Source organism: Ornithinimicrobium jinqii, assembly GCF_045032595.1.
GTDB lineage: Bacteria > Actinomycetota > Actinomycetes > Actinomycetales > Dermatophilaceae > Ornithinicoccus.
The window spans coordinates 55,491-101,131 of the sequence record NZ_JBJFZS010000003.1; the positions used below are offsets into that span (position 1 = coordinate 55,491).

Genomic DNA, 45,641 nt, shown 5'->3' on the forward strand with positions numbered 1-45,641 from the left:
GTTCGCCTGTGCCTCCGCGGACGCCGTCGGCGTCGCCATGCCCGTCGCGACAGGCTGACCCCGCTCCGCAGCCGGAGCGGCCTCCCGGTCGAACGGCTGGAGCCCGGGCCACACCAGCACGGCGACCAGGACCGCGACGACCACCGCCGACACCACGAGGGCCGTGGACAGCACCGAGTCGAGACCGCCCTCGCCCTGGGAGGCTGCGCGCACACGCGCCACCCGACCCGGCCGATGGGATCCCGGGGTCGACAGACGTCTCGTCGACCCGCGGCCGCCGCCGCCGCCGTCGCCGCCGTCGCCACCGCCGGCGGCGGGGGCGGCGGCGGTGGCCTCGACGTCCCGACCTGCCCTCCAGCGGGCACGTCCTCGCAGCCTCTCGGTGAGCCCGTCCACCGGGTCCGCGTCGGGGGCGACCTCGACCGGCTCGGGCGCGGCGGAGGCCATGAGACCCAGCGCCAGCTCCTCGGCGTCCGGACGATCCTCGGGCTCGGGCGCCAGCGCACGGCGCACCAGGTCCGTGAGTCCGTCCGGCAGGCCGGGAGCGAGCGCGTCCAGGTCACCGCGAGCGTAGGCCGGGCCGGGCGGCTCCCCCGCCAGGCACCACCACGCGATCGCTCCCACCTGGTAGACGTCCGACTCGCGGGTGGGCGAGAACCCCTCCACCACCTCCGGGGCCACCAGCCCCGACGACGCCCCGGTCCCCTGCGGGTCGCCCCCGGGCACCCCCGTGACCAGGCTGGCGCCAAGGTCGGCGAGCACCGGCATACCGTCGTGCCGGAAGAGGATGTTGCCGGCCGAGAGGTCACCGTGGACCAGTCCCCCGGCGTGCAGGGTCGTCAGCGCGTCAGCGACCGGCTGCAGCACCGTGACCACCTCGCCGGCCGACAGGATGCGGCGTCGACCCAGCACCTGCGCCAGCGAGCCGCCCAGCGCGAGCTGCACGGCGAGCGCCACCGTCGCGGGGCGACCCGTGAGCGGGTCGGGCAGGGCGAGCACGTCGTAGAGGTGCAGCACGTGCGGGTGCCGCACCTGCGCCAGCCTTCCTGCCTCGCGCAGTCCTGCGGAGACGTCCCCACCCGCAGGGTCGAGCACCTTGAGGGCGACCACGAGTCCGTCGGCCCGCCTCCGCGCCTGCCAGACCGTCGAGCTCGCGCCGACCCCGAGCGGCCCGAGCACCTCATACCCGGGCACCGCCGGCGCCGGCGCCTCCCGCCTCGCTCCCGACCCCACCGTGCGCTCCTCCCGTCGAGACTGCCGCAGCGATCGGCGGCAGCTCCACCGTGCCACCGGCCACGCGCCCCTCGCAGAAGTTGTCCACAGGCCGGTGCTGGTGGGGCCGGCCGTGGCCGTCGATGCACGGCCGAGCCACCACGTGGATCGGTCTGACGTCCGGCCCGGGGACGGGGCGGCGTTACAGTGGCGAGATGCGCTTCGAGCACCTCGGGCTGGCACCCGACTACGTGGACTACCAGCAGGCGTGGGAGCACCAGCGGGCCGTGCACGCACGGGTCGTGGCGCGCGAGCTGCCGGACACCGTGCTGCTGCTCGAGCACGCCGAGGTCTACACCGCAGGCAAGCGCACCGAGGCGCACGAACGCCCTCTCGACGGCACTCCGGTCATCGACGTCGACCGCGGCGGCAAGATCACCTGGCACGGGCCGGGACAGCTGGTGGGCTACCCGATCGTGCGGCTGTCCAACCCTGTGGACGTCGTCGCCCACGTGCGCCGGCTGGAGGACATGATGATCGGGGTGTGCGCCGACCTGGGGGTGGAGACCGGCCGCGTCGAGGGCCGTTCGGGCGTCTGGCTGCGCGCAGACGGCTCCCGCCCGGAGCGCAAGATCGGCCAGATCGGCATCCGCGTGAGCCAGGACGTCACCATGCACGGCTTCGCCCTCAACTGCGACTGCGACCTGCGCTGGGCCGACACCATCGTCCCGTGCGGCATCGCCGACGCCGGCGTCACCTCCCTCTCCCTGGAGCTGGGGCGCGACGTGACGGTCGCCGAGGTCCTGCCCCTCGCGACGAAGCACCTCGAGCGCGTGCTCGACCCCGTCGCCGTCACCGTCTGACCCGCCACCGCCCGACCCGCGACACGCTGCAACACCTGTCGCCTCGGCGACACCTACGCAGTGTTGACTGACCCCAGGGGATCGACCATGCCGGTCGGCGGATGAGGAGCACGATGAGCGCTGTCGCCGACGACGGGCTGGCCATCGCCACCCGTGGGCTGCGCAAGACCTTCCGCACGGTCCGGGGTCGGCGGGTGGCCGTGCAGAACCTCGACCTCGAGGTGCCGGCGGGAGGGGTGCACGGCTTCCTGGGACCCAACGGCTCGGGCAAGACCACGACCATCCGGATGCTGCTCGGTCTGACGCGCGCCGACGGCGGCACCATGCGCATCTTCGGCACCGAGGTACCCGAGAAGCTGCCGGCGGTCGTCGGACGCGTCGGAGCGATCGTGGAGGCGCCCAAGTTCTTCCCCACCTTCAGCGGCGAGCGCAACCTCGCCCTCCTCGCCGAGGGCATCGGGACGCCCCGCCGCCGCGTGGACGAGGTGCTCGACGAGGTCGGCCTCGGATCCCGCGGACGCGACCACTTCGGCGCCTACAGCCTGGGCATGAAGCAGCGCCTGGCGATCGCCGCGACCCTGCTCAAGTCTCCCGACCTGCTCATCTTCGACGAGCCCACCAACGGCCTGGACCCGGCCGGCATCTCCGACATCCGCCAGACCATGCGCCGCCTCGCCGACGAGGGCCGCACGGTCCTGGTGAGCAGCCACATCCTCTCCGAGGTCGAGCAAATCGCGGACACCGTGACGATCATCGGCCGCGGCCAGATGCTGGCCCAGGGCTCGGTCGCCGGGTTGATCGGCGGCGGAGGGGAGACGGTCGAGGTCGGCGTCCGCTACCCCGGCGTTGCCGTGCGCATCCTGCGCGACGCCGGGTTCGTCGCCCAGTGGCAGGCCAGGCCGCACGGGCACGACGCGGCCGAGGGGCTCGGGTATGACGCGTCCGAGGAGAGCGGTCTGCTCATCGTCACCGGGGCCGAGCCCGCGGAGATCTCGCGGCTGCTCGGCGAGCAGGGCCTCTGGGTGAACCGGCTCGTGCCCAGCCGTCGCGGGCTGGAGCAGATCTTCCTCGAGCTCACCCGCGACGAGGGGCTGCCCGTACCGGCGCAACCGCCCTCACCGACCGAGGAGCAGGCGCGATGAGGCTCCTGGTGGTCGAGCTGCGGCGGCTGGTCGCGCGCAAGGTGGTCTGGTTGACGCTGCTCGGCGCCGTCGCGGTGTCCCTCGTCAGCGTCGCGGGGATCTTCTCCCAGGCGCGTCAGATCGACGCCGCCCGCGCCGGGGGGGACAGCGACTACCAGCGCATGGTCGAGGAGAGCGAGTTCCAGCAGGAGGAGTGCCTGCGCATGCAGGACCAGGACCGGCGCCAGAGCGGCGACGCGTCCATCGACTACGGCTGCGCGGACTGGCAGGTCCCGACCATCGAGGAGTTCTACGGCCAGCTGCCCTCCCTGGCCGAGCAGCTGGGCTACGCGCTGCAGGGGATGGCCTACCCGGTGATGTTCCTCGCCCTGGCGATGGGCTCGACCGCCGTCGCCGCCGAGTTCGCGCACCGGACGATGGGCACCTGGCTGACCTTCGTGCCCCGTCGCACGCCCGTCTTCGTCAGCAAGCTGCTCGCCCCGGCGCTCGCGGCACTCCCGATGACCCTGGTCGGGCTGGCCGTCGTCTGGCTGGGGGTGACGCTGGTCTACCGCATCTTCGAGCTGGACACCGCCCTCGGCGCCGACGGTTGGTCCTCGACGCTGTGGATGGCGGTGCGGATCGCCGTCCTGGCCATGGTCGCCGGCGCGTTCGGGGCCGCGGCCGCCTTCCTCGTGCGCCACACGGGGGTCGTGCTCGGGCTGATGATCGGCTACCTCGTGCTCGTCGAGGGCATGATCGGCTCGATGTTCGGCTGGGTCCCGCGCTACGGCCTGGCCCGCAACATCGGGGCCTGGGTCCAGGACGGCACGAGCTGGTCCACCTACACCGACTGCCAGCGGATGGAGGGCTGCCGCGAGGTCACCCAGACGCTGAGCCTGACGCACGGCGCCGTCGTCATCGGCGTCGTCCTGGTGGTCGTCACGGTCGCTGCCTGGTTCCGCTTCCGCACCGCCGACGTCGACTGACCCGAGCCCAGACCCCGACCCCGCCCGCCTGGCCCGACCCGCGCGACGGGCGTTTCGGCATACCCGCAGGGCAGGCTTAGGCTGGTGCGGTGCGCGTGGACGCGCCCACACCCCCGACGAAGGAGCAACCCTGTGACCGTCGCACCGGAGGGACGCCGCCTGCTGCGGGTGGAGGCCCGCAACGCGGAGACGCCCATCGAGCGCAAGCCGTCGTGGATCCGGACCACCGCGAAGATGGGGCCGGAGTACCGCGAGCTGCAGTCGATGGTCAAGGGCGGCGGCCTGCACACGGTGTGCCAGGAGGCGGGGTGCCCCAACATCTTCGAGTGCTGGGAGGACCGCGAGGCGACCTTCCTCATCGGTGGCGACATCTGCACCCGGCGCTGCGACTTCTGCGACATCGCCACCGGCAGGCCGCGCGCCCTGGACATGGAGGAGCCCCGCAAGGTCGCGGAGTCGATCCGGCAGATGGAGCTGCGCTACGCGACCATCACCGGGGTCGCGCGCGACGACCAGCCCGACGGGGCCGCCTGGCTGTACGCCGAGGTCATCCGCAAGGTCCACGAGCTCAACCCCACGACCGGCGTGGAGATCCTGCCGCCGGACTTCGGTGCCGTCCCCGAGCTCGTCCAGCAGGTCTTCGACGCGCGCCCGGAGGTCTTCGCCCACAACCTCGAGACCGTCCCTCGCATCTTCAAGCAGATCCGTCCGGCGTTCACCTACGACAAGTCGCTGCGCGTGCTGTCGATGGCGCGCGAGGCCGAGCTGGTCACCAAGTCCAACCTCATCCTGGGGCTGGGCGAGGAGGAGCACGAGATCGAGCAGGCGCTGCACGACCTCCACGGCGCGGGCTGCGACATCCTGACGATCACGCAGTACCTCCGGCCCTCGCCGCTGCACCACCCGATCGACCGGTGGGTCAAGCCGCAGGAGTTCGTGCACTGGTCCGACCTGGCCGAGGAGATCGGGTTCAAGGGCGTCATGGCCGGTCCGCTCGTGCGCAGCTCCTACCGCGCCGGCAAGCTCTACGCCCAGGCGATGAAGCGCTGGGGCCGCCCGGTGCCGGAGCACCTCAGCCACCTCGCCGAGCAGGCCGAGGCCGCCGTCCCCGCGCGCCAGGAGGCCAGCTCGCTGCTCGCCGCCGGCCTGGGGGCCGACGAGCGCCTGGGCACGCCTGTCGCCCACGTATCCTGATCCTCATGTCGAGCAGCACGAGCGCGTCCCCGGAGCCGAAGAAGGGCCTCTTCGGCCGCCGCAAGAAGGTCAAGGACCGCAGCAAGCCGGGCTGGTTCGCCCAGATCCGGCAGGTCTTCGCGATGACACGCAAGGCCGACCCCGCCGCGGTCTGGTGGATGCTCCTCGCCGCCCTGGCGGTGCTCGTCGTGGCCGTGGTCGTCGGTGTCCTCGTCGACCAGCTGGTCTACGTCATGGTGCTCGGCATCCCGCTGGCGGTGCTGGTGGCGGTGCTCATCCTCGGCCGCCGTGCCGAACGGGCGGCGTTCGCCCAGATCGAGGGACAGCCCGGCGCCACCTCGGCCGTGCTCGGCCAGCTCCGTCGCGGCTGGTTCTACGACCAGGAGCCGGTGGCCGCCGAGGCCGGAGGCACCATGCGCGGCATGCGCGACCTGCACAACGCGGCCATGGTCTTCCGCGCCGTCGGCCGCCCCGGCGTCGTGCTGCTCGCCGAGGGCCCCAAGGGTCCGGCCCAGCGCCTCCTCACCGCCGAGCGCAAGCGCGTCGCGCGGGTGGTCGGCGAGGAGGTGCCGGTGCACACCATCACGGTCGGGAGCGGCGAGGGCCAGGTGCCGCTGCGCGGGGTCGTCAAGAAGATCAAGGGCCTGCCCAAGAAGCTGTCGAACGACGAGGCCATGGTCGTGCAGCAGCGGATGAAGGCGCTCGGCAAGAACCGCGCCCCGGTCCCCGCCGGTATGGACCCCAGCCGCGCACCCCGGATGAGCCGCCGCGCGCTGCGCGGTCGCTGACCCGCGACACCCGCGTCACTCGTCGCCGACCTGCACCAGCCCGCTCTGGAACGCCAGCACGGCGATCTGGACGCGGTCGCGCAGGTGCAGCTTGGTCAGCAGCCGTGAGACGTACGTCTTCACGGTCGCCTCGCTGAGGAACAGCCGACCGCCGATCTCGGCGTTGGACAGGCCCTGGGCCACCAGGCGCGCCACCTCGAGCTCGCGCTCGGTCAGGTCGGCCATCTGCTCGGGCGGGCCGCCGGCCGGCGGGCGCGCGGTGAACTGCGCGAGCAGCCGGGCGATGAGCGCCGGCGCCAGCATCGACTCGCCGCGTGCGACCACCCGCACGGCGTGCACGAGGTCCTCCGGCGTCACGTCCTTGAGCACGAAGCCGGAGGCACCGGCCCGGACGGCCTCGTAGACGTACTCGTCGAGGTCGAAGGTCGTCAGGACGAGGACACGAGGCACCGGGGGGATCAGCCGGGTGATCCGCCGGGTGGCCTCCACGCCGTCGAGCCGGGGCATCCGGATGTCCATCAGGACGACGTCCGGCCGCAGCGTGCCCACGACCTCCACCGCCTCGAGGCCGTCGCCCGCCTCCCCCAGCACGTCGAAGCCGGCGCGCTCGAGGATGAGCCGGAAGCCCATCCGCACCAGCTCCTGGTCGTCGACGACGACGACCGAGGTCGGCGCCGGGGGCGACGCGACGGTCCCGGTGCGCTGCGTCATACCCGCTCCAGCGGCAGCACCGCACGCACGGTGAACCCGCGCTCCCCCGCGTCGGTCTCGACCTGACCGCCGAACAGCGCCGCCCGCTCCCGCATCCCCAGCAGACCGTGCCCGGGCTCGCCGCCCCGCATCCGCGAGGGCCCCCCGTCGGTCACGCGGATCTCCAGCTCGCCCGGACCGAAGTCCATCGCGACCTGCGCGCGCGTCGCCGTGGAGTGACGGCGCACGTTGGTCAGGGCCTCCTGCACGATGCGGTATGCCGTGAGGTCCAGGCCGGCGGGCAGGCTCGGAGGCTCGCCGGTCACCTCGAGGTCGACCTCCAGCCCAGCCCCGCGGGCTGCCTCGACGAGGTCCGGGAGCGCGGCGATCCCCGGCTGCGGCGAGAGGTCGTGCGCGACCTCGGTGTCGCGGAGCATCGCCACGAGACGCCGCATCTCGGCCAGCGCCCCGGACCCGGTCGAGCGGATGGTCCCCAGCGCCCGACGCGCGAACTCGGGGTCCTCCTCCACGACCTGCTGGGCGGCCCCGGCCTGCACGACCATCACCCCGACCGAGTGGGCGACGATGTCGTGCAGCTCGCGCGCGATCCGCGCGCGCTCCTCCGAGATCGCCGCCTGAGCGCGCTCGCGCGAGCGGCTCTCCGCCTCGTGCGCACGCACCGCCTCGGCCGCCACCCGGTCGTTGGACACGCGCAGGGCGTGGCCCAGCAGGTAGGACAGGGTGATCGCGCCCCAGTGGAAGATGAGCTCGTTGGGGGTCTGCAGAAGGGGGATGAACAGGTCGGCGACGGTGACGAAGACCACCCCGCACACGCCGGAGACCCAGCGCAGCCGGCCCGGCCCGTGGCGTGCGAGCGAGAAGACGAGCACCATCACCGGCACCAGCTGGCCGAAGAAGAGCACCTGCATGTCGCCCCGTTGCGTCGTGCCCAGCAGCGGCCAGACGGCGAACGCGGCCAGCGCCACCCACGGCCGCGCGCGCCGCTGGGTCAGCAGCGCGGCGAACGTGAGCACGCCGATCGTGCTGACGACCGGCGACCCCTCGCCCATGACGGACTCCATCGGCAGCCAGATCTCCAGCAGCCCGACGGCCGCCACCACCAGCGCCAGGACGACGTCGACCGCCCACCTGGCCCTGGTCATGGTCGTCACGAGAGCCAATCTAGGGGCGCGCACCGACACATGTCGTCATCCTGCGGTCGACAGGGCACCCACCCCAGAGAGGTATGCCGTGCGCCGACGGCCCGTCCGGGGAGGGCTCGGTCCAGGCCGGGCGGACGATCCCCCGCGACCTCCGCCCTCCCTAGCGTCGGAGCAGGTCGACCGACGTGGTCGACCACCCACCGCAAGGAGACGCACCATGGCTGCACCGCCCCTCACCCCAGCCCGGCTCACGCGGCTCGGCGTCGCGACCGCCCTGGCTGCCGGCGCCGTCACGACCGTCGTCAGCATCGCCACGATGCCGGACCTCGCCGGCGACCACGCCGAGCGGCTGCGGGCGATCGGCGCAGCTCCGGCGACGGCGACGCTGTCGGCCCTGACCTGGGTCGCCGCCCAGCTCTTCGTCGGCGTCGGTGCGGTGGGTGTGGCCCACCTGCTGCGCAACCGCGTGCCCGTACTCGCCCTGGTCGCCGGTGCGCTCGTCGGGCTGCAGGCGTTCGGCCACGCCGTCTACGGCGGCGTCAACCTCGTCATGCTCTCGATGGCCCGGGACCTCGGCTCCGTCGACACCCACGCCGCCGTGCTCACCGACGTGGAGAGCGGCACGGCGCTGCCGTTCATGGCCCTCGGGCTCATCGGCACCGTCCTCGGCATGCTCGTCCTTGCCGCTGCCCTGTGGCGTGGCCGCCTCGGCCCGCGCTGGGTCGGACCGGCCATCGTCGCCTGGATCGTCGTGGAGTTCGCCGGCAGTGCCGTGTCGGAGTGGTCCACCTACCTCTCCGGGCTGCTCTACCTGGTCATCTTCGGCACCCTCGCCGTCGTCGTGCACCGATCGTCGGTCGGTCACTGGGAGACCGCGGTCGAGGCCACCGCGCCGAGCCCGGAGCGGGTCGTGGTCTGACGTGCGCGGTCAGCGTGCCGTCGGGTCCGGTCCCGGTCAGCGCGCGCGGACGACGACCGTGCGTGCTGCCCTGTCGTGCAGGCCGCGGCCGTCGGCGTCCATGATCAGCGCCGGCACGGCCAGGCAGAGCAGGGCGGCGCGGGCCGTGGAGCGCAGCAGCGGCGGGGGCGTCGGGACGTCGCCCCGGTCGAGCGAGTCCACCCGGATGCCGAGCAGCCGGTGCCCGACGGTCGCGCCGATGGTGGCCACGAGCACGGCGTGCTCGACGAAGAGGACGGCGAGCGGCACCATCGAGTCGGTCCCGCTCACCTCGCCCCACTCCATACCGAAGACGCCCACCGCGATCAGGAGGCAGAGCACCCAGTCCACGAGGAGTGCCAGGAGCCGGCGGCCGAGCGGGGCGACGGCTCCGCTCCCCTCGGGGGGCAGCCCGAGCCGTTGGCCCTGGTAGGGAGTCGACGTCACGCCGATCAGACTAACGTTGCGTAACACCGTCGAAACAACCAGGTGACGGAGCGGAAACCGCCGGCGCGTAATGTCGGCGACGACCAGTGACGGGTCCCACTAGGAGGCAGCATGTTCAGCAGTTCGGAGGAGGTCTTCGCCTTCATCAAGGCCGAGGACATCAAGTTCATCGACATCAGGTTCTGCGATCTCCCCGGGGTGATGCAGCACTTCAACGTCCCTGCAGCATCGTTCGACCAGGACGCGTTCGACACCGGGCAGATGTTCGACGGGTCCTCGATCCGCGGCTTCAAGTCGATCCACGAGTCCGACATGAAGCTCATCCCCGACCCGCAGACGGCCTACGTGGACCCGTACCGCGTGGAGAAGACGCTCATCATGAACTTCTCCATCGTCGACCCCTTCACCGACGAGCCGTACGAGCGCGACCCACGACAGATCGCCCGCAAGGCCGAGGAGTACCTGCGCTCCACCGGCATCGCCGACACCGCGTACTTCGGAGCGGAGGCCGAGTTCTACGTCTTCGACGACGTGCGCTTCTCCACCGGCCCCTCCGGCGGCTACTACCACATCGACTCCGTGGAGGCGGCCTGGAACACCGGCCGCGCGGAGGAGGGCGGCAACCGCGGCTACAAGACCCGGTACAAGGGCGGCTACTTCCCGGTGCCCCCGGTCGACCACTTCGCCGACATCCGCGACCGCATGTGCCTCGAGCTCGACTCCGTCGGCCTCGACGTCGAGCGCTCGCACCACGAGGTGGGCACCGCCGGCCAGCAGGAGATCAACTACCGCTTCAACACGCTGCTGCACTCCGGCGACGACCTGATGAAGTTCAAGTACGTCATCAAGAACAGCGCCTGGGCCGCCGGGAAGACGGCGACCTTCATGCCCAAGCCGCTCTTCGGCGACAACGGCTCCGGCATGCACACCCACCAGAGCCTGTGGAAGGACGGCGAGCCGCTCTTCTACGACGAGAACGGCTACGGCGGTCTGTCCGACATCGCGCGCTGGTACATCGGTGGCCTGCTCTCCCACGGCCCCTCGCTGCTGGCGTTCACGAACCCTTCGATGAACTCCTACCACCGTCTGGTGCCGGGATTCGAGGCGCCGATCAACCTGGTCTACTCGGCCCGCAACCGCTCGGCCTGCGTCCGCATCCCGATCACCGGCAGCAGCCCCAAGGCCAAGCGCATCGAGTACCGCGTGCCGGACCCCTCGGCCAACCCCTACCTGGCGTTCGCCGCGCAGCTGATGGCCGGCCTGGACGGCATCCGCAACCGCATCGAGCCGCCGGAGCCGGTGGACAAGGACCTCTACGAGCTGCCCCCCGAGGAGCTCGAGGGCATCGCCCAGCTGCCGACCTCGCTGCCCGAGGTGCTGGACGCGCTCGAGGACGACCACGCCTACCTCACCGAGGGCGACGTCTTCACCGAGGACCTGCTCGAGGCGTGGGTCGACTACAAGCGCACCCACGAGATCGACCCGATCCGGCTGCGCCCGCACCCCCACGAGTTCGAGATGTACTTCGACATCTGACCGACCTCGCAGGTCAGCGACCTGTCAGGACCCAGTGGTCCGCAACGAGTCCGCACGGGACGCCAGAACAGCAGCGATGGCCGACCGTGCGGACTCGTCCGCGTCCGGGAACATGTGCCCGTAGACGTTGAGCGTCGTCGTCGCGTTCTTGTGCCGCAGCCGGTGCTGGACGACCTTGACGTCCAGGCCTGCGTTGATGAGCAGGCTCGCCAAGTAGTGCCGGAGGTCGTGAAAGCGGAACTCCGGCGGCAAGCCGTCGACCTGGGACCTGGCCACCCGCATTGCCCGCTCGATCGCCCACGGGGTGCCGGGGTGACCGATCTCGTTGGTCACGATGGTCGACCCCTGGAACCGTTCGACGTTGGCGGTGAGGAGGAGGGCGAGGTCGTTGGGGATCGGGACCGGCGTGCGAGAGGTCTCGGTCTTCAGCGGCTCCCGGGGGTACTGGATTGCCGGGGACACGATCCCCCGCAAGAAGTCGACGTCACCGACCCGCAGCGCAGCAGCCTCCGCGACACGTAGACCGACGAACGCGCCAAGCAGAACCGCAGGGCGCAAGTGCTCGGGGAAGGCCTCGTAGAGGCCCCAAACCTGAACCGTCGTGGCGACGTAGGGACGTTGGCCGCCCTGCTGTGGCGCGGTCCTCCGCGAGCACGGCGACTTCCGGATGAGGTCGTCGTGCACGGCGTCCCCCATGATCTGCGCGAACCGGCGGTAGACCGCGTAGACGTACGAGGGTGCTCGGCCGTCCGCCTGGAGCTTCGACGTCCACCTCTTGACGTGCGACGGCTTGACGCTGTGCAGACGCATCCCGCCGAACTCCAGATTGATGAGCGCGATGTGAGTCCGGGCCGAGCGCACGGTAGACGACCTGTGGCCCGCATACCCCTGTAGCCAGCGGTCGCACCACTCCCTCACCGTCACGTTGGAGACGGCCGGGTCGACGTAGGAGCCCGTCTGAATGCTGGCGGTCATCTGTGCGAGGTGCCGCTGCGCTTTGACCTTCTGTTCGAACGCCTCGGACTTCTCGTCCCCATCCGGGTCGACCCAGCGGGCACGCCAGCGCCTGCCCTGGCCGTAGCGACTGGACCTGACCCGCTCACCGTCCTTGGTGACGTGCCAGCGGTCCTCGACGTAGTTCGAACCCGGTGTTCTTCTAGACTTAAGCCTTCCCTCCCGCCGCGCCGCAGGAGGGGGCCCTCCATGGGCCTCCGCCGCGCTCTGGATGCTGTCCACTCAACTGCGCTCCGCCGAACTCCGGCCGAGTGCGATCAGGTACTGCCGGGCCTGCTCGTCTCTCGCGGCCTCCGCAGCTCGGAGCTCGAGCACGGCGTGGGCGAGTGCTTGTCCCGCCGCGGAGTACTCCTGGTCCAGGTCATCGACCCTCGCCTGCGCCAACTCCACGGCCTCCTTCGCCGCAGCCAGGGCACCGTCTTCACCGGGGCCCAGGGGGGCGGGCAGGAGGCGGGTGTACTCACACCCCAGGACGCTGGCCAGGGCCCAGACCTCGTGCACCGTCGTCGGTCGTCCTCCGCTCTCTAGCTTCGCCAAGGTGGTGGAGTGCATCTCCACGTCATAGGGCCGCAGGCGCTCGACGAGCTCAGCCTGCGTGTACCCCCTGGACTTGCGCAGCTGCTTGACACGATCGCCCAGCTGCTTCTGCCTCGCCAGCGCACGATCCGACGCCTCGTCAGGGCTGTCACCCAGGTTCTCCGGGAGTCTCTCCATGCGAACACTGTACTTGCTTCGGGAGTGCGGTTTGCCATACGTTAGTGCTTCTCGCGCAAGGTATACCATCGCCGGAAGCAAGGATAGAGATGAACCACCGCACGATCCTCACACTGCAGGAGGTGAGCGAGCGCACCCGCGTCCCGCTGAACACACTCCGGTGGATGCGCCACAAGGGCACCGGTCCGCCCACCTGGAAGCTTGGCAGGCGCGTGGTCGCCTACGAGGACGACGTCGAGGGCTGGCTGGATCAGCAGCACGAGCAGACGTGCCGCGATGGCCCCCTCCCCACCCGCGAAGGTGCCTGACCCCGCGCCGAGCCTCATCACGGGCGGGTCCAGCATTCCCGTCCGGCTATGTGTCTCGGGTCTTCCCGGCCCTCGGGCCACCGCCCCACTGCAACCAGCACAACGAAGTGCCCCCGCCGGTGTTGGCTCACCGGCGAGGGCTGGCAACCCCACACCATCAGGAGCAGAAGTAACCGTGAACAGCATCGCATCCGTCGACGGCCCTGACGAGGGCGCTGACCAGTTCGAGATCTCGCAGGTCGAGGCCGCCGAGCCCGTCCCCTCGGAGGACGCCGAGGACCCCGACCAAGACCGCAGCACGGCCGAGGAGACCGTTCCTCTGACCGAGGTCGGGATCGGGGACCCGTCCGCTCACGCCGACCCCCATGACGACGACGCCGCGGACGAGAGCACGGCGCAGCCGCCCTCCCTCGGTCGGACCCTCAGGATCCCCCGGCCCCCCAGGCCCTCCACGTTGGAGCCCGACCACGAGGAGGACGAGGAGGAGTACGAGGACGAGGACCCCAGCACGACCGGGCCCGTCTCCCCCGGGAAGAAGATCAGGATCCGTCGGGACCTCCACCCCCAGCCCTCGACCCCCGAGACCGAGGACGGCGAGGAGGGGTACGAGGACGACGGAGACGGGGGGAGCGGCCAGCAAGAGGAGGAGCAAGACCTCACGCCCGAGCAGCGACGGGGTCTGGAGGTCGCCCGGCACCTCATCAAGCACGGGGTCCCGGTGTTCATCGCCCGACCCGCCATGGAGGGCGGGGTCTGGAACCCGCAGGGTGGGCACGATGGCACCGGGTACACGTTCCCCTCGGGGTGGGAGCAGACCGTCCCGGACCAAGGGGTACTTGATCGCTGGTTGCCGGGTGATGCGCTCGGCGCGGTCATGGGCCACACGGTCGACGGCGTGGACGTCGACCCCTACAACGGCGGGAGCACGTCCGCCGCTGAGCTGAAGGCCGCGGGGGGCTGGCCGCGGTCCTACGGTCAGCAGAGCACGCCCAGCGGCGGGTGGCACGACCTCATCAGGCCCCTGGGGGTGGGCTCCCCCAGGGCCGTGCTCAGCGGCGTGGACCTCAGAGGGGGACGCGCCGACGGCTCCGGTCGCGGTTTCCTGTTCATCGCACCCACGGTGAAGATCTCGAAGGTGACCGGCGAGCTCGGGAGCTACACGTGGGTGGACCTGCCGCACCTGGACGACGTCGACCCCCTGGACGTGACCGGTCGCCAGCTCGTCGCACTGACCAGGGACCGCGGTCAGACGTCGGCAGACACCAACACATCGCCCCAGGCGAGCATCAACTACGCCGAGATGTCGAGGACCGAGCAGTCCAAGGTCGCCCGCTACCTGGCCGGTGCACTGGGCGGCATTCGGGAGGAGCTGGGCCAGGCGGAGACGTGGCCCGAGGGGCACACCCAGTCCCACATCGAGCTCGCGGACGGCACCAGGGTCCAGAAGTCCCCCCGCGGATGGCAGAAGTACGTTGCTGACGTGTGCCAGCGGCTCGGCCAGCTCGCACGCGCCGAGTGGACCCCATGGACCACCTCGCAGGCCTACCGGGCCCTCACCGGGATCGTGCCGGACGTGATGGCCGACGCGGTGCCGTTGGAGGAGACCTGGACGAAGCAGCACACCCGGGGAGCCCCCGCGCCCTTCCCGGCAACCCTGCAGGTGTCTCCCACGACCCCATCGCCGAGCGGTACCAACGTCGTTCGGCTGGACGTGGTGACCGCATCGGACGTCGTCCGACGCAGGGTGAGGTACGCGTGGGATCGGTTCATCCCCGTCGGGGCGATGACCCTCATGCCCGGCGAGGAGGGCGTCGGCAAGACGACGGTCGGGATGCGGATCATCGCTGACCTCACCCGGGGCCTGCTGCCCGGCGAGTACTTCGGTACGGCCCGCGACGCCCTCATTCTCGCGCCCGAGGACGGCATCGCCGAGGTGCTGCGGCCCAGACTGGAGGAGGCCGGAGCCGACCTGTCCCGCGTCCACTTCGTCACGGTCCGGATCGGCACCACCGGAGACCCGGTACCGGTCCAGATCCCCCGCGACCTGCCCCTCGTGGCCGAACTCGTCCGCGAGCACGACGTGGGCATGGTCTGGATCGACTCGCTGATCACGACGTTGCCCGATGACATGAAGAGCATCGCCTACAAGGATGTTGCCAAGGTGCTCCGGGCTATCAACATGTGGGCCGAGGAGGAGCGGGTTGCCGTCGTCGCCCCGTGGCACCTGAACAAGGCTAGTGGCACCGACACCGCGGTGCGCATCATGGACTCGCGGGCGTTCCGCACCGGCGTCCGCGCCATGGTGCTTGTGGTGCGGGACCCGGACGCGCCGGAGGGGGGCAACCAGGGCATCGTCGTGCTCGACAAGGCGAACGCCGGGAGGCTGGACGTGCCGGGCCTGCGGTACCGCATCAGGTCCGCGCAGTACGTGGTCGACGAGCTTGACCCCTCCACCGGGGAGGTGCTCCGGGTGACCGGTGACTGCGGGGTGGTCGACTGGATCGGAGAGGTCGAGGGTGACGCCCTGCTGCTGGCACGGCAGGCGCTCTCGCCGAGGATGGGGCGGGACGACGGCGCACGTGGCTGGCTGCGGGATTTCCTGGAGCAGGAGGGTGAGACGTCCCGCAAGGACGTCATGGCCTCGGGGCGGGAGGAGGGATTCAGTGACTCGTCCGTGAAGCGTGCCGCCCGAACCCTGGGCGTGAACAGCAGGGAAGTTGCAGGTCAGACCGACGGCCTCCCCTACCGTAAGGCGATGTGGAGCCTGCCCAGTCCGGCCAGCGGCGACGAGCAGGCTCACCACACCAACAGCACTGACCCGAGTGGCCCTACTGGGGAGAACTAGGAAGACCCTTCTGATCTATCTCCTTTCCCACCTTCAGTCGGGTCAGTGAGACCAGCCCGGTCACCACCGTGACGGGTGCACCCACTGGGTCTTCCTGAGCAGAACGACATGCAACGCCCGACGAGGGGTTCTCCCGACGTCGGTCGCGGTGTGAGCTGTCCTACCGGGCCCTCCGTGCGACCTGGGGACGGGAAACCGGCCCAGACAGGCAACGTGCAGGCCTGGGGTGCCGACGCCGGTCAGCACTCCTGCTGAGCTCGGTCTGCTTCCCTCTCCCGGGCCCACTCGGCAGGACCCCCCTGGTAGCCGGAGTCCCTGGCGCGGCCCCACTGAACGAGGTCGGCCGGGTCGATGACCGGCCACGGGGGCGCGTTCTTCTCCCCCTCCGGTCCGGGCGGGAAGAACTGCAGCAGCTTGGTCGTCTCGCGAAGCACCTGCAGGGCCATGCGCGTCGCCGTGCTGTCCCCGGCCAGGGCGCGGGCGTAGTGCGGCTGGAACAGACTCTCCAGGCGCTCGTAGTGGAGCTGGAACGCCTCGTCGAACCCGGTCGGTCGGATCTGGGCCAGCACCGGCTGCACGAGCCGGTGCACGGTGCCCCTGTTCTGGTAGCCCAGGCGGTCGGCGACCTCCTGGTACGTGCACCCGGAGACCACCATCCGAGCTGCGGTCATCCGCCGCGCCACCGCGAGGGCGTGGTTGCGGTGCCGCCCCTGGACGGGGGGCAGCGGTCCCTCGTACGCCCGCTGTCCGCCCATGGATTCAGGCTAGCGACGTCGGCAACAACGGCCCTGGCGGCGAGCCTCCGACCCACAGGGGGAGACCTGCCGGGCCCCCCCGATCCCGGGACGTGGTGGTGGCGTCCTCGGTCACGGCCGGGGCTCAACACCAGAAGTGCACTCCGTGATGAAACCCGCTGCTGTGGTTGGCGACCGCGACGCTCACCGAGGATGACCCCTACTATCCAATGACCTGCCGGGCGGAAGGAGAGGGCATGCACAAGCGTCTTCGAAGGTGCACCCAGGGTGCGCTCCTGATGGGTCTGAGCGTCGCGACCACCGGGTGCGGCGGCGAGGAGCCAACGACGGCGACTGCGCCTTCCACCCCGACGGTGATGGCCACGGTGACCGCGACGGCCACGGCGACACAGACCGTGACAGCCACCCAGACCGTCACGGCGTCTGCGGTCAGCACGGCGACGGGGACAAGAGCCCCAGCGGACAGCTCACCCACGCCAACCAAGGACCCCGCCCCGACGCCTCCGTCTGTCCCGGTGGCGCAGGGGAGCTACTCGGGCACCTTCACGGTGCTCGAGGACAGTTCCCGTCACCCGGAAGCCGACGAAGCCGCCAGCATGGTCGGGGAGGTCTTCGACCGGGAGCTGGTCCTGCGCGAGAACTGCGACGACTCCGCGAAAGACTGCACGGTCTCCCACGAGTCCCTCGCCCTCTACTACCCGCAGGACGTGGAGTCCACCTGGACGCTGGAGCGGGAGCCGGACCGGTGGACCGCCACCTTCGAGGAGGCCGTGGAGGACGACTGCGTCGACGAGGACGAGAACGTCGTCGGCACCTTCGACACCGACGTCAGCTACGAGATGACGCTGACCGAGCCCGAAACGGTAGACGGCACGCTCAGCTGGACAAGGATCACCGTGAGGTACGTCGAAGATGCCGTCAGCGCCGACACCGACGAGGGCTGCTACACCTCCCGCTACGTCGCCGAGGGGGCGCTGGAGCGCACGGACCCCTGATCCGCGGACTGCCCCGGACCGAGGACCGGGCTGTGGTTCCGGGGCAAGCGCCGCTGGCACGCGATGGGCAACTAGGGCGGGAGCGGTGCCCCGAGCATCGGATGTGCGCTCCGATCGCCGGACCGCCGACCTGGCCCGGGGCCACCCGCTCTCACACCGCTCTCACGCCCGTCCCGGCAACCCGGCCCCCGACCGTCCCCGGCTCCTCGGCGAGGATCCTGCACCGCCCAGGCGTCGAGGGCGGGGAGGATCGTCGTCCCAGCCGGAAGGGTGATGACGCCGCCTGGGCGCGTGGTTACGGTGATGGAGCTGTGCCCGCGAGGAACGGTCGGGATACCGTGACCCCCCGCATCGCAGGGCCGCTGTCCGGCCCCCGGACGAGGGCCCTTCCCCGGGAGGGCCCTCGTTCATGCACACCTGAGTGGATCGTTGGCAGCATCCGCAGGTTCGTCGTGGCGCACCGACGGGTCCGAAGCGTCTCCACCCAGCCTTGAGCGTCAATCGGGACGCCCGCTCACAACCATGGAAGGGACCAACGTCCACCTCAGGACATGTGTGCGTCGCGGCGACGATCTACCCCCGGCGCGGGCCTGGACCCGCTCGTCCCGGTGGGCGCGGGACGCGGGTGACGCCTCAGGCCCGAGGAGCGGTGACCAGCGTGTAGCAGTCAGCGTGGCAGGAGCACGACGGGTGGCAGAGGTAACCCCTGGCGTCCCAGGCAAGGCCGCGCAGGAGCAATGAACACCTGCCGCAGGTCTTTCCATCACCGAGGAGCAGGTCGTCGGCGTGGAGGCGGGCGATCAGCGTCTTGTCGTCGTGCACGTCACGTCTCCAGGCTCGGTTGGGGTTCGCTTACGGTGTAGTCCCTAGTCTGCCCGTCTCGAGAGCGACCGGCGAGTCGACAAGCATCACCACAGGGCCGTGAACGCCACCTCGACTCGTCCACCCCGCGCCAGCCCCAGGTCCCCTTGCCGGTCGGGGGGTCGCACTCGCGGCGGGCAGCAACAGTGCGACCGCCCGATGAACCGCTCGGCCGCCGCCGCTGCGCCACCCGTCCTGGACGCCCACCGGCAGACGCAACCCTGCGGTGCTCGGACAAGCGGCGGCACGGTGGGACAAGTAGACCTCCGGCGTGAGGAGCGGTCCCTGCACAGCACCCGTTCGGCACACCCCGGGCAAGGTTCCGATGCGTACGGCTGGCGCTCGTCCGCCCCCTCGCCCCTCGCAGTGGGCGGTCGTTTCCCGCCGGGACGGCTGCGACAGCTTTGGCAACAGCCACCCTCACCGAGGTCGTGAACACCCGCGAAGGCGTCGTGGAGGGAGACCGGCCCTCACATGAAGGCCCTCCGCGCTGAGCTCGGTCAGGACGGACGACGACGCCGACGGACGGAGGGCAGGACAGCGAGCGCGAGCCCACCCAAGATCATCGACCAGCCGACGACGCCGACGAGCAGGGGGTCGACACCGTCCATCGTCATGCCGAACACGAGGGCAAAGCCTGTGAAGGCGATCATGAAGCCGACAACCACACCCAGCACGCGCAGTGCCAGGCCCTCACCGGGCGTCATGGATCTCGATGCAGACGTCGAACCACGAGCCCGGACCCAGGGCAGGACCGCGAGCGCGATCCCACCCAGGAACATCCCCCAGCCGACGACCCCGACGAGCAGGGGGACGGCGTCGATGGTCATGCCGAACACGACCGACAGGCCCATGAAGGCGATCAGGACGCCGACAACCACGGCGAGCACGCGCATCAGCCACACCCCCGCCGGAAGCAGACGCTGCACTGATGGATCTGGACTTCGACGTCCAACCACGGGGCGTGCGTGCGTGCACGCTCCCTGCCCTCGCTCGGCGGGTTCGTGCCCGGCTCTGCTCCTGCCATCGGACAACCCCTTCCACAGCTCGTGTGCCGGAGTTGACACGGCATCAGGTTGGCACACACCGAGGCGCGAAGCGCTGAGGGGACGCACCCAGCAACACGTCGCAGAACCTCCGAACCCCGTCGTCGCTGCGTTCCCCGGGGGTCCGGCCCGGACGTGGGGTTGCCGGGTGCGGAACCAGGACCTCCGCCGGACGAGGGCCCCAGAGGAACCCGGAGCCCAAGCCTCAGGATGCTTCAGCGTCCGACCCCCTGCCGTCCTCGGGCCCCCAGCTCTGCGGGCAGGCTTGTGGCCCGGGGCGGCATCGGATAGGTCATCCGATCGACGACCCGCTGACCAGCGGCGGAGCGCACCCGTCTCACGACACTCTCACCCCTAAGCCCGCAGGCACCAGCCGCCGCACAGGTGTTGTCGCCCGGCGTGCGACGATGCAGGCCACGCCGACGCGGGCACCAGGTCCCTCGGATCCTGCACGACGGGTGGTGAGCCTCGTCCGTCCTGATCGCAACCTTCTGCGTGTGCACGCTGAGCGCCGTCGTGCCGGTGGTCAGCACCGAGGCTTACCTCCTGGCCCAGCTCGCGCTCCTGCCCGCCCGGGCACGTGTGGGCCACCGCCTTCACCGCCGCCGCCGGGCAGACGACGGCAAGCTGCTCTGGTACGCGGCGGGGTGGGAGTCCTTGGACTCGGCGCGGGTGCAGCACAGGCTCGACGTGGGTCGCCGTCGGGAGCGGTGCGAGAGGTGACGGGCGGCGTTCACGTCGCGGCCGCTGCTGTCCCGGGTCCTCTTCCTCACCTCCGCGACCCTCGGGCTGCCCAGCTGCTCGTCCTTGCGCTGGTCGCTGGCGAGCTGCAGGTCCCGCTGCGCCGGGTCGTTCCGATGGTCCTGCTCGGGCGGACGCTGCGCTTGGTCCTCCTGCTCGGGCTGGGAGACTACGCCCATGCCCGGCTCTGAGGGCTGTCGGCCACCTGGACCCTGCCGCGCCGAGGGACCACACGGTCATGGCAGGCCCCCGGCAGCTCGGTCACCTACGTACCCGGTCAGACGGAGATCGACGTCTGATGACCATCGCGCCCCGCACACCATCACCGTCGGGGTCCCAGGTCGTCCCACATGAGCGAACCCGAGACCTCGGCCCGCCCCTTCCTGCGCAAGGTCCGGTGCAGCGTCTGCGGGAGGGTCTCCTCGACCGCCCAGCTGGTGGCCGACGAGAACCTCGAAGACCGGTGACACTTCCTCTTCACCGGCATCGAGCGGGGAACCGGCCCCTCAGGGACGACCCCGAGTGAAGAGGAGGCGGGCCCGCCTCACCAGGGCTTCCGAGCCGCTCAGTTACGCCCAAGGGCGCTCGGGTGAGTGTGCCAGTCTGAAGTGGCCCCACCTGGAGGCGTAGTGCTTCGAGCACGGGAGGGTGTCCCCCACCGGTGGCGGACGATGCCCTCAGGGCCATTTCAAGGCTCCCTGGACCCGCACTGGCACCCGGAAGACGACCAGAAGGGGCAGAGCTGCCTACCTTCTGCAGCCCGTGCACCTCCGGTCGCCAGGACGACGGGTTCAGCCACCCCCGCAGGCGGCGACACCGCGCGGGGATCGGCATCCACTTCGCCTACCCGGACGGGTCGGAGACCACCGTGCCGCCCGAGGGGGTGGTTGGAGCAGGAGTACAGGCTCGGACGGACGACGCGACGGGTCACGGACCAATGTCCGTGACCCGTCGCGCGAAACGTCGTCAGCTCACGGCTGGACGTGCGTGACCGAGACGACCTTGAACTCGCCAGAGGTTGCGGCCCCGATGGTGTCACCCTCGCCACCGGTGTAGGAATCCAGCAGCTCTCCATCTTGGTAGACGTTGAGGGTCCACGTCCCGAGGTTGTCGTCGTCACAGTCGTTGTAGTTGTCGATCTCGATCGTGTAGGTGCCCGTGGGCGCACCGCCGACGGGCCAGAAGACGTTCTCCACCCCGCCGGGCTCGGGGTCACTCAGACATGCGCCGACGTTGTCGTCCCGGTCGAGGACTCCGCCGCTCGCAGATTCGCGGTCCTGGTACCAGATGCGCTCGCCCGACGGGTCGATGACGTGGAGGTCGAGGTCGTCGCTGCTGTCCCAGATCAGCGTGAAGCGGAGCTCGCCGTCGCCGACGATGAGGTCCACACCGTCGCAGTTCTGGTCGATGTCGTCGTTGGGGATCTCCACCGCACCGGGGTTGATGGTGGGGTCGTTGTCGTTGCAGTCCTGCGACGCCGGGTAGCCGTCACCGTCCGCGTCCGGGTCGCACCCGGTGTCCCCAAGATCGAAGCGCTCGCCATAGCCAGGCCCGTCGCCGGACTTGTTGTTGCCAGCCTTCACCCAGATGGTGTCGAGCGTGGCGTCAGGGTCGGACACGATGTACGTGTAGAGCCTCATGTCGCTCAGCTCGGTCTTGGACTCCATCCCGTCGTCCCCCACGACGATGTTGGACAGATTCTTCTCCGACGTGATGACCCACGCCCCAGCGTCGCAGTCGTAGTCCACGGTGATGTCGCCCGTCGGCCCCGCCATGGCCGCTGAAGTGGCCAGCCCGCTGAGGGCAAGTCCCAATATCGGAACGAGAGCAAAGGTGGTTTTACGCATGTCGTTCTCCCCTATTCCAGCTGCGGCCGAGTCGGGCCGCTGTGTTCGACGACCAAATGATCGTCAGTTTCAGCCTAGGGATTCGGGTCGAGCCTGGGGATGGGTAAAAATACCCATAGCGGCCAGAAGACGCTTGCCTCGATGATTCACAGTCGTGGCGGTGGTCCTGATCTGAGCGTCGACCGCAACGAGGGGCGGCGGAGGCGCTGGTGGTCAGGGTGAGGGCCCGATCCGCTCGGGTGGGCACCGCGCCGCGCAGAGGCACCCTCGGGTGACACGCGGACGCTCGGCCGGGCACCTGCAGAGCACGGGTCCACGAGTCCGGTGCCCTGCCGCAGACCAGCGACTTCGCTCACCGCTGCGATTCCGCACCTTGGCAGCGTCCAAGGCCGACGTTGCCGCGCCGACCCTCGTCCACCAGCCATCACGACCCGATCAGCGAGGCGACGAAGTGGATTACCTCTATCCGCGTGGCAGACCGCGGCCTATATTGAGCCAACCCTCACTCTCGAAGGAGCGCAATGAAGCGACTTGCCCTGGCGGGCCTGACCGCCGCCGCACTGCTCACCTCCGCGACGGCGGCCCACGGGATCACCTGGGGCGAGCCCGACGGGGAGGACCACCCCCACGTCGTGACCCTGCTCTTCGTCCAGGAAGGCGTGGGCTACTACTCGTGCTCCGGCACCCTGCTGGACCCGGACACCGTCCTCACCGCCGGACACTGCACCGAGGGCGGTGGCGAGCCCAACGACGAGACATGGGTGAGCAACGACCCCGACCCGCTGAGCGACTACGACTCAGAGGAGTGGGAGAGCGCCGCCGAGTATCTGGAGAGCAGCGACCACTGGGTGGAGGGTGAGGCGATCCCGCACCCGGACTATGACGACTTCTCCGGCTTCCCCGACACCTACGACGTCGGCGTGGTGCAACTGGACGGGCCGATCGACACCCCAGGTGGGATCTACGGCACCCTCCCGGAGGAGGGGTTCCTGGACGCTCTGAAGACGGCGAAGGGCCGCCCCAGCCACCGGCAGGTGACGGTCGTCGGGTACGGGGCGCAGGGCACCATCCCCGCGTTCGAGCAGAACGACTACATCCGCTACCAGGGCACCTCGACGATCACCGGCGTGGGCCGGTCCGCGTACCAGGACGAGCAGAACGTGCAGCTGACCAACTCCCCGGGCAAGGGCAACGGTTCCGGCGGCACCTGCTTCGGCGACTCCGGCGGACCGGCGTTCTGGATCGACCCCGCCACGGGCGAGGAGACCACCATGGTCGTCGCCGTCACGTCGTTCGGCATCACAGGACAGTGCGCCGGGACTGACTTCTCGTTCCGCACCGACATCGACGCCACTCTCGACTTCGTCAACCCCTACCTCGAAGAGTGAGGAAGGCCTGGAGGGTGGCGAACCAGACCCAGTAGCCGTTGAGGTCAAGGACGTCCGTCTGACTCACCGCCCGGACTGACTCTCCGAACGACAGGACGGCCCTTGAGCCCCTCCCACACCGATGACGGCGTGGGAGGGGCGGGGATCTTCAGGCGGCTACTGACTGCAAGTGCTCCATGACGGTCCGGTCGAGGACGTCGAAGTCCCCCTTGACCGCCTTGAGCATGTTCCGCTCCGAGCGTGTCGCGTAACGGACGTTGCCATAGTGGTGTTCCCAAGTGTTCACGGCCTGCAGGACCCCCAGCGCCGTGCCCTGCCACGGTGAGGCCCGGTGGTCCACGCGGTATAGATGGTTCAGCTGGTACCGCTTCTCCTCCGCCGCTCGTCGCGACCGTGGGGTGAGCGGCTTCTCGCTGGGACCGGGGATGGGAACGAGCTGGGTGAGGAGGGTGTCCCACTGCCGGTCGGTGACGGGGGTGCGGCCCAGGGTGGCGATCTCGGTGAGGTAGTCCTCGGTCATCTGGTGCACGACCGACAGCGCCTGCCGCGCCTCGGCGAGCCGGGCCTGGGAGTACCGGCTGTGCTTGACCTTGTAGGTCTGTCCCCGTTCTCCCAGGGCCGCGGCCCGGGTGTTGTCGCAGACGACGGCGGTGACGGTCCGTTTGTAGGTGGTGGCGATGGACCCGTCGAAGCTGGTGGTGGCCAGCAGGTTGGGCCGGAAGTCCAGCCCCTCCGGTGAGCTGACGGTCTCCGGCATCGACACCTCCACCCACGCGATCGCCCCGCCCTTGAGCAGACCCGCCGACGAGATGGCCAGGTGGTCGTCGAGGATGTTGGCCACGGTGGTCAGCAACCACTCGTCGTAGGGGTGCATCACGTAGCCGCTCGTGAAGATCCCCATGACCTGCCCGGTGTCGGAGCGGACGATCGCCTGCCTGTCCGGAACCGGGGTCCACCGGGCGGGTGCCCCGTCCTGGTCGAGGTGGGTCGCGGTGGCCAGGTCGCTGGGCAGCGCCACCGCCAGGGGCCGGGAGTCCGCGGACCAGTGGAACAGGCGTCGCCGGACGTCCTCAACGGGGATGGGGCCGGGGTAGTGGTTGGGTTCCCCACCCTGCAGGTCTGCCCGGTAGTGCCAGGCGGTACCCCGCTGGTCCGTGCTGCCGATCAGGGTGCTCGTGTTCAGGTGCTGCAAGGTCTCTCTGGACATCGTTCTCTCCTTCGTGAAACGGAAAATGCCCCGCCCTGGTGGGCGAGGCTCGGTGGCGCCGACCTGGTGGTCGGCTCGGGTGGGTCAGGAGCGCAGGTCCTGCCCCGGCGGGGCGTTCAGTACGGCAGGTCCTCCTCAGGTGGGTCGAGGTCCCAACGCCCCGTCATGAGGTAGTGCCCCAGGACCTGGCAGCCGTGGCGGTACCAGGGCGAGTTGTGCAGCAGCAGGCCGTGCCAGGACGCTGCCACCCGCAGGCCGTGGACCAGGCGATGGCTCACGAGGTCCGGCTCACCAGGTCCCCGACGGGGGTGAACTTGCCGCCGGTGCCGACGATGAGGTCGGCGCGGCGCTCGGAGGACTCCCGGGCCACCTCGGGGTCGACGTGCGTGTACACGTCGGCGGTGATCCCGATGGTGGAGTGCCCCAGGCGGCGGGACACCTCCACGAGCGACTCCCCCGCGGCCAGCCCGAGGGAGGCCGAGGTGTGCCGCAGGTCGTGCAACCGGATCCGCGGGAGCCCGGCCGAGGCGACCAACCGGTCGAAGTGACGCGACACGAACCCAGGTGGCAGGGCCTGCCCGTCCCGGACGAAGACGTGGTCCTCCGGCCCCAGTGCGCTGCCCGCCCCCACCGTGAGGGCGTGGAGCCTGAGCTCGGTCAGGGTCCGGTCGTCCAGGACCAGCGTCCGTCGACCCGACTCCGACTTCGGCGGTCCTTCGACCAGGTCCGGCCCGACCGCGACCAGCTGGCGGCTGATCCTCAGCAGACCCTCCTCGAGGTCCACGTCGGACCACCGCAGCGCGACCGCCTCCCCCCGGCGCATCCCGGTGACCAGCATCACCCGGTACAGCAGGCCCCACCGGTCGGACCGGCTCACCTCGACGAACCTGGACGCCTCGCTGGACGTCCACGTCGTGAGGCTCGTCCGCCTCACTCTGGGCAGCTCGACGGTCGCCGCCGGGTTGCGCTCCAGCAGCCCACGCCGGACCGCGGTGTTGAGGGCGCTCATCAGGGTGGCGTGGACCCGGTGCAGGGTCGCGGCCGAGACCGGCCCCTGCCCGCTGGGATGGGACAGGACGGCGTAGGCCCTCTCCACGTCCTGCGCCCGAAGGTCCACGAGCCTCACCTCCCCGAGCCGCGGGATCAGGTAGCCGTGCAGGTGCCCGCGGTAGGACAGCCGGGTCGAGGGCCGAAGACCGTTCTTGCCCTCCAGCCACGACTCCAGGTACTCGCCCACCGTGAGGTCAGCACCTCCGGTGGGACGGGTGGACCGACCAGCCGTCTGGGCCAGCCACGCCTGCGCCTCCCCTCGGGTGCGGTGGCTGGTCGTGCTCTGCCTCCGTCCGCCGTCGGTGCCACGGGGCTGGTCGATGACGGCGTACCAGCTGGACCAGGTGCCGTCGGCACGACGACGCCGGTAGATGGAACCTTGCATGAGCTTCTCCTTCTGTGTTCTGGGCATGAAAAAGGCCCGCAACCGGAATGGCTGCGGGCCTGCCTCGCTCCCCCGTACATGGGGCTCTTGCGAGGAATGTCGGACATAGGTATTGCCGACATTCCTATTCTACCATAAATACGCGCATATATGAATGCATATACCTTCCCTGTGGATTCTTCCAGGTATTCTTCACGACATTCTCCTACCGGCCGGTGCGGACCGTCGGGAGTCGCATTCTCCGGACCATGAGGTCGGACCTGCCCGGCAGCCCCCTCGGTGCAGCACCGGGCAGGGGCATCTGGCCCTGGCGTGCCGGTCCGGGCCGCCACTAGCATCGGGGGAAGCACACCCGGCGCAGGGGCCGGGTGGCTTCTGGCCGTGACGGCCGTCTGGAGGGCGACCCCATGAGGATCGGTCCACCGTCCTTGGTGCTCGCCTCGGTCATGGCGCTCACCAGCTGCAGCGGCGCAGACCCGCAGGAGCGGTCCTCCACGGGGGCCGCCGAGGCGGCTACGCACACCGTGACCGTCACCGCGACCGAGACGGTCACCGCCACCGTGACGGCCACCAAGACGGCCACCCCGACCGAGACCGTCACGGCCACCGAGACGATCACCGCAACCACGACCGTGACCGCCACGGCCCAGGCCGATCCCGCAGTCGAGCAGGCGTCCCCGAGCCCGTCCCCGTCCGCACCACGCCCGACCTCGCCGCCACGGAGCACGAGCACGGTCGGCGACTTCGACGTGGACTGGGCCCACGTGTGCGCGGAAAGGATCTTGAGGGACATCGAGACTGTCGACGAACGGATCGTGGACGGAGGGGCCGTCGGAAGTGGCCTTGGGCTCCTTGCATCAAGCTACGGGTGCCTGGCCGACCGGGGCGCCCCTCCCGGGGTGGACGCCGGGGACTACCTGCCCCGTCTGGCGACGCTGCAGGACTTCGCCACCCGGGCCGCCAACACCTACCTCGACGACCCGATGGAGGCGTCGGCGACGTACTCCGTGGTGCGCCAGGAGACCGCACCCGTGCTCCAGATGCTCAACGAGGCCACCGGGTCCGCCTACGCGCTGCCCTGAGCCCTACCCCGACCTACCTTGACGCGGCCTGACGTGAGAGCGGTGTGAGACGCCGGTCCGTCGTCGCAGGTCAGCCGCCTGGCGATCGGAGAGCCGATCCGATGGGATCACCCAGCTGGTGTGCTGCTGACCGCCAGGCACCGGCTTCCACCACCAAGAGCGAGCTGGCGGAAGTTCCTTCTCTAGCCAGATGGATTGCTGCGGGTCTAGCCTTGGCGCACCTGGGGTCAGAGGGGGTGGATGCACGTGCCGCACTCGACATGCTCGCGCCGTGCCCGGGCCACCCTGACATTCACCGCCTTGGCGTCCGTGCTGATCCTGGCCGGGCCACCGACCAGCGCCACGACCGGGGCGACGGCTGAACCCGACGACGGCGTCTGCTCCCTTGCTGAGTCCTACAACCGCGACGCGCAACCGGACAAAGCCCTGGCAGTGATCGACCAGGCCCGTGACGACTCGGCAGAAGGCACTGTTCCGGCTGCGACCAGGACAGAGCGGTCTCTGTGCTCGGCAGAACGGTCCGAGGCGTTGCGACGCATCGCCCTGGGGCACGACCTCGCAGCGAGCATCGCGCACGTCGACGATGCGGAGAAGCTGAGGGCGGCTCTGCCCGGCATCGCGCTGACACCTACCTCCGTGACGCTGCCTGCTGACCGCACGTGCACGGGCTCAACCGAACCAGGGGTGCAGATCCTCTTCGATCCCGTACCGGCTCCTGGGGAGCCGTACACGGCCGCGGTCCAGGCAGCGTTGAAGGAGCAGGCCGCCATCTGCGATGCCACGTCAGCACCTGACCCAGGATCGACACCGAGCGAGGGTCTGGCCAAGAAGTGGGAGTCGTTCACCGACAAGCACCTCGCACCCCTGACGGATCCTCTGCTGGGTGCCCTCAGTTTCCTCACCACCGGAGTTGTCCTCGCCTTCCTTCTGGTAACCCCGGTGGGACGCCTGTCCACGTGGTTGTTTGTCACGCGGCACGGGCGGCGGGACGAGGGGAGAAGATTCCCCATCTCGCTGACCGGCGCCTGGCGGCTCTTCTGGATCTGGTTCGGCGCCATCCTGCTCGTCGCGACGTCGATCATCGTCCTGTTCCTCCCGGGTCAGCTGCACTTGCTGGTCTACCTCCTCCTGGTGCTGCTGGGGGCGGTGCCCGTCGCCTGGGGTCTCAGCCACTCCCCCAGGCTGCGCATCAAGGCGGCCAAAGCCGACGGTACGGAGGATCACGACGTCTCGGCGCACGTCGCCGCCCTGGTCCAGCAACTTGGCCAGCCCGACTTCCGTCGGCTGGACACGGCAGCCCCCGCCGACGCGACGGCGCTGCAGGACGCGGGCCTGACCACCACGCCCGAGGGGAAGGTGGCCGCCGCCGCCTACAAGCTCCTCGAGCGTCTCGTGCCTCGAACTCCCTGGTTGGTCCGGGTGCAGACGGAGAGCGCCGACCAGTGTCACGTGATGGTCCAGCACCACGGGGTGACCGTGACGAGCGCTGTCGTCGACCGAGACCGGCTGGGGCTGCGGGTGTTCCTGGAGGGCGAGGGCGAACAACCCGTCAAGGGGCCCGACGACAAGCCCGTGATGCCAGACCTGCACGGCCTGTGCGCCGCCGTCGCCGTGGAGGCGATGGCGACCATCTATGACATGCCAGGACTCGACGGGGCCAGCACATGGGAAGGCATCGGGCTGCACTTCCTGGCCCGCACCGATCTGCAGCACCACGACGAGCGAGTTCCGCTGCTGGCTCGCGCCCTGGACGCGGACCCGGACAACCGCCCAGTGCTGCTGGAGCTGTGGCACGCCCGATTCCGGAAGTCGCAGAAGCCGAGCGAGCTCGATCTGTACTCGACCTTCCTGGAGTCCTTCCAGAGGCTGCAGGTCCCCGGAACCACTCGCGACGACGAGCGGGACCTGAGCCCTGACCTGCGTGCCCGGGCCGCGTTCGCACGGTACGTCGCCCTGATCAACCGCCATTACGCGCAGACGGCGGCCTGGCGCGACACTTCCACCGTGCCAGCACCGGGGGCCGTGGACAGCTCCGTGCAACGAGTCGCGTCCGCCATCACGGCGCTGACGGAGATCCTCGAGACCCGGGTCGCGGACAAGGAGGTCAGCCACCGGATCTACACGGAGATGAACGCCCGCCTCGAGGCCGGGAGGCGATGGGTTCACATGATGTCCGACCCGTGGGATGCGGACCTCACCGCCGACATGAAACTCGCCCCGTCGTGGGTCGCGTACTCGTGGGCATGCTTCCACGCCTCATGGGCGGAGCGGCTCCAGGACCTGTCCGCCCAGGGACGCGATGCCACGGAACTTGTCGTGCGGCACCGCCGCAGGGCAGTGCAGCACCTGCACGCCGCTCATGCGGTCACGGAACTGCGCGACTGGACAACGAAGGACCCCCAGCTGGCCACTCTGGTGCGCAGCCGGGAGTACCTCGACGAGCTGGGCAGACGCCCCAGGAGCGGCTTCTTGGACGTCCAGATCCTCGCCGCCCACAAGGACCGGCTCGTCCGTATCGGAGGTTCAACCCCCGCCACCGTCCTCCAGCACACGGTGGAAGAACTGGCGGCGTTGCTCCTGACCTCTCCAGCTCAGGCCACCGTGGTGCGGAAGACGGCAGCTCTGGCGCAGGCGGTGCCGTCGGACCTGGCGGGCTGGCGCTTCGAGATCTGCGACCTCCTCACGGCCGCAGACGTGCTCGACATAGGGCCCGGACAGCATCCGGAACTCGTCGAGACCCTTTCCGGCGCGATGAACGCCACCCTCGCCAAGAGCCCGACAACTGAGATGCTCGCAGCCTGGCTCCGACCGTCGGTGGACCAGCCTGTGCCGGTAGGACCGGACCTGCCCGCCGTCTGAGCCCCTCCGGCTCCTGCGATGCGAGCCCACACAGGCGTAGTCGGCCCCGGGTGACCGCCGGGCCACTGCCCCCGCGCCTGCACGGCGCAAGGACACGCGCTCCGGCCCCCACCACGCCCTCTGCCCAGCGCAGGTCGTCGCCTCCAGAATCACACGCGGGCGCACAGGGCCGAGCACCGCGACGCCCCACCGTGCAGATCACGGTGGGGCGGCCGCGTGCTGCGGGGCGTGGTCAGGGCCTCAACGCGGGGACGTCGTTGGCGACCGGGATCTTCTTCGTGGGGCAGGAGCCGTTGACGATGGTGGTGATGGCGTCCTTCTCGGCCTGGGTGACCCACAGGTCGTACTTGGCCTTGACCGCGACCTGGTAGGCGACGTAGTCGCAGCGGATGGCCCGGTTCGGGGGCAGCCAGGTGGCGGCGTCACCGTCGCCCTTGGACGAGTTCAGGCCCCCGTCGACGGCCCACAGGTTCAGCGGGTCGTTGGCGAAGTTCTTGCGGTCGGTGAAGGTGATCTGCTGGGCACCCTTCTGCCACGCGTCGGACAACGGGACGAGGTGGTCGATGTGGATGCTCTGACTGGTCACGCCCCGCTCGAACCACAGGGTGTCGCCGCTGAAGGGCTCGTCCAGCCACCCGGTCTCGGCGACGCACCCGTTGGTCCCGGCCCGCACGACCAGGTTGTCCAGGTCGCGGCGCAGGACGTCGTTGCGGGTGTCGCACCCGTTCCGCCCACCCTGCACGTCGACGGCGTCGGTCCAGTCCGGGCCGAACTCGGCCCGGTCGTACCCCGTCAGAGGGGCACGGCCCTTGACCGGGATGTCCTCCAGCACGGCCAGAACCGTGTCCGTGACCGGCGGGTTGACCCCGCAGGAGGCGGTCGTGGCACCGTCGGCGACGGCCACGCTCCCACCCAGGACGTACTGGGTGATCACCCCCAGGTCGGCGGTGGCCCCCTGGGTGGTCGCGGGGGCGCAGCCCTGCTTCACGAGCAGCAGCGGTGCCCCGTGGGCGGCCGCCGCGGGCACCCCGGCCAGGGCGTCGGCGTAGTTGAGCCCGGTGGCGTAGAACGCCTCGGTCGACCCCTGGGGCCACACGTTGGCGGCCACGGTCGCGGCGGTCCCGTACCGGTCCGTGCCCGCGTACCGGGACAGGCTCGCCCCGGGGACGCTCTGGCGGATCTTGTCGACCACGCTCGCGGGGACGGCGAACTCGCCGCCGAGCACGACCACCCTGCTCGGGTTCAGGGTCCGCAACCGGTCCGCTGTCGCCGCGGACAGGCTGGTGCCGGTCGACAGGAGCACCGGGGCACCCTGGTGGGCCGCGGCGGCACCACCGGCGAGGGCGTCGGGGTAGGACCTGCCCGAGGCGACGTAGACCGTGCTGGCCGAGGTCCCCCACAGGGAGGCGACCGCGGCGGCGGTGGCGTACCGGTCGGTCCCGGCCAGCCTGGACACCGGGGCGTACTGTCCCAGGACGTCCGTCGCCGGGGTGCCCACCGCCTGGCCACCACCCAGGACGATGATCTCCCGCGGGGCCAGGCGTGCCAGCTCGGCACGGACGACGTTGGGCACGGTGGTCGCGCTGCTGATCAGCAGGACCGGCGCGTCCAGGTACGCCGCGGCGGGACCACCGGCCAGCGCGTCCGGGAAGTCGGTGCCCCGGGCCACGAACACCACGTCCGCACCCGCGGGGTAGAGGTGCTGGGAGACGGCCACGGCCGTCTCGTACCGGTTTGCCCCCGCCAACCGCTCGGTCCCCTCGACCGTCGCCTGGGACGTCACCGCCCCCGGGGCCAGCCCCCCGGACGCGACCCCCGGCACTGCCGGACCGACCACCAGACCCACCGCGGCCGCCCACACCGCGACCTTCCCCATCGTCTTCTGCACGCTCGACTCCCTCGTCACACCGACCCGGTACGTCCGGCGGTGGCACCACAGTCCCACGCCGCACCGACAGACCCGGGTGCCAGCACCGGTGGGCCAGGAGACGTGGGCAGAGTCTCGCCCGCAGACGTCGGCGACAGGCCCGGCGAAGGGGAACCGTAGATGCCGCTCGCTCATGAGAGTCGACGAGTGCAGCCGGAGCGTCCGGGTGGCCTCGCTTCAGGACGCCGAAAGCACGAGAGCTGGCAACAGAGGGCCGGGAAGGACAGCACCCCGGCGGCCTTGACGGCTGCCGGGGTGCCTCGTGCCTGTCGCTCAGTGAGCCGCTTCGTAGGCGTCCACGATCTCCTTCTTGATCCGACCACGGTCGCTGACCTGGTGCCCGTTGTCACGTGCCCAGCGCCGGATCGCCGCGAGCTGCGTCTTGTCCGTGTGCGAAGTTCCACCGCCACCGGTGCCCGGCTGACGGCGACCACCGACACGACGGGCGTGGTCGACGTAGAACTGCAGGGTCTCACGCATCTTGACGGCGTTCTTGTCGCTCAGGTCGATCTCGTAGGTGACGCCATCGACAGCAAACTGCACGGTCTGGCCACCATCGGTGATCTCGGTGCCCTCGATGTCGTCGACGAGGATAGTTTGGACTTTCTGGGCCACGGGAAACTCCTACATGTCACGGGATGAATTGACGAAACAATATCGCATCAGTGCCTTCACGTTTCACTCTGGTTGATCTTCTCGTACGCCGCCTGCAAGTTGGGTGATGACCCGGATGAGCTCACCATGGGAACAACCTACGGACTGAAGACGAGAGCCTGAGGATAGACCACCGCTCTACCGCGTGAGATCGCGTGCGAGGAGAGATCGTGCATCATTCGGTCCCGACTGGCAAGTGAGCTACCCGTCCTGGGTATCGGCCGCGAACCAGGTGGCGAACTCAAGCTCGTCGAGACTCAGCATGCCGGTGACGCTACCCCCAGGGGGTAGTGGCATGCCCACAAGTGCACGATCGACGAGCCGTCCTCGCAACCCGGCACGGATGGGGTACTCAGCTGTGGAGGTCGATGGCTGTACGCAGCGCCGCGCCCATGCGGTGCACGGACCAGACCACCGACGGGTCGGCGTTCGTGAACATGCCCTGCGAAGTGGCGACACGGTGAGCGATGGCCTCCCAGGTGGTCCATAGCATCTCCACGCCGTCCGTCGAGCGGTCCGGCACGCGGTCCTCGAGCAGGTCGAGGCCCACCGCGAGGGCGTCCTGCATCTGCAGCGGGCCGAGGCCCCGGACCTGCACCGGTGGGGGCGCCCCGAGGACCAGCAGGTGGACCGCACGACGACCTTCTGCACGGTCCCGGGCGACCAGGACCTCCCGAGCCAGCTGCTGCGGGGGGAACGAGGCCCGTCGGACCGCCTTCGCGTCGACGAGGACGAACAACGAGTCAGAGGTGATGAGCACGTCGGGCTGGACACGTACCTGCAGTCCGTCCGTGGTCAGGTTCCCCGGCAGCACGGAGACGGTCAGCCCCTCGGGGTCCGTCCCGAGACCCTTGCCGTGCCCGTCCGCCCCGCCCTGGGCGTCGTCGAGCACCGGCCCCAGGTACTGGCTGCGGGGCAGCAGGTCCAGCAGCTGGAAGACCTCGGCCGTCAGGACGTTCTCCCTGCCGATCCCGCCACCCCGATACTTCCTGGCGTCGCCCTCCCAGGCGATCTCGTCCACGAGCTGACGGAAAGGACTGCTCATCCCGTCACCGTAGCCGCCCTGCGCTGCGGTCGGGGCGACGCCGATACCTTCTTCTCGTCCAGAGGCTGCGGGCAGCCGTTGTCGCCGCGGACGGTGGGCCACCGCTTGCCGCAGATCCGTCCTCTGCTGCACGGTCCCGTGTGTGCAGTCATGGGCTCACCACGCCACCCGACCCGACCTGTTTCTCAGCTCCTTGGCGTGAGATCCCGACGTCCCCCCGTGAGATCGGACCACCTGCGTCGCAGGTCAGGCTCGTGGCGATCGGATCGGCTCTCCGATGACCCCATGGGTGTCCGGCCCGTCCGGCACCTGTGGCCCCAAGTCAGGAGTCCCCACATCACATATGGAAGCCGTTGGGCCGGTACCAGACACTTGCCGTCTGACCTTCGTCTCTGAAGCGGTGGATGGGCGCCCTCCTCAGCTCGTCAAGCATCACGGAGAGTCTTGCCAAGAGTTCTGTGCGCTGCTCCGCCGACAGATTCGCTACCTCTACCTTGTCCCAAGCACTATGGATGAGCCTCAGCGCTTCGGTGTCGTCGCCCCCCACCACCAGGTTCAGGGCGTCTTCGACGTCGAAGCACAGATCTTCGAAGGGTTCGAGATCGGCGGGCATCGGGCACTCCCTCATGGCATAGACGACGCGCGTCCCGGCCATCGTGCCATGCGACGCTGAAGCTGTCGGGTCTTGTCAGCAACCAGTGCGTGGCGCACTACCAGCAAGGAGTCGTCCTAACACTCGCGGACCCGCCCTACGTCAGGCGCCCGCACCTTCTGGCGTCCACCTCAGAGAGCCCAGGGGGTGACTGGACCTGCAGTTCCAGTGCGGCCCGGCACGCTCGGCCGCTCAGGCAGGATGCAACTGTGTGTAATCTACTGGTCCTTGGCGGCCTCGCCTCTAGGCGGACGCCGGGTAAGTAGGTGTGCCGGTCGCGTGGGAACGCACGCCTGCCGATGCTCAAGGGCAACCCACAGCGAGGAGCACTGGATGACTGGCGCAGGGTTGACACCCGAGGATGTCGCTGAGCTTCATCAGTTGTCGACGTCAGCGGACATCGATGCATCAGCCAGAGCGACGCTGCGTAACCTGCTTGCGGTTATCGATCCTCAACCGGCCCCCAAGCGAGTCCCTGGGCAATACTACAAGGTCACCAACCACGACGGATGGACTCATGTGGCGCAGTGGGACGGAATCGGGTTCGTCTACGAGTGGAACGTTGAGGGGCGCAGGGGGCGCACGGACCCGCGCGACGTAGCTACTGCACTGCCCCTAGCTGTTCTTCCAGAACCTTCCGACGAACTCTTCCTCTGGGTCGCACAGTTGCAGTTCGAGGAGACGGAGATCGCGATGAGCGACGAAACGCGCGCCCAACTCGCAGAGATCAGCGGGCTCCCGGGGAACGGTCGCATCTACTGGCACCAAATCAACCCCCAACTGCACCAGCAGTTCATCACGGAGGCTGGAGCCTGGTACAGAGCGCTCTTTTCCGCGATCACATCGAGCACTTGAGGAGATGCCGCGGACAGGTTCGTGACGATGGAGTACGGTCCGTCGAAGCGTCCGTCGCCGCTCGATCGGGGCCTATTCCAGGATCACTGGGGATGGGACGAGCTCAAGGTAGGCGTCAAATAGTGCCTGCTGTCGATCGCCCTCGGCCGCACCGGCACATACACCGAACAGGGCACCGACCTTACGGTCCAAGTCCAGATGCGCAGCCTGCAGGTCAGGATCCATCCCGCTCGCTGCGTAGTGCTGCGCCAGTGACAGGTGGGGGTGCTGGGCACGGGCGTCAAGGACGGTTTGTCCTGCGGCGATCAAATCCGCACGCTGCCTGCCGGAAAGCAGCGGGAGGGGGAAGTTGTTCCAGACCGTCCGGACGGCAAACCGGATGCGGGACTCCAATCGGCCACCGATCGTCTTCTGCCAGGTGAGCAGCATCGCTGAAGACAGGATGGCGAACTGCAGCCCGTCGCGGTCCTGAACCTGATAGTTAAGATGGGAGGCGATCACCTCTTGCCCGACCCTCGCGCACGGCAGATAGGGGCGACTCTCGGAGCTCACACCAGGTATGCACACGAAGGTCGTGCGCTGCGCTGCTCGTTGGGTGAAGAGGTGCGGGATGGAGGCGAAATCGTTGGTGGAGGGGGCCTTGGCATCGAGTCGGAATGCCCGGACGGCGGCCACCCGTTCCCGCAGCGCCAGGGACCTGGACAGGTCTAGGGGCGTGGCATCTTCGAGCCAGAGGCACCAGCGCTTCTCGCCGTGGAGGAGTTCCCGGGACCCGATGTATGGGCGGAGGTACTTAGCGGCGATGGGGTCGGAGGTGAAATGGTCCAAGTCCTCTGGTTCGACGATCAGGTGGCCCCCGTCCTTAGCCATGGACCCCAGGACAACCTTGGCCAGGTCGGCCGCAAGGGGGGTCGAACGCGGTACAACTGCGATAGTCGGTCCGTCGATGAGGTAGGCGTTTATGTGGCGAGCCGTGATTTCTCGTGGTGCCCCCTTGAAGTTGGGGTACTCGAAGAGCACTGGGTCGGGCTTGTTATTCTTGTCGAATCCGGTGATGACGCAGTGGACGGCGGCGGCACCCGTGGCTTCCGAGGTCCAGGCGAAAGTTTGGTGTGCGAAGCGCAGGCGCCAGCCGTTCTTGAAGATGTAAGGGAAGAGCCGGGTTGCCTGATCTCCTTGAGCTATCGAGCTGGTGGAGACGAGCGCGAACCGCCCATCGTCCTCCCCGGCGAGATAGTCGACGCACTTCCGGTGCCAGCCCGTGACGTAGTCGAGTCGTCCGAGATCTTTGGTACCCCACACGGACTGCAAATCCTCGAGCTGTTCCTTGGTGCGCGTGTGCGGCCCCAGGAAAGGCGGATTACCAGCTACTATCACCTGCCCTGGACGGGGACATACAGTGGCCCAGTCCAACCGCAGGGCGTTGCCCACGACGATGGTGGCTTGTTCCTGGATGGGTAGCCGGTCGGGTGCATGGCCTAGAGAAGCGGTGAGTTTAAGGTCGCACTGGCGGTCGACGAGGAACATGGCAGTCTCGGCGATGCGGGCGGGCCACTCGTCGATCTCGATGCCGTAGAAGTGGTCGAGAGTGACACTGAGACCGACGTTGGCCAGCAGCATGGGGTTGTCGCCGGTGATCTCTTGTAGCCGTTCCATGATGGCCAGTTCGAGATCTCGCAGCTCTCGGTAAGCGACGATGATGAAGTTGCCGCATCCACACGCTGGGTCCAAGTACCGAATGCGTCCGAGCTTTTCGCGCAACTTGCGAAGCCGGTCGGCCTCGTACTTGCCCAGGGTACGGACGTGCTGGAACTCGGCTCGGAGCTCGTCGAGGAACAGCGGGCTGAGGGTCTTGAGGATGTTCTCCTCGGAGGTGTAGTGCTCCCCGAGCTGTCGGCGGGTCTCGGCGTCACGGACGGACTGGAACATGGACCCGAAGATGGCCGGGCTGATGCTGGCCCAGTCACGATCGCAGGCCTGAAGCACCGCCGAACGGAACTCCGCGTTCAAGACCGGCAGGGTCACCCGTTCCGTGAAGATCCGCCCGTTGACGTACCGGAAGCCTTCCAGCCCCGGTCCCGGGGAGCCACGCTTGTTGTCGGGGGTGTCGAGGTAGCCGAAGAGGGTAGTGAGTTGGGAGCCGATGTCGGATCCGTCTGCGGCGGTGTGGTCACGGATGAAGTCGCTGAACAGATCGGGCTTCCACATGTCGGTGTCGTCACCGAACAGGAGGAAGAGGATCCGAGCGAGGGTGACGGAGATTTCGTGGTCACGAACCGCCCGCGGGGTTGTCGAGGGGTACGACTTCTCCATGGCGGTGTAGAGACGAGCCATGAGCTTGGACGCGTGTTTGGTCTCGTTGTGCGCCTCGACGTCGAAGGCCTGCCGAACCTTGGCCAGGACCGCGTTGCTGTCCAACACCTCGTCGAGCGGAAGCCGGATGGCCTCGAGCTTCTCGCCAAACCGAGGGTCGGTGCCGCCATCGCGGTGACGGTGGCGGCTCAGCCGCGTGATGGTGGTGCTACCGACGGCACGGCGAACCGGCCAACGCCACACCTGCTCGGTGTCGCCGTGGAAGATCAAGATCCGGTCGGTGCTCGTCCTCGCCAGATGCCGGTCGACGACGGCCTCGATGTTGGAGTCGGGCTTCTCGTCCACGACCCACACCCGCAGGCCCTTGTACGAGGACACGTTCGTCGCAGTCATGGTGCGTGCGTCGTGCTCGACCGTGACCGGTGCATGGTCGGGCCTAGACCAGTTCAGGTCCCGGATGAATAGAGTCTGGTAGTCACGCTGCTCGGCGCGGTCGATCAGGGACGGGGTCACGAGCTGACAACTCCTAGTGAGCAGACGATCTTGATGGTGTCGGTGTCAGTTGCGCCGATGACGAGACGGTCTTCGCCGTGCAGTTGGTTGATCAGGTCGGCCAGGTCGTCGGGGTTGTACCGGTTCCTGCGGGCCTGGCTCAGCCGCATGTTGGCGTGCTCGGTCAAGGGGCGGGAGTGCAGGGCGTCCAACGCCTCGGTGGCCTTGTCCCCGAAGACCGTCCCGCCCAGGCGCTGCCATGCCCACTTCCGGACGCCTTTGAGGTTGCCCGCGGCGATCGTCTCGGTCTTCAGCGGGCCACGGACGAGAGCGGTCTGACGGTCGAAGTGGTCGGCGCGCTCGGGAGCGGTGGGGGTGGTGGGTTCCGCCCGGAAGATTCGGAGCGCTTCCAACGGGGTGAGGATTCGCTCTTGGACGCCGTGGTCGGTGACGGTAGCGGTTGCAAAGGCGTCGACGCCGGATCCCGTAGAGATATAGCAGGTCACGCCCCCTTGCGTCTCGTCCATGTACGGGTCGCGGGTGGAGTGGATCATGTCCTGCATACCCAGCACCTTGGCCGTGGTCTGCGGGTACTTGTCCTGGGCGTTCGACCAGACCAGCCATGCTTCGCTGACCGAGTCCACCTCGGCCTCGTCGTCGCTGTCGTCGTCGCTGACCTTGCCCTTGTAGAGCTCGTCCAGGATCTTGATCTCCCGGTCGCCGCCGAAGAACTTCTCGTCCGAGCCGAACGCCTCCGCCGAGGCACCAAGCCGGGTCTTGATCCGCTGCCGCAGCTGGATCTGTTCCTCGATCTTCTCGTGCGTGATCAGGTACAGGTGGACGGTGTCGGACTTCTGCCCGATCCTGTCGACACGGCCAGCGCGCTGGATGATGCGGATGATCGCCCAGGGCAGGTCGTAGTTGACGATGATGTGGCTGTCCTGGAGGTTCTGCCCTTCGGAGAGCACGTCGGTCGCCACGAGCACGTCGATGGGGCTCTCTACCTGCACCGGATCCTCGGCGTCTTCCGAGGGGAGGCGGTTGGAGTTCGGGGAGAACCTCCGCGCCACCTCGGCGGGGTTGTCGGTGTCGCCGGTGGCCAGCCCCACGTTGGGGATCCCCGCCGACGTGAGCGCGTCAGCCACGTAACTGGCGGTGTCGCTGTACTCGGTGAAGATGAGCACCTTGTCGCCCGGGTGTGTGTCGGTCAGCAGGTCGACCAGGGCGTTGATCTTGGAGTCGCGGGTGGAGTCCCATTCTCCGAACCGGTCCAGGAGCCAGGTGATGGTGTCGTTGTCCTTGACCAGGTCGGCGCGCAGGGTGGGCTTGAACACGGTCGTGTTCACCCACTTCGTGGTCTTGGGTAGTGACTCGCGAAGCCTCTGGTACCGGGTGGCGACACTGCCGTGCAGGGTGCCGTCGGTCTCGACGTCCTCGTCCGTGACGTTGATCTGCTTGTCGGTGAACGCCCCCAGGGGGATGGGCAACTCGTGGTCGACCGCGTGGATGAACAGCTCGTTGCGGGCACGCTGGCGCTGCAGCGACAGGATGAACGAGTGCCCGGAGGAGGACAGTCTCTTGAACAGGCCGATCCGCACGAAACCGCTGACGTTGCCCCGCCCGGAGCGGATGTCGTCCAGGTTTTTGGTGTCCTGCTCCGTGTGCGCGGCCTTGGGGTTGTCGTAGTCCGCAAGGCGGTACCGGGGCAGGATCAGGTCCCGGACGGCGTCCAGGGTGGTCTCGTCCTCCATGACGGCTGCGGGGTCGTCGATCGCGAACGGGTGGCTCACCGGTGTGGAGACACGGGTGGGGAAGTGGAACCTCTGCCCGTTGGCGAACTGCAGGTACTGCCGCTGCACAGGCTGCCCGTCCGCGCCTGTGATGGTCTCGGTCTTGGCCGTGCGTTTGATGAACGAGCGGGTCCTTCTGACCAGGTGGTCGCTCATCAACCGTTTCCAGTCCTCCGGTTCCTCCGAGCGTCGGAAAGCGGTGAGGGTGTTGATCTTCCCGTCGACCTTTGACCGTAGGTCCGGGTCCTTGCGCAGCGCCTCGGTGGGGACGATGCCCAGGTCCTGGTCCTCGTCGATGTACAGGCCGATCTGGTTCGCCACGTCGGTGAACGCGAGGTTGTAGGGGGTCGCGGTGAGCAGCAGAACCTTCGAGCCGTTGTTGCGGATGTACTGGTGGATGGCGTCGTAGGCGACGGTGGAGTTGTTGCGCAGGTTGTGCGACTCGTCGCAGATCACCAGGTTGAACCGCTTGAGCTCGGGGAGGACTCTGTCTGCCATGGAGTAGGGCACGACGCGGCCGTTGATGTCGTACTCCTCCAGGTGCTTCTCCCACATCGGTTGGAGGTTCTTGGGGCACAGCACAAGGGTGGAGTAGTCCTCGGCGGCCTGGAGCATCAAGGCAGTCGCGACCGCGGTGAGGGTCTTGCCGAGCCCGACGACGTCGCCCAGCATGGTGCCGCCCCGGCGGACGACCCGACGGGACAAGGTCCGCACCGCGTTCTCCTGGTAGTCCAGGAGCAGGTCCTTCATCGACTTCGGTAGCACGTACCCCATGCCGTCTCGGGCGTCCTGGGACAGGGAGTGGCAGACCTTGAGGTACACCTCGAACGGGGTCGGTTGATCCTCGTCCGCCCACGAGCTGGCGATCAGGTCGATGATCTCGGCCGTGATGTCCAGGGAGAACGGGTCGTTCCACCGCTCGTCGAACCAGGTCGCGAGCTTGGCGGTCGCATCAGAATCCTGCACGTCGATGTTCAGTTCGAGGTTGCGCTTGAGACCAGCACCGGTCAGGTTCGAGGATCCGACGTAGCCCCACTTGCCCCCGTGCTTCTTACCCGGCGCATGGAAAATGTAGGTCTTGCCGTGCAGCGGCTTCTCCGTGAAGACCTTCATCGCCACCAGGCCGTCCTGCAACTGCCGCTTCAACGTCCGCAGGGTCGCCTGACCCTCCCGGGTGGCCAGGCCACGCATCAGCTGGGTCCGCAGGTGCGCCACCAGTTGATCACGCCGGGCAAGAGCTCGCTCCCGGTCATGGATGTCTGCCCCGTACTCCCGGGGCTGCACCTCGTCCTGCAGCATGTCCAAGAGCTGCTGCGCGTCCGCGGGGGCCACCATCCCCACCAGCACCCGAGCCGTCGGGCGGTCACCGTCCGTGCGGGGCTTGCCGTCGACCAGGTCGGCCAGGTTCGCCCAGCCGCGCAAGTCGATGTACCCCGTGGCCACGTCCATCGTGTCGAAGTCGCGCAAGGAGTCCCGAAGCGCGGGGCCAAGACGTGTGTCGTCCGACAGGTTGTCGAAGATGTTCGGCACTATGCGACCCCGTTGATCAAGCGATTTCCCATATTTCCACCCGTCCGTGCCCCCGATCGCAGTCTTTCGGGCTGGCCCCACTCCATATCGGTCTCCTTCGACATGCAGCCGATCTTGCCCTACCCCACCCACACACCTCGGCCTCCCCTGCCGGGACCCCGGGTTTGGAACTTCGCCGAGCAGCCGCCAGCGTGGCGTGAGCATCGGAACACCACCTCCGATCACTGATCCCCCGACCAGCGGCGACACGGCTCGGTCTCGCGGTCGTCTCACCGGCGGTCGAGCCCACCGCAGACCTCATGACACAGAGCGCGACCCCTAGGGCCACTGGCGGTTACCCACCGTCGCCGGGGAACCGGTTGTCGGTACGACGCGGTGTACGCGTCCCCCGAGCTCGCGGTCGAGGACGTCGAGCACCACCTCGACGCCGCACTGGAGGCCGGTAGCGACCACGCCCTCGTGCGGGCTGTCCTGTCCTGGCGTGACGAACTGGCGTGATCGCCGGTCTGAGGTTCAGCGGCCAGCCGTACCGGGCGCAGGTACCGCTGCAGGGACTACCGGGTAGGACTGGCATAGGTCACGTGCACCTCCTCCGGTCCTGAACGACCTCCCCGCGGAGTGTCGGTGGCTGATGAGACTCTGTTGCTCCACGAGGTAGGGACGGTTCAGATGGGCAACGAGGAGCATCCCCCACGGTGGGTCAGCGAGGACGAGATGCTGCTGGCCGACTTGGAAGGCGTTGACGCAGCCCGAGCGACGGTGGCGTACGCCCGGGAGCGGCGTCGGCGTACGGCGCTCCAGCGGTGGGGCCAGCTCCAGCGGATCGCCGACGTCTTCGGTCTGGGCGAGCTGGACGCCTACAACGACGTCAGGCTCAGAGTTCTTCGCAGCGTGATCGGCTATGTCGACGAGCACGTGTGGCGCGACGCCATCGCCGACGTGCGCCGACAGGTGCTCGAGACCACCGACGGCCAGGGCTGGTTCCCCGACCTGGCCGTGCGGCGCACGATGCGTGAGCGCTACGTGCTCGACGTCCAGGAGTACGGAGAACAAGCACGGGCGGTCACCGTCGACGAGGAGGCACTCTTCCTGCCCGACCCGCACGCGGTCAGCGGCATGTCCGTCGATCGCAAGACTGCGGTGGCCCGCGCCCAGGCTCACCTCACCGCTGAAGGATCGACGATGGTCGTGCAGGAGGACGACGTCTTTCCGAACCCCTACCAGGACCTGTGGATCGTCGGATACGCCGACCCCGAGCACCCGGACGAGGTCCTCGACGGTGGGGGCCCAATCATCGTGCCCGCCCACGGTGAGGTCTACGAGCTCGGGTCCCTGCCGCCACGACCGGCAGAGCTGATCGGGGCGATCCTGCCGCCCGACGAGGAGTGGGACTGACCCCACCGCTTCCTCACCACGGCGGAGGGTCAGAGATCAGGGATCTGCCAGTCCACCGGATCCCGCCCGTTCTGCACGAGGAACTCGTTGGCCCGCGAGAACGACCTGCTGCCCCGGAACCCCCGATAGACCCCCTGAGGGGACGGGTGCGAGGACTCGATCACGAGGTGGTGGTCGGAGATCAGCCTCTTCTTCAGGCGGGCCGGGTTGCCCCACAGCATGAATACGGTGGGTTCTTCCTTAGCGCTGACCACGCGCAGGACCTCGTCGGTGAACGTCTCCCACCCCTGGCCCTCGTGCGACTTCACTGCGCCTGCCCGCACGGTCAGCACGAGTTCAGCAGCAGGACGCCCTGGCGTGCCCAGCGCTCCAGGACGCCGTGGGCTGGCGGGACGACCTTCAGGTCGGACCCCAGCTCCTTGAAGATATTCTGCAACGAGCGCGGCGGCCTGACGCCCGCTCGCACCGAGAACGCCAGCCCATGAGCCTCACCCGGACCGGGGTAAGGGTCCTGCCCGACGATGACTACCTTGACCTGAGCGAGCGGTGTGAGCTCCAGGGCCGTGATACCTCGTCGACGCGCGGGTACACGTCCTCCCCCCGCGAGCGCTCATCCTCCAGGAACTGCTGCAGTGCGGTCCAGTAGGGCTTGCCTCGACTCTTGTCGTACGAGCGAGTCCCAGTCGGCGATCACCCGGCCAACCCCTAGGTAACGGCAGTCCTGCATTCGCTCAAACCCCACCCACTACCTGTGGACTGTCCTGTGGATTGACAATGGAGTCCCGCGTGTGGAAGCGTGCGGGGATGGATCCGAAGACCCCGACCCCGCCGGACCTGTGGGAGCTCAAGAAGTGGATGCCGGTCCTCGTGCCTGTCGAGGACTACCTGTCCGTGGCCGAGTTCCTCGCGGCACGGCTGGCCGAGCGCTCCGGTCCCGGCAACGGCGCGGGGGGCGTGGCAGGCGGTGACGCTTCGACCGCCGTCCACCCACTCCTGGCCGCGTGGCCCGCCTGGTCGGAGGAACCCCTGCGCCGTCTCTCCGAGAGCAGGAGCTTGACCGCGCTGCGGTGGGCGAGGGCCATGGACGCCGTCGCCCAGGGCAGTCAGGACTGGTACACCACCACGGAGGTGGCCAAGGCCAGCGGGCTGACGATCAACGAGTGGCGCGACGCCCCGCGCAAGATCAGCCGACACTTGAAGGTCCACTACACCGACGTACCCCTCCACGAGGGCCACTACACGTGGCCGCTGCGCCCGTGGACCAACCCCGACAAACCTGGAGAGGTCAGCTGGGGGATGGCCCCCGCCTCCAAGGAGCGCTGGCTCACGATCCGCGAGCTGGACCGATGAGCTCGCCCAGAACCATTCTCAGCCGCTTCGATGTCCTGGAGTGGAACCCGCGCTGGCAGGAGAGTGACCGGGGCCAGCTCAAGGCCTTCCTGGAGGGCCAGGGCAAGACCCTGACCTACAAACCCAACCTGGCCCATCTTCGACCCCGCCTCGACGCGGTGATCGCCACCATCCCCGACCAGCTCGACACCATCTACCGCACCCGCAGCAACGGCTCGGTCAAGGGCCTGGACGCCAACCGGAAGAGGCTGTTCGACATCCGACCCGGTGCCATCGACCTGGGCATGGGGATCGACCGGACGATCCTGGAGTTCACCACGACCCACTGGGTCCGCGGTAGGACGCCCCACCGGCCGGTGGAGGTCCCGACAACGGCCTGCCCCGTGCACAACATGCAGCTGCCCGCGACCGGTGTCTGCGACCAATGCGAGTAGCACCCCCGGCAGGGTGCAGATCAGATCAAGGAGCTCGATGGAGGGACGTCGATACCGGCTTCCACACCATCACCGTGTAGCCCGGTGACGTTGCTAGGTCCATCACCGAGCATCTGCGCACCTGCCCGGGTCACCCCTTGGGAGCGAGGGTCAGGTGTGAGACGCGCCCCGGGGTGAGCCCTGCCGCCGTCGCGACGACGCTGGGTCTGACCCCCGCCTTGACCGCAGCACGAACAGCACGGTCACGGGCGTCACGAGCCTCACGCTCTACTTCCACCGCCCTCGCCAGAGCCGCTGCCGCGTCCTCGACGGCTTCCAGCTTCATCCGCTCGTGCTTGGCGGTCGCTCCGACGTCCATGTGACTGTCCTCCTCCTTCTCACCCGGCCTCGGTGCTGATCATGCTTGAGGCCGCTGCCCTGCCGTCGCCGTTGTCCACAACCGAGCTGCAACATCTAGGACGACTGCCTGCGGGTCAGCCACGTGCGCAGGGTCACGAGCCGGACACCGGCAGCGGCCGCTACGTCGGTCGGCGTCGCACCCGCCGCGAGGGCGACCTCAGCCCGGAGCACGAGCAGGTTCCTGACCTCCTCGAGCTGCCGGGAGGCCTGGGTCACGTGATGGAGCGCCTCCCTGGCCCTGTACGTCTCCTCCTCCGTCGGCATGCAGGACAAGGTAGCCCCAAGACCGCTTCTGCCCGACGCCACTGCCCGCCGGGGCGGGGTCGACGCCTCCGGTCGACAAGCCCGCCTGTGGTCCTCTGAGTCCGCACCCAGTCCGCAGAGAGTCCGCAAAACGTCCGCACGGGATCAGTCCCTACCAACGCTGTCATCAGTCGCGTGGGGGCCTGACCAGCACGTTCATGCCTTACCGTCACTGACCAACAACCGGGCTGGAGTTCGAGATGTACTTCGACATCTGAGCGAAGGTGGGCCCCGGCACGGTCGGGGTCACGGCGGGGAGGGAGCAGTCCGCGCTCCCTCCCCGCCGTCGTCTGCTCACGCCCACGACCACCTCTTGCTCTGGCCCACGACCACCTCCAGCTCTGCCGACACCACCACCGTGGCGGACACCACCACCGTGCCGGGCTGGGGGGGGGGGGGGGGGGGGGGGGGGGGGAGAGACAAGAAGAAAAAGAGGGAGGTAGGTGGGGGGGGGGGGGGGGATTG

At 69.0% G+C, this 45,641-nt stretch carries 42 protein-coding genes (1 of these 42 only partly in view); 20 read left to right on the top strand and 22 right to left on the bottom strand.

Going from position 1 to position 45,641, the window contains the following annotated elements; all coding sequences use genetic code 11:
* Positions 1-1,233: the 5' portion of a serine/threonine-protein kinase gene (locus ACI3ET_RS01055; protein WP_405031054.1), read on the bottom strand. Its footprint begins 516 nt before the window's first position; 1,233 of the gene's 1,749 nt are visible here — the first part of the coding sequence; it begins with the start codon at positions 1,231-1,233; the stop codon falls past the left edge of the window.
* 194 nt (positions 1,234-1,427) lie between these two features.
* On the opposite strand from ACI3ET_RS01055, the gene lipB reads away from it, so the two are divergent.
* The 5 genes from lipB to ACI3ET_RS01080 all read left to right on the top strand — a co-directional run bounded on the left by lipB (position 1,428) and on the right by ACI3ET_RS01080 (position 6,167).
* A complete protein-coding gene (lipB, locus tag ACI3ET_RS01060; protein WP_405031055.1) occupies positions 1,428-2,075 on the top strand; it encodes a lipoyl(octanoyl) transferase LipB in 648 nt (215 codons plus the stop codon).
* Positions 2,076-2,188: 113 nt separating this feature from the next.
* Entirely contained in the window at positions 2,189-3,217 is a 1,029-nt protein-coding gene (locus ACI3ET_RS01065; protein ID WP_405031057.1) for an ABC transporter ATP-binding protein, read from the top strand.
* Positions 3,214-4,185 carry an ABC transporter permease subunit gene (locus ACI3ET_RS01070; protein WP_405031059.1) on the top strand — a complete coding sequence of 324 codons (972 nt, stop codon included), beginning with the start codon at positions 3,214-3,216 and terminating at the stop codon, positions 4,183-4,185. Before ACI3ET_RS01065 ends, ACI3ET_RS01070 begins: the two co-directional genes overlap by 4 nt.
* Positions 4,186-4,317: 132 nt before the next feature.
* Complete coding sequence (lipA, locus tag ACI3ET_RS01075) at positions 4,318-5,379, top strand: lipoyl synthase (RefSeq protein ID WP_405031060.1); 1,062 nt, start codon at positions 4,318-4,320, stop codon at positions 5,377-5,379.
* Between the two features lie 5 nt (positions 5,380-5,384).
* Complete coding sequence (locus tag ACI3ET_RS01080; protein ID WP_405031061.1) at positions 5,385-6,167, top strand: DUF4191 domain-containing protein; 783 nt, start codon at positions 5,385-5,387, stop codon at positions 6,165-6,167.
* A gap of 15 nt (positions 6,168-6,182) precedes the next feature.
* On the opposite strand, the gene ACI3ET_RS01085 is transcribed toward ACI3ET_RS01080, so the two are convergent.
* Both ACI3ET_RS01085 and ACI3ET_RS01090 read right to left on the bottom strand, forming a co-directional pair.
* On the bottom strand, positions 6,183-6,878 hold the full coding sequence (locus tag ACI3ET_RS01085) for a response regulator (RefSeq protein WP_405031063.1): 696 nt from the start codon (positions 6,876-6,878) through the stop codon (positions 6,183-6,185).
* Positions 6,875-8,020 (bottom strand): sensor histidine kinase, encoded by a 1,146-nt coding sequence (locus ACI3ET_RS01090; RefSeq protein ID WP_405031113.1) that lies wholly within the window; start codon positions 8,018-8,020, stop codon positions 6,875-6,877. The genes ACI3ET_RS01085 and ACI3ET_RS01090 overlap by 4 nt, the downstream gene beginning before the upstream one ends.
* A gap of 217 nt (positions 8,021-8,237) precedes the next feature.
* On the opposite strand from ACI3ET_RS01090, the gene ACI3ET_RS01095 reads away from it, so the two are divergent.
* Complete coding sequence (locus tag ACI3ET_RS01095; RefSeq protein ID WP_405031064.1) at positions 8,238-8,939, top strand: hypothetical protein; 702 nt, start codon at positions 8,238-8,240, stop codon at positions 8,937-8,939.
* A gap of 36 nt (positions 8,940-8,975) precedes the next feature.
* Here the strand turns inward: ACI3ET_RS01095 and ACI3ET_RS01100 are convergent, their stop codons facing one another.
* Positions 8,976-9,404, bottom strand: coding sequence for an RDD family protein (locus tag ACI3ET_RS01100; protein WP_405031065.1), 429 nt, complete (start codon positions 9,402-9,404; stop codon positions 8,976-8,978).
* Positions 9,405-9,515: 111 nt separating this feature from the next.
* On the opposite strand from ACI3ET_RS01100, the gene glnA reads away from it, so the two are divergent.
* A complete protein-coding gene (gene glnA / locus ACI3ET_RS01105) occupies positions 9,516-10,940 on the top strand; it encodes a type I glutamate--ammonia ligase (RefSeq protein WP_405031067.1) in 1,425 nt (474 codons plus the stop codon).
* Positions 10,941-10,964: 24 nt separating this feature from the next.
* Here the strand turns inward: glnA and ACI3ET_RS01110 are convergent, their stop codons facing one another.
* Positions 10,965-12,176, bottom strand: a complete 1,212-nt coding sequence (locus tag ACI3ET_RS01110; RefSeq protein WP_405031068.1) for a tyrosine-type recombinase/integrase — start codon at positions 12,174-12,176, stop codon at positions 10,965-10,967.
* Entirely contained in the window at positions 12,177-12,668 is a 492-nt protein-coding gene (locus ACI3ET_RS01115; RefSeq protein WP_405031070.1) for a helix-turn-helix domain-containing protein, read from the bottom strand.
* A gap of 89 nt (positions 12,669-12,757) precedes the next feature.
* Here ACI3ET_RS01115 and ACI3ET_RS01120 point away from each other — a divergent pair, with 89 nt between their 5' ends.
* Together ACI3ET_RS01120 and ACI3ET_RS01125 are read left to right on the top strand one after the other, a co-directional pair.
* Entirely contained in the window at positions 12,758-12,976 is a 219-nt protein-coding gene (locus ACI3ET_RS01120; protein ID WP_405031072.1) for a helix-turn-helix transcriptional regulator, read from the top strand.
* A 175-nt stretch (positions 12,977-13,151) separates the two neighbouring features.
* A complete protein-coding gene (locus tag ACI3ET_RS01125) occupies positions 13,152-15,821 on the top strand; it encodes an AAA family ATPase (RefSeq protein WP_405031073.1) in 2,670 nt (889 codons plus the stop codon).
* Between the two features lie 239 nt (positions 15,822-16,060).
* On the opposite strand, the gene ACI3ET_RS01130 is transcribed toward ACI3ET_RS01125, so the two are convergent.
* Entirely contained in the window at positions 16,061-16,576 is a 516-nt protein-coding gene (locus ACI3ET_RS01130) for a hypothetical protein (RefSeq protein WP_405031074.1), read from the bottom strand.
* 596 nt (positions 16,577-17,172) lie between these two features.
* Here ACI3ET_RS01130 and ACI3ET_RS01135 point away from each other — a divergent pair.
* Complete coding sequence (locus tag ACI3ET_RS01135; protein WP_405031076.1) at positions 17,173-17,571, top strand: hypothetical protein; 399 nt, start codon at positions 17,173-17,175, stop codon at positions 17,569-17,571.
* Positions 17,572-18,932: 1,361 nt separating this feature from the next.
* Here ACI3ET_RS01135 and ACI3ET_RS01140 read toward each other — a convergent pair.
* Positions 18,933-19,328, bottom strand: coding sequence for a hypothetical protein (locus ACI3ET_RS01140; protein ID WP_405031077.1), 396 nt, complete (start codon positions 19,326-19,328; stop codon positions 18,933-18,935).
* A gap of 645 nt (positions 19,329-19,973) precedes the next feature.
* Here ACI3ET_RS01140 and ACI3ET_RS01145 point away from each other — a divergent pair.
* Both ACI3ET_RS01145 and ACI3ET_RS01150 read left to right on the top strand, forming a co-directional pair.
* The gene (locus ACI3ET_RS01145; protein WP_405031079.1) at positions 19,974-20,201 is read left to right on the top strand and encodes a hypothetical protein; all 228 of its coding nucleotides are present in this window, start codon (positions 19,974-19,976) and stop codon (positions 20,199-20,201) included.
* Positions 20,198-20,410, top strand: a complete 213-nt coding sequence (locus ACI3ET_RS01150; RefSeq protein ID WP_405031080.1) for a hypothetical protein — start codon at positions 20,198-20,200, stop codon at positions 20,408-20,410. The genes ACI3ET_RS01145 and ACI3ET_RS01150 overlap by 4 nt, the downstream gene beginning before the upstream one ends.
* 780 nt (positions 20,411-21,190) lie before the next feature.
* Here the strand turns inward: ACI3ET_RS01150 and ACI3ET_RS01155 are convergent.
* Positions 21,191-22,033, bottom strand: coding sequence for a MopE-related protein (locus tag ACI3ET_RS01155; RefSeq protein WP_405031081.1), 843 nt, complete (start codon positions 22,031-22,033; stop codon positions 21,191-21,193).
* Positions 22,034-22,587: 554 nt separating this feature from the next.
* On the opposite strand from ACI3ET_RS01155, the gene ACI3ET_RS01160 reads away from it, so the two are divergent.
* Entirely contained in the window at positions 22,588-23,454 is an 867-nt protein-coding gene (locus tag ACI3ET_RS01160; RefSeq protein WP_405031082.1) for a S1 family peptidase, read from the top strand.
* Positions 23,455-23,602: 148 nt separating this feature from the next.
* Here ACI3ET_RS01160 and ACI3ET_RS01165 read toward each other — a convergent pair whose 3' ends face one another.
* The 3 genes from ACI3ET_RS01165 to ACI3ET_RS01175 all read right to left on the bottom strand — a co-directional run bounded on the left by ACI3ET_RS01165 (position 23,603) and on the right by ACI3ET_RS01175 (position 26,096).
* Positions 23,603-24,661, bottom strand: a complete 1,059-nt coding sequence (locus ACI3ET_RS01165; protein ID WP_405031084.1) for a DUF932 domain-containing protein — start codon at positions 24,659-24,661, stop codon at positions 23,603-23,605.
* Positions 24,662-24,777: 116 nt separating this feature from the next.
* Positions 24,778-24,939: a hypothetical protein gene (locus ACI3ET_RS01170; protein WP_405031085.1), complete on the bottom strand. Its 162-nt coding sequence runs from the start codon at positions 24,937-24,939 to the stop codon at positions 24,778-24,780.
* Positions 24,936-26,096 (bottom strand): tyrosine-type recombinase/integrase, encoded by a 1,161-nt coding sequence (locus tag ACI3ET_RS01175; protein ID WP_405031086.1) that lies wholly within the window; start codon positions 26,094-26,096, stop codon positions 24,936-24,938. Before ACI3ET_RS01175 ends, ACI3ET_RS01170 begins: the two co-directional genes overlap by 4 nt.
* A gap of 407 nt (positions 26,097-26,503) precedes the next feature.
* On the opposite strand from ACI3ET_RS01175, the gene ACI3ET_RS01180 reads away from it, so the two are divergent.
* Positions 26,504-27,178, top strand: coding sequence for a hypothetical protein (locus ACI3ET_RS01180; RefSeq protein WP_405031087.1), 675 nt, complete (start codon positions 26,504-26,506; stop codon positions 27,176-27,178).
* A 528-nt stretch (positions 27,179-27,706) separates the two neighbouring features.
* The gene (locus ACI3ET_RS01185) at positions 27,707-30,037 is read left to right on the top strand and encodes a hypothetical protein (RefSeq protein ID WP_405031088.1); all 2,331 of its coding nucleotides are present in this window, start codon (positions 27,707-27,709) and stop codon (positions 30,035-30,037) included.
* A 232-nt stretch (positions 30,038-30,269) separates the two neighbouring features.
* Here the strand turns inward: ACI3ET_RS01185 and ACI3ET_RS01190 are convergent, their stop codons facing one another.
* The 4 genes from ACI3ET_RS01190 to ACI3ET_RS01205 form a co-directional block, all read right to left on the bottom strand.
* Positions 30,270-31,925, bottom strand: coding sequence for a cell wall-binding repeat-containing protein (locus tag ACI3ET_RS01190; protein ID WP_405031090.1), 1,656 nt, complete (start codon positions 31,923-31,925; stop codon positions 30,270-30,272).
* A 312-nt stretch (positions 31,926-32,237) separates the two neighbouring features.
* A complete protein-coding gene (locus ACI3ET_RS01195) occupies positions 32,238-32,579 on the bottom strand; it encodes a histone-like nucleoid-structuring protein Lsr2 (protein ID WP_405031091.1) in 342 nt (113 codons plus the stop codon).
* Between the two features lie 391 nt (positions 32,580-32,970).
* Positions 32,971-33,663 carry a hypothetical protein gene (locus ACI3ET_RS01200; RefSeq protein ID WP_405031093.1) on the bottom strand — a complete coding sequence of 231 codons (693 nt, stop codon included), beginning with the start codon at positions 33,661-33,663 and terminating at the stop codon, positions 32,971-32,973.
* 337 nt (positions 33,664-34,000) lie between these two features.
* Complete coding sequence (locus tag ACI3ET_RS01205) at positions 34,001-34,318, bottom strand: hypothetical protein (RefSeq protein ID WP_405031094.1); 318 nt, start codon at positions 34,316-34,318, stop codon at positions 34,001-34,003.
* A gap of 330 nt (positions 34,319-34,648) precedes the next feature.
* On the opposite strand from ACI3ET_RS01205, the gene ACI3ET_RS01210 reads away from it, so the two are divergent.
* Complete coding sequence (locus ACI3ET_RS01210) at positions 34,649-35,170, top strand: hypothetical protein (protein ID WP_405031095.1); 522 nt, start codon at positions 34,649-34,651, stop codon at positions 35,168-35,170.
* A 72-nt stretch (positions 35,171-35,242) separates the two neighbouring features.
* Here the strand turns inward: ACI3ET_RS01210 and ACI3ET_RS01215 are convergent, their stop codons facing one another.
* Positions 35,243-37,996: a class I SAM-dependent DNA methyltransferase gene (locus ACI3ET_RS01215; protein WP_405031096.1), complete on the bottom strand. Its 2,754-nt coding sequence runs from the start codon at positions 37,994-37,996 to the stop codon at positions 35,243-35,245.
* The gene (locus ACI3ET_RS01220; protein WP_405031097.1) at positions 37,993-41,295 is read right to left on the bottom strand and encodes a helicase-related protein; all 3,303 of its coding nucleotides are present in this window, start codon (positions 41,293-41,295) and stop codon (positions 37,993-37,995) included. The genes ACI3ET_RS01215 and ACI3ET_RS01220 overlap by 4 nt, the downstream gene beginning before the upstream one ends.
* Positions 41,296-41,670: 375 nt before the next feature.
* Here ACI3ET_RS01220 and ACI3ET_RS01225 point away from each other — a divergent pair, with 375 nt between their 5' ends.
* Complete coding sequence (locus ACI3ET_RS01225) at positions 41,671-41,793, top strand: hypothetical protein (RefSeq protein ID WP_405031098.1); 123 nt, start codon at positions 41,671-41,673, stop codon at positions 41,791-41,793.
* A gap of 171 nt (positions 41,794-41,964) precedes the next feature.
* On the top strand, positions 41,965-42,690 hold the full coding sequence (locus ACI3ET_RS01230; RefSeq protein WP_405031099.1) for a hypothetical protein: 726 nt from the start codon (positions 41,965-41,967) through the stop codon (positions 42,688-42,690).
* Between the two features lie 29 nt (positions 42,691-42,719).
* Here the strand turns inward: ACI3ET_RS01230 and ACI3ET_RS01235 are convergent, their stop codons facing one another.
* On the bottom strand, positions 42,720-42,998 hold the full coding sequence (locus tag ACI3ET_RS01235) for a uracil-DNA glycosylase (protein WP_405031100.1): 279 nt from the start codon (positions 42,996-42,998) through the stop codon (positions 42,720-42,722).
* A 17-nt stretch (positions 42,999-43,015) separates the two neighbouring features.
* Positions 43,016-43,258 carry a uracil-DNA glycosylase family protein gene (locus ACI3ET_RS01240; RefSeq protein WP_405031115.1) on the bottom strand — a complete coding sequence of 81 codons (243 nt, stop codon included), beginning with the start codon at positions 43,256-43,258 and terminating at the stop codon, positions 43,016-43,018.
* A gap of 236 nt (positions 43,259-43,494) precedes the next feature.
* On the opposite strand from ACI3ET_RS01240, the gene ACI3ET_RS01245 reads away from it, so the two are divergent.
* Entirely contained in the window at positions 43,495-44,040 is a 546-nt protein-coding gene (locus tag ACI3ET_RS01245; RefSeq protein ID WP_405031102.1) for a hypothetical protein, read from the top strand.
* Positions 44,037-44,474: a hypothetical protein gene (locus ACI3ET_RS01250; RefSeq protein ID WP_405031103.1), complete on the top strand. Its 438-nt coding sequence runs from the start codon at positions 44,037-44,039 to the stop codon at positions 44,472-44,474. The genes ACI3ET_RS01245 and ACI3ET_RS01250 overlap by 4 nt, the downstream gene beginning before the upstream one ends.
* A gap of 130 nt (positions 44,475-44,604) precedes the next feature.
* Here ACI3ET_RS01250 and ACI3ET_RS01255 read toward each other — a convergent pair whose 3' ends face one another.
* Together ACI3ET_RS01255 and ACI3ET_RS01260 are read right to left on the bottom strand one after the other, a co-directional pair.
* The gene (locus ACI3ET_RS01255) at positions 44,605-44,832 is read right to left on the bottom strand and encodes a hypothetical protein (RefSeq protein ID WP_405031104.1); all 228 of its coding nucleotides are present in this window, start codon (positions 44,830-44,832) and stop codon (positions 44,605-44,607) included.
* A gap of 95 nt (positions 44,833-44,927) precedes the next feature.
* Positions 44,928-45,137: a hypothetical protein gene (locus ACI3ET_RS01260; protein WP_405031106.1), complete on the bottom strand. Its 210-nt coding sequence runs from the start codon at positions 45,135-45,137 to the stop codon at positions 44,928-44,930.
* Positions 45,138-45,641 lie beyond the last annotated feature (504 nt).

Coding starts and splice junctions, on each gene's coding strand:
- lipB (WP_405031055.1), top strand. CDS start 1,428: ATGCGCTTCGAGCACCTCGGGCTGGCACCCGACTACGTGGACTACCAG.
- ACI3ET_RS01065 (WP_405031057.1), top strand. CDS start 2,189: ATGAGCGCTGTCGCCGACGACGGGCTGGCCATCGCCACCCGTGGGCTG.
- ACI3ET_RS01070 (WP_405031059.1), top strand. CDS start 3,214: ATGAGGCTCCTGGTGGTCGAGCTGCGGCGGCTGGTCGCGCGCAAGGTG.
- ACI3ET_RS01080 (WP_405031061.1), top strand. CDS start 5,385: ATGTCGAGCAGCACGAGCGCGTCCCCGGAGCCGAAGAAGGGCCTCTTC.
- ACI3ET_RS01085 (WP_405031063.1), bottom strand. CDS start 6,878: ATGACGCAGCGCACCGGGACCGTCGCGTCGCCCCCGGCGCCGACCTCG.
- ACI3ET_RS01090 (WP_405031113.1), bottom strand. CDS start 8,020: ATGACCAGGGCCAGGTGGGCGGTCGACGTCGTCCTGGCGCTGGTGGTG.
- ACI3ET_RS01095 (WP_405031064.1), top strand. CDS start 8,238: ATGGCTGCACCGCCCCTCACCCCAGCCCGGCTCACGCGGCTCGGCGTC.
- glnA (WP_405031067.1), top strand. CDS start 9,516: ATGTTCAGCAGTTCGGAGGAGGTCTTCGCCTTCATCAAGGCCGAGGAC.
- ACI3ET_RS01115 (WP_405031070.1), bottom strand. CDS start 12,668: ATGGAGAGACTCCCGGAGAACCTGGGTGACAGCCCTGACGAGGCGTCG.
- ACI3ET_RS01120 (WP_405031072.1), top strand. CDS start 12,758: ATGAACCACCGCACGATCCTCACACTGCAGGAGGTGAGCGAGCGCACC.
- ACI3ET_RS01130 (WP_405031074.1), bottom strand. CDS start 16,576: ATGGGCGGACAGCGGGCGTACGAGGGACCGCTGCCCCCCGTCCAGGGG.
- ACI3ET_RS01135 (WP_405031076.1), top strand. CDS start 17,173: ATGGTCGGGGAGGTCTTCGACCGGGAGCTGGTCCTGCGCGAGAACTGC.
- ACI3ET_RS01140 (WP_405031077.1), bottom strand. CDS start 19,328: ATGCGCGTGCTCGCCGTGGTTGTCGGCGTCCTGATCGCCTTCATGGGC.
- ACI3ET_RS01160 (WP_405031082.1), top strand. CDS start 22,588: ATGAAGCGACTTGCCCTGGCGGGCCTGACCGCCGCCGCACTGCTCACC.
- ACI3ET_RS01165 (WP_405031084.1), bottom strand. CDS start 24,661: ATGTCCAGAGAGACCTTGCAGCACCTGAACACGAGCACCCTGATCGGC.
- ACI3ET_RS01175 (WP_405031086.1), bottom strand. CDS start 26,096: ATGCAAGGTTCCATCTACCGGCGTCGTCGTGCCGACGGCACCTGGTCC.
- ACI3ET_RS01180 (WP_405031087.1), top strand. CDS start 26,504: ATGAGGATCGGTCCACCGTCCTTGGTGCTCGCCTCGGTCATGGCGCTC.
- ACI3ET_RS01200 (WP_405031093.1), bottom strand. CDS start 33,663: ATGAGCAGTCCTTTCCGTCAGCTCGTGGACGAGATCGCCTGGGAGGGC.
- ACI3ET_RS01205 (WP_405031094.1), bottom strand. CDS start 34,318: ATGGCCGGGACGCGCGTCGTCTATGCCATGAGGGAGTGCCCGATGCCC.
- ACI3ET_RS01210 (WP_405031095.1), top strand. CDS start 34,649: ATGACTGGCGCAGGGTTGACACCCGAGGATGTCGCTGAGCTTCATCAG.
- ACI3ET_RS01230 (WP_405031099.1), top strand. CDS start 41,965: ATGGGCAACGAGGAGCATCCCCCACGGTGGGTCAGCGAGGACGAGATG.
- ACI3ET_RS01245 (WP_405031102.1), top strand. CDS start 43,495: ATGGATCCGAAGACCCCGACCCCGCCGGACCTGTGGGAGCTCAAGAAG.
- ACI3ET_RS01250 (WP_405031103.1), top strand. CDS start 44,037: ATGAGCTCGCCCAGAACCATTCTCAGCCGCTTCGATGTCCTGGAGTGG.
- ACI3ET_RS01255 (WP_405031104.1), bottom strand. CDS start 44,832: ATGGACGTCGGAGCGACCGCCAAGCACGAGCGGATGAAGCTGGAAGCC.
- ACI3ET_RS01260 (WP_405031106.1), bottom strand. CDS start 45,137: ATGCCGACGGAGGAGGAGACGTACAGGGCCAGGGAGGCGCTCCATCAC.